Origin of the sequence: Mycobacterium sp. SMC-14, assembly GCF_046250075.1 — a bacterium.
GTDB lineage: Bacteria > Actinomycetota > Actinomycetes > Mycobacteriales > Mycobacteriaceae > Mycobacterium.
This window is the reverse complement of the sequence record NZ_CP176429.1, coordinates 1,247,183-1,303,398: the sequence shown is the minus strand read 5'-3', so window position 1 is coordinate 1,303,398 and position 56,216 is coordinate 1,247,183. Positions and strand designations below refer to the sequence as shown.

Below are 56,216 nucleotides of genomic sequence, written 5' to 3'. Positions count from 1 at the left end.
GGCCCCGGCGACCACCTGTCGCCGCATGTCGATCAGGGCGTCGGTGTCCAGCACGCCGGCCACCTGATTGATGGCCAACAGCTGGGCTTCGGTCAACTCATTGCGGCGATACAGCGGCACCACATTCTCGGCGCGCACCAACGCGGGACGCCCGTCGGTGAGCAGCACGGCGCCTTCCGGCACGTCGGGGTCGGCAGTACTGGTCCACGCGGCGATGATCTGACGGGCCTGCAACGCAGCGAACAGCGCTGCCTCGTCAGGGAATTCGCGTGGCTTCGGGAGCGTGCACCGGCCCACCGCTGTCGGCACCCGCACGCCCGCGACACCGCCGACGGTCAACCCGGCGCAATGCCGGACGAGCGCGGCCAGGCCGGTGTCGCCCCACGCGGTCGCCGTCGCCTTCGTCACGGCCAGTGTCGGTTTGTCCTCGGCGGTCATGGCGTAGTCACCGACCGCGAGGCCTTCCGGTAGCGCGCCGGCCAACGCCCAGTAGACACCCCGATCGGAGCGCGCGGCGGAATCGCGGGCGAACGTCGCCAAGAATCGGCCGGTGAATCCGGGAACGACAGTCCACTCCCCCGCATCCAGCCCGGCAACCGGGTCGGCAACGGCCTCAAGCCGCACCGCGGCACCGGTACCGCGCAGGGCGCTCGCATAAAGGTGGCCCAGTACCTGCGATTGCGGATCCGGCGACATTCCCACGCTCAACGGCGGCGGCCCCGGGTGGGCAGCACAACCGGCGATCAGCACGGCCGCCCATCCGAGCGCCAGGCGGCGCAGCTGATGTCCTCGCGGCCGGGGCACCGTGCCCTCTACGACCCGGAGTCGACGGCCGCCGCGACGGCAGCCGCTACGGCAGGCTCGACCCGGGGATCCAGCGGGCTGGGCACGATGCGGTCGGGGGCCAGCTCGTCGGCGACGACGGAGAAAATCGCCTCTGCTGCAGCCAACTTCATCGCCTCGGTGATGCGGCGCGCACCGGCGTCGAGCGCACCGCGGAACACCCCGGGGAAGGCCAGCACGTTGTTGATCTGGTTGGGGAAATCGCTGCGGCCGGTTGCCACCACCGCCGCGTACTTGGCCGCCAGGTCAGGGTGGATCTCGGGGTCGGGGTTGGACAGCGCGAACACCACCCCACCCGGAGCCATCGTCGCGATCAGCTCCTCCGGCACCACCCCGCCGGACGCGCCCAGGAAGACGTCGGCGCCGGCCAGCGCCTCGGCCAGGCCGCCGGTCAGGCCACGAGGATTGGTCCGCTGTGCCAGTTCGAGCTTGACGTCGTTCATGCCGGAGCGCTCCGGATGCAGCACGCCCTGCGAATCCAGCACGATCATCTCCGAGATGCCCCGCGAGAGCAGGATGTTCGCGCAGGCCACGCCCGCGGCACCGGCACCGGAGACCACCACCCGCAGCGACGCGATGTCGCGGTCGAGCACCTTGGCCGCGCCCAGCAGGGCCGCCAGGGCCACGATCGCGGTGCCGTGCTGGTCGTCATGCATCACCGGGCAGTCCAGCGCCTCGATCACGCGCCGCTCGATCTCGAAGCAGCGCGGCGCCGAGATGTCCTCCAGATTGACCGCCCCGAACGACGGGCGCAGCCGCACCAGCGTTTCGACGATCTCGTCCGGATCCTTGGTGTCCAACACGATCGGAATGGAGTCCAGGCCGGCGAACGTCTTGAACAACGCGGCCTTGCCCTCCATCACCGGCAGCGACGCCGTCGGCCCGAGGTCACCGAGCCCGAGCACCGACGTGCCGTCGCTGACCACGGCCACCAGCCGGTGCGCCCAGGTGTAGCGGGCCGCCAGCGTGTGGTCCGCGGCAATGGCGCGACTGACCTGCGCCACACCCGGGGTGTAGGCGATCGACAACGCGCGCTGGCTGTCCAACGGGGTTTTGAGGTCGACGGAGATCTTCCCGCCCGTGTGGGCTTCGAAGATCTCTTCGTCTCCGATGACGATCGGCGAGCTGTTGGCCATGTTCGCAAGGTTCTCGGGCATCGATAGGCCAGGGTACTGCGCTGGCTTTACATTCTTTCGATCGGCTGGGGGCAGCCAAGGCATCCCACGTGCGCAGCGACGCGCTTTCGCTGATGATTTGCCGGCATCACATCGGCGTCTCCAGCCAGATTGCCACCGTATTCCGCTTGGCGCCGAGCCGAAACAACGCTGGTGCTCGGCGATCTTCCTGCGGCACAGCAATGGGCCGATGACGGCGTCTCCGCAGCGACGCGTTGGTACCGGATCATGAGACCGAATACCGCATGGGCGCCTCGCGTTTGCTCGAGGCGAACCGGAGCGGGCCGAGCGCGACCCCTACGAAGCGATCGCGTTCGATTCCTCCTGGGCTCGCTCACCCCGACGTCGCCCGATCAGTCAGCGAAGGACCGCCGAACACGGACATTGCCGCTCGGCTCTTCGTTTCACCGCGCACCGTGCAGACGCAGCTGCCCCACGTCCACACCAAGTTGGGGCTGACCTCCCGCGTACAGCTTGCGCAGGAGGTCGCCCGCCGGGCCTAAGGCCTTAGATCAGGCCCAGCCCGGTGACAGCCTCGCGCTCCTCGGCCAGCTCGGCGGTCGAGGCGTCGATCCGGCCGCGGGAGAAGTCGTCGATCTCCAGGCCCTGCACGATGCTCCAGTCACCGTTCTTGGTGGTGACCGGGAACGACGAGATCAGCCCCTCCGGCACACCGTAGGAGCCGTCGGAGACCACGGCCATCGACACCCAGTCGTTGTCGGGAGTGCCGAGCAACCAGCTCCGCGCCGCGTCGACAGTGGCCGACGCGGCGGAGGCGGCCGACGAGGCGCCACGGGCGTCGATGATCGCCGCGCCACGCTTGGCGACGGTGGGGATGAAGTCGTTCTCGATCCAGGCCTGGTCGTTCACGACCTCGGCGGCGTTACGCCCACCGACCTCGGCGTGGAACACGTCCGGGTACTGGCTCGCGGAGTGGTTGCCCCAGATCGTCATCTTGGTGATGTCGGTGACCTTGGCGCCGGTCTTGGCGGCCAGCTGCGAGATCGCCCGGTTGTGGTCCAGGCGGGTCAGCGCGGAGAAACGCTCGTTGGGGATGTCGGGGGCGTTGGTCATCGCGATCAGCGCGTTGGTGTTGGCCGGGTTGCCGGTCACACCCACCCGGATGTCGGAAGCCGCGACCGCGTTGAGGGCCTTGCCCTGCGCGGTGAAGATCGCGCCGTTGGCCTCGAGCAGGTCGCTGCGCTCCATGCCCGGACCGCGCGGGCGGGCGCCGACCAGCAGTGCCAAGTTGACGCCGTCGAAGATCTTGTTCGCGTCCGAGCCGATCTGCACACCCGACAGCAGCGGGAAGGCACAGTCGTCGAGCTCCATGACGACACCCTCGAGCGCCTTGAGGGCGGGCTCGATCTCCAGCAGGCGCAGTTCGATCGGCTGGTCGGGGCCCAGCAACGAGCCGCTGGCCAGGCGGAACAACAGGCTGTAGCCGATCTGGCCGGCGGCGCCGGTGACGGCCACCTTGAGTGGGGTTTTGCTCACGTCAAGTGCTCCTCGAACGAGTTCGACTGGTCTGGGTTTGGTCCGGCTCGAAACTAGCGCACCGGCGTCGTCATCGAAACTCGGGGACCTCCGGCCCTGCATCGCGCTCACGGTGCACGTCGGCTCCGGACGCGTAGCATTTGACCGGCACCTGCGCCGGAGGGAGATCGGCCATGACTGCGTTGCAAGACCCGACACCCCGAGTGCTGGTCGACTGCGGTGTCTATGCGGACGGCGAGCGGATTCCCGGCGAATTCACCCCCGCCGGCGCACGGGCCAAGGTGCGCGAGATCGAGGCGGGTGGCCGAGAGGCGTTCGTCTGGGTCGGATTGCACGAGCCGGGCGAGGCGCAGATGCAGGGCGTGGCCACCACCTTCCAACTGCACCCGCTGTCCGTCGAAGACGCTGTTCAGGCACATCAGCGGCCCAAGCTGGAACGCTACGACGACACCCTGTTCTTGGCACTCAAGACCGTCAACTACGTGCCGCACGAGTCGGCGGTGCTGCCGCGCGAGATCGTCGAAACGGGCGAGATCATGATCTTCGTCGGCAAGAACTTCGTGGTCACCGTCCGACACGGTGAGCACAGCGGCTTGTCCAACGTCCGCAAACGGATGGACACCGATCCCGAGCAGATGCGACTGGGGCCGTTCGCGGTGATGCATGCCATCGCCGACTATGTGGTGGACCGCTACGTCGAGGTGACCAACCTCATGGAAAGCGACATCGACGTCATCGAGGAGGCGGCGTTCGCACCGGGCGCCCGCACCGACGTCGAACCGATCTACCAGATCAAGCGCGAGGTCGTCGAGCTACGGCGTGCGGTCGCACCCCTGTCCGTGCCCTTTGAGCGGATGCAGACCGACTACCGGGATCTGATCTCCAAAGAGGTGCGGCGCTATCTGCGCGACGTCGCCGACCACCAGACCCGTGCCGCTGAGCAGATCGCCGGGTACGACGAATTGCTCAGCTCGCTGGTGCAGGCCGCCCTGGCACGCGTGGGCATGCAGCAGAACACCGACATGCGCAAGATGTCGGCGTGGGCGGGCATCATCGCCGTCCCGACCATGATCGCCGGAATCTATGGCATGAACTTCGATCGCATGCCGGTGCTGCACTGGGCGTTCGGCTACCCGATGGTGGTGGCCGGCATGGGCGTGATCTCCGCGATGCTCTACCGCGCGTTCCGCCGCAACGGCTGGCTGTAAGCGCCAGCCTCCCGCGCGAGCGTGCAGAGTTGCACACCCCCACCTGGGGAAATGGCGGACAAGTCTGCACGCTCGCGGGAAAATCAGCGGGGCTGGGAAGCGGGGCGAGCCGGGTCGAAGACGTCCACACCGTCGGAGCGCCAGGCCTCCCGCATCGCCTCGGCGCCCTTGAGCCGCACCCATGCGGCCTCGGTCGCGGTGATCGGGATGGCCGACAAAAACCGCACCGGCTCTCGCGGCGGGGCCAACGTCAACTCGGCGATGTCACTGTCGCCCAGCAGCACCGCGGTGAACGGCACCGGACCTGAAGGCCCGGTCCACAGCGGCCCCCCGAGGTCGATCAGTGCATCGGGCACCAGCACCACCCCTTCGACCACCGGCGCGGCCGCTACCGCGGCGAGGCTGCGGGCCAGACCGGTGTCAGACCCCGAGGAACGCAGGCTCACGACGATTTCGGCCCGGGGACCGTGCACCGGGTCGGCCAGGAGCTGGCCGGGATCACCCATCGGGTGACGCGAGCAGCCCGCCGAGACGTAATGCACCATCCGGTCGGGTCCGGGCCCGAACCGCAACACCTCGATGGGCTCGACACCCAGAAACGTCACCCGCGCCGCGTCGGGCTCGGCGACGTCCGCGAAGTGCCGCCGGACATGCTCACGCACCCGGTCCAGGTCGTCGCTCATCACGCGCCCGGCGGCACGGTCAGGTTCACCCCGGTCGTGGCGTCGAACACGACCACGTTGTCGGGCTGCAGGGCCAGCTCGATCGGCTGCCCGCCGGCCGCCTTCGACGCCGCGGGAACCCTGGCCACCAGATCGTTTTCGGCTGGCGCGTCGCCGGATACGTTGGGGGTGAAGTACAGGTACTTGTCGGCTCCCAGCGATTCGACGAGATCGACGCGGGCCGCGAAACTCACCGCGGTGCCGCGCCCGGCGTCGTCGAGCAGCGCGGCATCGCCCAGATGCTCCGGACGCACCCCGATGACCACCTCACCGCCGGCAGGTGCGGGATGCTTGCCGATCGCCTCGCGCGTCGCCGCGTCAAGCGGTACCTCGCCGATCGGCAGCCGCGCGCCGGCCGCGGTCAGCGTGCCCGGGAAAAAGTTCATCGCCGGGGAGCCGACGAATCCGGCGACGAACAGATTGGCGGGGTGCTCGTAGAGCTCGTCGGGCGTGCCGATCTGCTGGGCGATCCCACGGTGCATCACCACCACCCGGTCGCCGAGCGTCATCGCCTCGGTCTGGTCATGGGTGACGTAGACGGTGGTGGTGCCTAGTCTGCGCTGCAGCCGGGCGATCTCACTGCGCATCTGCACCCGCAGCTTGGCGTCGAGGTTCGACAGCGGCTCGTCCATCAGAAACGCCTTGGGGTGCCGCACGATCGCCCGCCCCATCGCGACCCGTTGACGCTGGCCACCGGAGAGCTGCGACGGCTTGCGGTCCAACAGAGCGGTCAGGTCGAGAATCTTGGCGACCTCCGCCACCTTTTCGGCGATCTGCGGCTTTTTCATCTTGGCCAGGGTCAACGGGAACGCGATGTTCTGCCGCACCGACATGTGGGGGTAGAGCGCGTAGGACTGGAACACCATCGCGATGTCGCGGTCCTTGGGTGCACGTTCGTTGACGCGCTGGCCCCCGATGCGCAACTCCCCCGACGAGATCTCCTCCAGACCGGCGATCATGTTCAGCGTGGTGGATTTTCCGCAGCCGGAGGGCCCCACCAGAATGATGAACTCCCCGTCGGCGATGCTCAGCGACAGATCCTTCACCGCCACCGCGCCATCGGGGTAGCTCTTGCTGATGTGGAGGAGTTCGATCTCTGCCATCGGCTTATCCCTTCACCGCGCCGGAGGTCAGTCCCGCCACGATCCGTCGTTGGAAGATTAGAACAAAGACGATGATCGGCACCGTGATCACCATTGCACCCGCCGCGATCGATCCGGTCGGCTCCTCGAATTGCGAACTGCCGGTGAAGTTGGCGATCGCGACCGGCGCGGTGACCGAGGCCTTGGTGGCCGTCAGCGACAACGCCAACAGCAGGTCGTTCCACGCGAAGATGAACACCAGAATCGCGGCGGTGACGATGCCCGGCGCCGCCAGCGGCGCAATCACCTTGCGGAACGCCTGACCGGGACTGGCACCGTCCATCTTGGCGGCCTTCTCCAGGTCCCACGGAATCTCGGAGAAGAACGCCGAGAGGGTGTAGATCGCCAGCGGCAGCGCGAAGGTGATGTAGGGAATGATCAAACCCAACCAGGTGTCGAACAGCCCGGTGGCCCGCTCGATGTTGAAAATCGGTGTCACCAGAGATATCTGGGGGAACATCGCGATCAGCAGGGCCGCCCCGACCAGCAGCCGCTTCCCGGGGAAGTCCAGGCGCGCCACCGCATAGGCGGCCATTGCGCCGATCACCACCGCGATCACCGTGGTGATCAGGCCGATGCCCACCGAGTTGATCAGCGCCGAGCCGAAGACATCACCGGCGAAGATGCCGCGATAGTTGTCCAGGGTCACCGACGAAGGAATCAACTTGCCGTCCTTGACCGTTGACGTCGGTTTGAGCGACAACGAGAAGATCCACAGCACCGGGACCAGTGCGTAGAGCACCACTACCAGGTCGATGATCAGCCACGCGGTGCGGCGGCGAAGCTCGGTCATTTCTGGCTCGACCCCGGCGCCGCGGCGCCGAACACCTTGACGAACACCCACGCGATCAGCGCCACACAGATGAAGATCAACACCGAGATCGCCGACCCTAAGCCCACGTTGAATCCCTTGAACAGGTTGTCGTAGCCCAGGATCGACACCGAGCCGGTGCTGTTGGAGCCATTGGTGAGCACGTAGATGTTGTCAAAGATCCGAAACGCGTCCAGCGTGCGAAACAGCAACGCCACCAGGATCGCCGGTTTCATGATCGGCAGAATGACGGTGATCAGCCGCCGCCAGGCGCCGGCACCGTCCATCTGGGCCGCCTTGAGCAGTTCCTCGGGCACCAGCGCCAGCCCGGCCAATAGCAGCAGCGCCATGAACGGCGTCGTCTTCCACACCTCGGCCAGCACCACGATCCCCAACGACGGCAACTGGTGGGTCAGCGGCGCACTCCCGGTCGGCAGCAGATTGGCCAGGTAACCGGTCCCCGGAGTCCAGGCGTAATACCAGCTGTAGGCGGCCGCCACCGTGACGATGCCGTAGGGCACCAGCACCGCCGTGCGCACCATGCCCTTGGCGAACAAGCTGCGGTGCATCACCAGTGCCAGCGCCAGACCGAAGACGAATTCGAAGGCCACCGAGACCACTGTGATACCCAGCGTCACCGCGAACGCGGTCCACCAGTAGGAGTCGGTCAGGGTGGTCTGATAGTTGGCCAGGCCGACGAAGGCAGTGTCGCCGGGAGTGGCCAGGTTGTAGCGCAACAGGCTCAGCCAGATCGCGTAACCGATCGGGTAGGCCGTCACGGCCAGCATCAGGACCACGGCCGGCGCGACGAGCGCCACCGCGAGCCGGCGCTGTGAACGGACATCATCGGCGCGGGTCACGGGATGAGTCCCTTACCGTCGATGGCCTTGCGCACCTGCACGGTGAGCTCATCGGCGGTGCGCTCCGGGTCGATGGCGCTGATCGGCGCCAGCGTCGCCGATATCCGGGTAGACACCGCCTGATAGACCGGTGTCACCGGGCGCACCGCGGCGTCGGTGAGTTGCTGACGGATCACGTTGTGCTGCGGGTATTTCTGTTGGAACTGCGGGTCGGCGTACACCGAGGCGCGCACCGCGGGCAGCCCCCCTTCGATCGCGACATACTTCTGGTTCGCCGCGTTTCGCAGGCAGCGCACCGCCTCGAACGCCTCGGCACGATGCCGGGTGGTCCTGGCCACCGCCAGGTTCAGCCCCCCGAGGGTCACCCTGGCCGGATGTCCAGGCAACACCGCCGGATACGGCGCATACCCGAGCACGTTGCGGCTGGCCTGGTAGGCGACGCGGTACTGCTCGTCGCTGGGCGCGAAAGCACCGATGCCATCGATACTGCCGGCCAGGTCCGAACGCCCTTGCAGCGGAAGGAACCCCACCCCGCCCTTGACCGCGTTCTCCAGCATGGACGGCAGCACAAACGGCCAATTGACCTCCAGCGCCGCCTTGCCCTGCTCGAACGCGAGTCGGGCGGTGCCCTCATCGGTCTGAGTGATCGACGGGTCGGCGCCCGGAGCGGTCGCCACCGCCTTCATGACCTGCAGCGCCGCGACGGTGGCGGCCCGGTGCTCAGCGGTGTCGGTCAGGGTGACGGTCTTGCCGTCGTCGCCCAGGACCCGTCCCCCGGCGCTTTCCAGCAGGGTGTTGAACCAGACCACCAAACCCTCGTATTGCTTGGCCTGCACCGCGATCCAGCTGGGCTGGCCCGCGGCGTGCAAACGGGACGCCTCGGCGACCATGCCCTCCCAGGTGGACGGCGCCGATTTCATCAGATCCGGCCGGTACCAAAGCAATTGGGTGTTGGTTACCAGCGGTGCGGCGTAGAGCCGATCGTGCCAGCGGGCGGTCGCGAGCGGGCCCGGCAGCGTGTCGTCGGCGGCGTCGGCCTCGGCCTTGCCGGCCGGGTCCTGCGCCAGTGGCACCGCCCAGCCGGCCTCGGCGAACTCCGCTGTCCACACCACGTCCAGGCCCATCACGTCCAAGGTGCGGTCATTGCCGGTCAGCCGACGCGCCAGTTGCAGGCGCTGATCGTCCGCGGCGCGCGGCAGGCTGAACTGCTGCACCCGGTACCGGCCGCCGGCCTGTTCGGTGCAACGCGCCGCGATCACCCGGAACGTCGCGGTGTCGTTGGCCGGGGTGTAGACGCTGATCACCGGAATACCGGCGGCCGACCCGGACGAACCGCAGGCCGATCCGGCCGACGCAACGGTCAGTGCGGTCAGCGCAGCCGCGCCCAGCCGCCGTACGCGACCGCGCCGACTCGCCACGCCACCCGCCTCCCGTTGCCGTTTCGTGCCACGACGGTAAGGCCGCCCGAGGGCGCTACGCAACAACGCGCAGTCAGAGCGTCAGCTTCGCCAACAGATCCCGGCCCTGCTCGGCACTCTGCGGGTCGCATAGCACGTCGTAACGACCCGCAACCAGCTGCATGGTCGAGCTGAAATCCCTTGTACCGCGGGCCATCGCGTACGGGACCGATGAGGTGATCAAACCGAAGAACACCCCGGCGATCAGGCCGGTCACCAGCGCCTGGGTCGGATTTTCACTGAAGATGCCCAGCACCAAGCCGATGAACAGGCCCAGCCAGGCACCGGTCAGCACGCCGCCGCCGAGCACTTTGGGCCAGGTGAGCCGGCCGGTGACCCGCTCGACCTGCATCAGGTCGACGCCGACGATCGTCACCTGGTGCACCGGGAACTGTTGGTCGGACAGGTAGTCCACCGCGCGCTGGGCCTCGGCGTAGGTGGGGTACGCCCCGATCGGCCAGCCTTTCGGCGGGGTCGGCAGCCGGCCCACATCACGGCGTCCCGGCGCACCTGCCGCACCGAGAGGATCGGGAGTCTGTCCGGGCTGAAAGGGGCTGGTCATGGGATTTCTCTCTCCTCGCTCCGGGAAGCGGCTGTCGGACGACAAGCCGGCCGCGGTGCATCGGCTAGGTTGAACAGCATGACAGCTCCCGGCGGGGATTCTGGCGAGAATCCGCGAGGCAATGCCGACCAGCCCTGGGCCGACCCGGGTGCACCCGGGCCCGACCAGGGCGGCTGGCCCTACCCGTCGGGGTACGAGGGCTACCCACCGGCACCCGGCTATCCGCCGCCCGGCTTCCCCCCGCCGCCTCCGGCTGGTTATCCGCCGCCCCCACCGCCCGGCAACTACCTGCCGCCCGGGGGTTATCTGCCGCCCACACCTGCTGCCCCGGGCGAATACCCGGGGCTCGGCGCCCCGCCCGGATACCCGCCGCCGGGCTACGGCAATCCCCCGGGTTACCCCCCGTCGGGATACGGCGCGCCTTATCCGGGCAGCTACTTCAATCCGGGCCAGGCGCAGAAGACGAACGTCCTGGCGGTCAGCTCGCTGATCGTGTCGCTGCTCGGCCTGGTGTTCTGGCCGTTGGGGGTGGCCGGTGTCATCCTCGGGGGCGTGGCATTGAGCCAGATCAAGTCGACCGGTGAGGCCGGTCACGGCATGGCAGTGGCCGGAACCGCGATAGGCGGTGTCGCCGTGACGCTCTCGTTCATCCTCGCGATGATCGCCCTGAACTAGGCTTGGATACCGAGCCGAGGCTCGTAGACCGCCGCGGGGGCTAGGACAGTTGCCCGCCTTGCAGCGACAACGCCCGGTACCTCCACCAAACCATCACGACGTGTCGCTCAAAGGCGGGCACCGGTCGCCATGAGTCCCGTCCGGTGCCGCCGCGCTTGCGATCCCCGCTAGGCCGATGGCGGCGTGAACGGCGGTGCCTCACGGCGCATTCCGGCCGCCCGGCCCTTGCCCGCCACCACCAACGCCATCTTGCGGCTGGCCTCGTCGAGCATCTCGTCACCGAGCATCACCGCGCCGCGAGCACCGCCGGCGTGCGAGGTGTGCCACGCGTAGGCCTCCAGGATCAGCTCGGCGTGGTCGTACTCGGACTGACGCGGGCTGAAGATCTCGTTGCCCGCCGCGATCTGGTCGGGGTGCAGCACCCATTTGCCGTCGTAACCGAGTGCGGCCGAACGGCCGGCCACCCGCCGGAAGGCCTCGACGTCGCGCACTTTCAGATACGGCCCGTCGACGGCGGCGACCCCGTGGGCGCGCGCCGCCACCAGGATCGTCATCAAAACGTGGTGGTAGGCGTCGCCCTCGGTGTATCCCTCGGGTTGCTCGCCGACCTCCAGGGTGCGGGTGTTGAGGCTGGCCATCAGGTCGGCCGGTCCGAGCACCAAGGCCTGCACCCGCGGCGCTGCGGCGATCGCGTTGATATTCATCAAGCCGCGGGCGTCCTCGATCTGGGCGTCGACACCGATCTGCCCGACCGGCAGCCCGTGGATGGTCTCCAGCTGGGTGAGCAGCAGATCGAGGGCCTGGACATGCGAGGCGTCCGACACCTTCGGCAGCACGATCACGTCGAGTCGGCTGCCAGCGGCACCAACTGCCGAGACCACCTCGATCAGGTCGGCATGCGTCCACGGGGTGGTCCAGTCGTTGACCCGCACCCCGAGCAGCGGCGCCGTCCAGTCCGGCGCGGTCAACGCTTGGGCGACCAGGGTCCGGGCCTGCTCTTTTGCCGCTGGAGCGACGGCGTCCTCCAAATCGAGGAAGACCTCATCTGCGGATAGACCCTTGGCCTTGTCGATCATCTTCTGGCTGCTGCCAGGTACCGAGAGGCAAGTACGGCGGGGGCGATACACGTTGGTCACCTAAATACTCCTACCCTTTCAACCATGGCGTCGAGCAACAGGGTTTACGCAGCGCGGCTTGCGCGGATGCTGGTGCTAGGCCCGTTCGGCGAATCCGTCGGCCGGGTCCGCGATGTGGTGGTCAGCCTCAGCATCGTGCGCCAGCAGCCGCGTGTCCTGGGACTGGTAGTCGAACTGCCCACCCGCAGACGCATCTTCGTGCCGATTCTGCGGGTCGCGTCGATCGAACCCAACGCGGTCACCCTCAACACCGGAACGGTGTCACTGCGCAAGTTCAACCAGCGGCCCGGTGAGGCGCTGGTGCTCGGCCAGGTCCTGGACACCAAGGTCCGGGTCACCGACCCGGAGCTGCCGGAACTGGCCGGCGTCGATGTGGCGATCACCGACTTGGCCATCGAACAGAGCCGCACCCGCGACTGGCTGGTGACACGGATCGCGGTGCGGCACTCGCGGCGGTTGGGCCGGCGCGCCTCCGTACACATCGTGGACTGGCACAACGTGCAGGGCCTGACCCCGTCGGCACTGGCGATGCCCGGGCAGGGCGTGGCGCAGCTGCTGCAGCAGTTCGAGGGCTGGCGGCCGATCGAGGTCGCCGACGCCATCCGCGAGCTGCCGCCCAAGCGGCGCTACGAGGTGATCCACGCGCTGGACAACGCACGGCTGGCCGACATCCTGCAGGAGCTGCCCGAGGAACGTCAGGCCGTCGTGCTGGGCCAACTGGGCACCGATCGGGCCGCCGACGTGCTGGAAGAGATGGACCCCGATGACGCCGCGGACCTGCTGGGCGTGATGAACCCGACCGAAGCCGAAGCCCTGCTGGCGCGGATGGACCCCGACGACTCCGATCCGGTGCGCCGACTGCTGGAGCACTCCCCCGACACCGCGGGCGGGTTGATGACCACCAACCCAGTGGTGCTGACCGCCGACACCTCGGTCGCCGAGGCACTGGCGCGGGTGCGCGACCCCGACCTCACCCCGGCACTGTCGTCGCTGGTTTTCGTGACCCGAGCCCCCACCGCCACCCCGACCGGCCGCTACCTGGGCTGCGTCGCGCTGCAACGGCTGCTGCGGGTACCACCGGCCGAACTCATCGGCGGGTTCGTCGACTCCGACCTGCCGGCGCTGAACCCGGAGGTGTCGTTGGCGGAGCTGACCCGCTACTTCGCCGCCTACAACCTGGTCTGCGGGCCGGTGCTCGACGAGCAGAATCACCTGCTGGGCGCGGTGACGGTGGACGACGTGCTGGACCACCTGCTGCCGGATGATTGGCGCGAAACACCCGAACCGGACCTGGGGCCCAAACTCGCCGGGAGGCCGTCGTGACCGACCGCTCCACATCACAGCGGCTCTCCACGCCCCGCACCTCGCGGCTGCCCAGCCTGCGAGTGGATCCCGACACCATGGGCCGGCTGACCGAGTCGGTGGCACGGTTCTTCGGCACCGGGCGCTATCTGGCGATCCAGACCGTGCTGGTGGTGGGATGGATCCTGCTCAATGTCTACGCGGTCAGCCTGAGGTGGGACCCCTACCCGTTCATCCTGCTCAACCTGGCCTTTTCCACCCAGGCCGCCTACGCCGCGCCGCTGATCCTGCTGGCCCAGAATCAGCAGCAGAACCGCGACCGGGTCAGCCTGGACGAGGACCGCCGCCGTGCCGCGCAGACCAAAGCCGACACGGAGTATCTGGCCCGGGAACTGGCGTCCCTGCGGCTGGCCGTCGGTGAGGTCGCCACTCGCGACTACCTGCATCACGAACTCGAGCGGGTCCGCGAACTGCTGGAGACCCTGCGTCCAGAGCCCGACCCCGCCGCCCCGGAGTCCGCACAGCGGCCGTCCTGACCGGTGACGCGGACCAGATAACGGTCATCAGCAGGACCGTCGTTGGGTATGGTGACCTAGTTCACGAAGCCCGAGCGGTTTCTCCACAGCGGAATTAGGGACGGTCGAGTGCCAACTGGGGGCGGCGCAGCGGAACGCGTGTCCCGCGCTGCCCGAGTGCGGCGGGCGGCCCGTTCGGCCCTGCGACCCGCCTTCGGCCTGGCGTTCATCACCCCGCTGGTGTTTGCCGGCGCCGTGGGCGCCACGCCCCGCTCGCCGTCGACCTCGCTGCCGCTGCGCAACGCCGCGATCACCCCGCTGGCGGCTTCGGTGCACACGTCCGGCCGCTCATCGGGCCCCTCCGTCGTCGCGGTACCCCGCTCGCAGCCGAATCTGCACGTGGCCGCGGGTGCCCCGTCGGCGCCGCCGGCCGCCGTCGTCTATGCGCCGGGCACCTTGGGGATCCCCAAGACGGCGCTGGCGGCCTACCAGAACGCCGAGCAGCAGATGGCGGTCGCAGCGCCCGAATGTGGGATCAGCTGGAACCTGCTCGCCGGGATCGGACGCATCGAGTCCGGGCACGCCAACGGCGGGGCCACCGACGCCCGCGGCAACGTCCTGCAGCCGATCTACGGCCCGGCGCTGGACGGCACACTGCCCGGAAACGAAGTCATCGTGGCCAGCAGTGCCCCCGGCCGGGTGGTCTACGCCCGCGCCCTGGGCCCGATGCAGTTCCTGCCCGGAACCTGGTCGCGGTATGCCGCGGACGGCGACGGCGACGGCCGAGCGGACCCGCAGAACGTCTACGACGCGACGCTGGCGGCGGCGCGGTATCTGTGCAGCGGCGGGATGAACCTGCGCGAACAGTCGCACGTCCTGACCGCGATCCTGCGCTACAACAACTCGATGGCCTACGCGGAGAACGTGATGGGCTGGGCGGCGGCCTATGCCACCGGGGTTGCTCCCGTCGACCTTCCGCCGATTGTCGGCCCGGCACCGCCGATCGCGGACCTGCACCTCGAGCACCTGGAACACCCGGAAGGGCTCGGGCCGGAATCACTGAGCATGCACGGGATGTCTCAGGCCAATCATCCCGCCGAATCGTCGCTGATCGACCTGGGCCAGCCGAGCTTGGAGACCCAGCTGGCGAATCTGCCCTGGCTGCCGCCGTGGTTGACTTCGCCCGAGCAGCAGCAACAACAGCAGCTGCCGCGCCCCTCGGCGGCCTGCCGAATGATCTGCCTGGAGCCCCAAGCCGTGCCGGGCCCGACGGCACCGCCCAACGGCGTCCCCCCGGCCCCCTTCGGTTCCCCCGAGGCACCACAGGCCCCGCCTGCGCCGATGCCGCCCTACGCGGTAGCACCAGCGCCGCCAGGGTCCCCGGACGTGCCGGCCGTCCCACCGCCGCCCGCGGCTTCCGCCGGGGCGCCGCAGGACGGGCCGCAGGCCGTCCCGCCGGCTTGATCGATCTCACAGGCAGAGGCCCTGCCGTACTGCCTTAGACTCGATTCCGATGTCCGAGAATCAGGATGACACCGCAGCCCTGCACGACGCGATCTATTCAGCGTTGGGCAACGTGCTGGACCCCGATATTCGGCGTCCGATCACCGATCTGGGCATGGTCAAAAGCATCGAGATCGCGGACGACCGCAGCGTGCACGTCACGATTTACCTGACGATCGCCGGCTGTCCGATGAAAGCCGAGATCACCAACAATGTGACCGCGGCGATCAACGACGTGCCCGGCACCGGACCCGTCAAGGTCAGCCTGGACGTGTTCAGCGACGAGCAGCGCGCCGAGCTTCGCAAACAGCTGCGCGGCGACGCCAAGGAGCCGGTCATCCCGTTCGCCCAGCCGGGCTCGCTGACCAAGGTCTATGCGATCGCCTCAGGCAAGGGCGGGGTCGGCAAATCCAGTGTCACGGTCAACCTCGCGGTCGCGCTGGCCGAACGCGGTATGTCCGTTGGGGTGCTCGACGCCGACATCTACGGCCACTCGGTGCCGCGGATGATGGGTGTCACCGCCCTGCCCACCCAGGTCGACTCGATGATCATGCCGCCGATCGGATACGGCGTGAAGGTGATCTCGATCGCGATGTTCACCCAGGGCAACACGCCGGTGGTGTGGCGTGGTCCGATGCTGCACCGGGCTTTGCAGCAGTTCCTCGCCGACGTCTACTGGGGCGACCTGGACGTGCTGTTGCTGGATCTGCCGCCGGGCACCGGCGACATCGCGATCTCGGTGGCCCAGCTGGTTCCCTCGGCCGAGATCCTGGTGGTGACCACCCCGCAGCAGGCGGCCGCGGAGGTGGCCGAGCGCGCCGGGGCGATCGCCCTGCAGACCCGCCAGCAGGTCGTCGGAGTGGTGGAGAACATGGCCGGGCTGGCCATGCCCGACGGGTCCACCATGCACCTGTTCGGCGAGGGCGGCGGCGAGCGGGTTGCCGAGCGGCTGACCCGGGCGATGGGCCGTGATGTGCCGCTGCTCGGCCAGGTGCCGATCGACAGCGAGATGGTGACCGGCGGCGACTCCGGATCCCCGGTGGTGCTCTCGCCGGACTCGGCGGCGGGCAAGGAACTGCGCAAGATCGCCGATCAGCTGGCCACCCGCCGACGCGGACTGGTCGGGATGTCGCTGGGGTTGGACACCGGCGCCCGGCGCTGAGCCTGATGGCAGCTGGAACGCGGCCGCAGGCTTCCTAGGTTGCGTCGGTGTCGAAGGGCGCCGGTCCACCCGGCTCGGACACCACGGCCGGCACCGGCGGCATCGGGCGGGGCTCTGCGGCCAGCGACCCGACCGCGGTGAACACTGAATCGTCCCCATCCAGCAGATGCCGGGTCAGCGCGGCGCGCGGTGTCATACCGCGCAACTTCTGCAATTCGCTCAGCGGCGCCCGCAGGTCCTCGAACTCCGGACCGATCTCGTCGCGCAGCTGGTCGGTGGCGTTGGTGACGTAGTCACGGGCCTGGCGCAGCGCACCGGCGGTCCACCGGATGGCTCCGGGTAACCGCTCCGGGCCCAGGATCACCAGCCCGAGCACCACCAGGACCAGCATCTCGCCCCAGCCGACATTCGCGAACATCGAACCGAACTTCTAACCGTCGGCGGAGGGGGTCACCGTCAGCGTCACATGCCGCCCGTCACGGACCACCTCGACGGGCGCTTCCTTGCCGATGGTCAGATTGCGGACCGCCACGACGAATTCGTTGGCGTCGGCGACGCTGCGGTCACCGATCTTGACCACCACGTCGTTCTCGAGCATGCCGCCCTTCTCTGCGGGGCTGCCCACCTTGACGTTGGCGATCTGCGCACCCGAGGCGATGGCGTTGCTGACCGAGCGGGCGCTGACCCCCAGCGTGGGGTGCACGATCTTGCCGTCCTTGATCAGCGCCTCGGCCACGGTCTTCATCTCGTTGACCGGAATCGCGAATCCCAGCCCGCTGGCGCTGTCGGACAACGACTTTCCGGCGGTGTTGATCCCGACCAGCTGCGCATCCATGTCGATCAGCGCACCACCGGAGTTGCCGTGGTTGATCGAGGCATCGGTCTGCACCGCGTCGATGACGGTGTCGGTGTCGGAGTCGTCACCGGAGAGCGGCACCGGCCGGTGTACGGCGCTGATGATGCCGTGGGTCACGGTGCTGCGCAGACCCAGCGGCGCGCCCGCCGCGATGACCTCATCACCGACCCGGATCTTGTCTGAGTCACCGAGACGGGCCACCGACAGGTTGTCCACGTTGTCGACCTTGAGCACGGCCAGGTCGGTCTTCGGGTCACGCCCGACCAGGTTGGCCAGCACCTCTTTGCCGTCGTTGAACACCACCGTGGTCTTGAACTTGCTGGGGTTGTTGGCGGCTTCGGAGATAACGTGGTTGTTGGTGACGATGTAGCCCTTGCCGTCGATGACAACACCCGAGCCCTGCATGCCCTGGTCGTCGCTGACCGACTCGATGGTCACCACCGAATTGGCGATGGCCTCGGCGACCTTGGCGAACCGGCCAGCCGGCTCCTCGGCGTTGCCCTTGGTCGACAACGTCACCTTCGACGTCGTGAACGCCTCGACCACCTGCGCGGTGGTACGCCCGACCCAGCCGCCAACCATGCCGATCGCCAGCGCGATCGCGGCCAGCGTGGCCAGCGCGCGGTAGGAGATCCGGTCGCCGAACAGCACGTCGCGCACACCCAGGCGGCCACCCAATTCGCCGGCCGCCCGCGGCTTGGCCGGGACGACGGCCGGTGCACCGAGGGCGGCACCGGCGGCGGGGTCACGCCACGGGTCGCCGGTGTCTTCCAGCCCCTCCGGTTTGCCGTTGCGGCCCAGCGCGCCGGCATCGGCAGGATGACGCTGCAACGAGGGACCGGTGCCGTAGGGCCGGCTGAAGGCCTCCTTGAGCACCGGGTCCGGCGGCAGATCGCGCGGGGTGAACTCACCCTGCTCACGGTACTTCTTGGGCCGTACATCGGCGGGCGTGAACGAACCGGGCACGCCGTCGGGCCGACCGAAGGCCTTTTGGGACGCGTTGTCCACCGGGGGCCGGTAGACAGGGCGCGGAGCCAAGCGGTTACCGCCGGCGTTCTCGTTGTTGGAGCTCACCTATTCCTCTTCCGGGTCCAGCCCTGGGTCGCTTCCGGGCTCCGCGAGCACAGCATCACCGGGCGCTAACGCCGCTGGAGATCCACCTTACCGACGTTTACGACGTTCTTGAGGTTTGCCGTCGTCGAACCGGGCGGGCATCGGCCTGGTCGGCTCGTCGGGCGAACAATCGGCCGGGGACTCGGGGATCTGGGCCAACAGGCCGAGCAGCGCCGAGGGGATCCGGATCGGATGCGAATCGCGTAGGGCCGAGCGTGCCCGGCCCTGGTATTCCACTTCGGCCGCGCAATCGGGACACAGCGACAGGTGGTGGGCCGCGCGCAGGTGGGCGTTCATCCGCAGCTCACCGTCGACGTAAGCGGTGATCGCCTCGCTGCAGAGGTGTTCGGTGGACCCGAACTGCCGCGGGGCACCGACCGGCGCATCACTCTGCGAGGCGAACTGAGCGGGCAGCCAGGAGAACGCGCGACGGAAGACACCTCCGCGGTCCGTCACACCGGACTCCTCTCCTATCGCATACCCACATCAGCACTCAATCGGGCGGAATAAAGGCCCAATAAGAATGTAGCGCGATACCGCTCGCGGACGTGGAAACCGAGGGCCGAGCCGAGCTCAGCCTGCCGCGACACCGCCGAAGGCCGAACCGTCACGCTGGCCGGCCCGGGCGGCGAGATAGTCGCGCAGAGCCTGACGGCCCCGGTGAATGCGGCTGCGCACGGTGCCCAGCTTCACGCCGAGGGTCGCCCCGACCTCCTCGTAGGACAGACCTTCGATGTCGCACAGGACGACCGCGGCCCGGAACTCCGGCGCCAACGAGTCCAGCGCCGCCTGCAGGTCGGGATCCAGCCGCGCATCGTGGTAGATCTGCTCGGGGTCGGGCTCGTCGGCGGGCACCCGGTCGTAGTCCTCCGGCAGCGCCTCCATACGGACGCGGCCCCGCTTGCGCACCATGTCCAAGAACAGGTTGGTGGTGATGCGGTGCAGCCAGCCCTCGAAGGTTCCGGGCTGGTAGTTGTGCACCGAACGGAACACCCGGATGAAGGTCTCCTGGGTGAGATCCTCTGCGTCGTGCTGGTTTCCGGATAGCCGGTATGCCAGCCGGTAGACCCGGTCGGCGTGCTGGCGCACCAATTCGTCCCAGGACGGCATCGCCGCAACGTCTCCGGTGGCGTCGAACACCGCGGTGCCCTGCGCCTCCTCAGACGGTTCGACCCAGTCGGTGTCGGAGTACCGGTCCGAGTGGGTGGTCGGGTGCGACATGGCGACCGGGGGCAGCAATGTGGTTATGGCGACGTCCTCCAGCTCGAGGCCGCCGTCAGGCGACGGCAGCGCACTATCGCGGTCAACGCGCAACGGGCCCCTCGTATTCCGAGCGTCTCGAGGCCGGTTCATACCTCGTTCCATGCCGATACCGTTGCCTATCGCTGTATGTCCGCTCTGTGCTGTCACTGAACGCGGACTGTGAACCTGTGTTCGAATCGCCCGCGCAGTGCGGTTATACGTCCAGGTAACAGTTCGGACACGGGCCGTGCCCCGGGCGTGTCGGGCGGGCGCGCCGGTTCGCGGCCCCCAAGCGCCTTGTCCTACGCTGCGGACATGGCCAGCACTGACGACACTCCCGGGGAGCCGCCGCGCAGTCGAGCCGATGCCCTGTTGACGCACGCCGAGGACTCCATGACCGAGGACGCGGTGCTGGCGGCGGCCCGCGACCGGGCCGGCGAGATCGGCGTCGGCTCGATCAGTGCCGCGGTCGGCGCATTGTTGAGCCTGCTGACCAAGCTCAGCGGCGGTAAGGCGGTGGTCGAGGTGGGCACCGGGGCCGGCGTCAGTGGGCTCTGGCTGCTGTCGGGCATGGGCGAAGACGGTGTGCTGACCACGATCGACATCGAGCCGGAGCACCAGCGCACGGCCAAGCAGGCATTCGGTGACGCCGGCATCGGGCCCGGCCGAACCCGGTTCATCAGCGGTCGCGCCCAAGAGGTCCTGACCCGTCTCGCCGATGCGTCCTACGACCTGGTGTTCGTGGACGCCGACCCGATCGACCAGCCCGGCTACGTACTGGAGGCCGTGCGGTTGCTGCGGCCCGGCGGCGTAGTCGTGGTGCACCGGGCGGCGTTGGGCGGCCGGGCTGGAGACCCGGCGGCCAACGACGCCGAAGTGCTGGCGGTACGCGAAGCAGCCCGGTTGATCGCCGTGGACGAGCGGCTGACCCCGGCGCTGATTCCGCTGGGCGACGGGCTGCTGGCCGCCGTCCGCGACTGACCAAGACGCCTTACCCCCACTCGCCCCCTAAGACGCGAGCGTGCGTGTTTGTACGCGACACGCCGCGTTGAGGCGTACAAACACGCACGCTCGCGCGGGGTGCAAATGCTTGACACTGCGCTGAACGCGTGTTTAGCGTATTGAACATGCGTTCAGCGGACCTGACGGCGGCGGCGAAAATCCGCGATGCGGCCATCGACCAGTTCGGGCGGCACGGCTTCGCCGTGAGCGTCCGGGCCATCGCCGAGGCCGCCGGAGTCAGCGCTGCCCTGGTCATCCATCACTTCGGCTCCAAAGAAGGGTTGCGTAGGGCCTGCGACGAGTTCGTCGCCGAAGAGATCCGCAGCGGCAAATCCGAGGCGATGCGCTCGGCCGACCCCGGAACCTGGTTCGCCGCGATGGCCGAGATCGAGTCCTACGCGTCGATGATGGCCTACCTGGTCCGCAGCATGCAGTCCGGCGGCGAACTGGCAGACACGTTGTGGCGCAGGATGATCGACAACGCCGAGGGCTACCTCGACGAGGGCGTCCGCGCCGGCACCCTCAAACCCAGCCGCGACCCGAAAGCCCGAGCCCGCTTCCTGGCCATGAACAACGGTGGCGGATTCCTGCTGTATCTGCAGATGCACGAGAACCCGACCGATCTGCGGGCCGTGCTACGTGATTACGCCCGCGACATGGTCCTACCCGCACTCGAGTTGTACACCGAGGGCCTGATGACCGACCGAACCATGTACGACGCTTTCCTGGCAACCGAACAAGGGGGAACCGATGCGACCTGACAACCATTGGCCGGCAATCGAAATCCGGGGACTGGAGAAGAACTTCGGCCAGGTCAAGGCGCTCGACGGACTGGATCTGACCGTCTACGGCGGTGAGGTGCACGGCTTTCTCGGCCCCAACGGCGCCGGGAAATCCACCACGATCCGCGTCCTGCTGGGCCTGGTGAAGGCCGACAGCGGAACCGTCCGGCTGCTCGGCGGTGATCCCTGGACCGACGCGGTCGAGCTACACCGCGAGATCGCCTACGTGCCGGGCGATGTCACCTTGTGGCCGACACTGACCGGCGGCGAGATCATCGACCTGTTGGCGCGGATGCGCGGCGGTATCGACGAGCGCCGCCGCGACGAGTTGATCGAACGCTTCGACCTGGACCCGAGCAAAAAGGCCCGCACCTATTCCAAGGGCAACCGCCAGAAGGTCTCGCTGATCTCCGCCTTCTCCTCACACGCCCGCCTGCTCGTACTCGACGAGCCCAGCAGCGGACTGGACCCTTTGATGGAGAACGTATTCCAGCAGTGCGTCGCCGAGGCGAGCCATCGCGGCGCCACTGTCCTGCTGTCCAGCCACATCCTGGCCGAGACCGAGACGCTGTGCCAGCGGGTGACGATCATCCGGGCCGGGCGCGTCGTCGAAAGTGGCTCGCTGGAATCCCTGCGACACCTGCGCCGCACCTCGATTCAGGCCGACCTGATGCGCGATCCCGGTGATCTGACTCGCATTCCGGGCGTCGCGGACGTGCGCTACTCCGGCACCGTGCTGCACGCCCAGGTCGACAGCGCCAGCCTCGCAGAGCTCGTCGCGGTGCTCGGCGCGGCCGGCGTGCGCAGCCTCACCAGCCGGCCGCCGACGCTCGAAGAGCTGTTCTTGCGTCACTACGACACGGTCCGGGCATGACCACCGCGGGCACCGTCGTCGCGCAGCCTGCGTCCCCGCAATACCGCCGGGTCTCGAATCTTGTTGGCACACTGGGGTTGCTGCGCCTGTGCCTGCGCCGCGACCGCATCGTGCTGCCACTGTGGGTGCTGCTGTTGTCGCTGCCGCTGGCCAGCGTCTACATCGCGAGCATCCAGGCCATCTATCCCACCGCCGCCGACCGCGCCGGCCTGGCCGCGACCATCATGGCCAGCCCGGCGCAACGCGCGATGTACGGCCAGGTCTACAACGACTCCCTGGGCGCGGTGGGTATCTGGAAGGCCGGGATATTCCACCTGCTCATCGCGGTGGCGGTGATCCTGACCGTCATCCGCCACACCCGCGCCGATGAGGAGACCGGCCGCACCGAGTTGATCGACTCGACCGCGGTGGGCCGCTACGCCGGGCTGACCGCCGCGTTGCTGTTGGCCGCGGGGGCGTCGGTGGCCACCGGGGTGATCGGGACGGTTGGGCTGCTGACCACCGACGTGCCGGCAGCCGGATCGTGTGCGTTCGGGGCCGCGCTGGCCTGTTCCGGGCTGGTGTTCACCGCCGTGGCCGCGGTCGCCGCCCAGCTGTCGCCCGGAGCCCGGTTCGCCCGCGGCGCCGCGTTCGGTGTGCTGGCCGGCGCCTTCACGCTGCGCGCCGTGGGCGATGCGGGATCAGGCGGGCTGTCGTGGCTGTCGCCGCTGGGCTGGTCGCTGCAGATCCGGCCGTACGCCGGTGACCGCTGGTGGGTGTTGCTGCTGCACCTGACGACGACCGCGGCACTCGTCTGGCTGGCGTATCAACTCGCGGCCCGTCGTGATGTCGGCGCCGGGCTGCTGGCCGACCGCCCCGGCCCGCGGCGGGCAGCGCCGACCCTGGGCGGTGCGTTCGGACTGGTGTGGCGGCTCGACCGCGGGGCCCTGCTGCTGTGGACGACGGGCCTACTGCTCTACGGATTGCTGGTCGGCAGCGTGGTGCACGGCATCGGCGACGAGGTGGGCAGCGACCGTGCCCGCGACATCGTCATCCGGCTCGGCGGAACCGCGGCACTGGAGCACGCATTCGTCGCGGTGGCCTTCAGCATGCTGGGCATGGTGGCCGCCGCTTTCGCGGTGTCGCTGGCGCTGCGGCTGCACCAGGAGGAAAGCGCCACGCGCGGCGAGACACTGCTTGCCGGAGCGCTGTCGCGAGACCGTTGGTTGGCCAGTCATCTGGTCGCCGCACTGGCCGGGTCGACGTTTGCGATGCTGGCCGCCGGGCTGGTGGCCGGAATCGTCTACGGAACCGCCGCCGGCGACATCGGCGGGCAGTTGCCAGCGGTGGTGGGCAGCGCGGCGGTGCAGCTGCCGGCGACCTGGCTCCCCGCGGCCGTGGCGGTGGCCCTGTTCGGGCTCGTCCCGCGAGTGGCGCCCGCGGCGTGGGCGGTGCTGACCGGCTTCGTCGCGGTGTATCTGCTCGGCTCCATCTCCGGCCTGCCGCAGTGGGTCATCGACTTCGAACCCTTCGGCCACATCCCGCTGGTCGGAAACGGCACGTTCAGTGTTGTGCCGCTGATCGTGCTGTTGGCGATCGACACCGCACTGATCGCGCTGGGCGCCTGGGCATTCCGCCGCAGAGATCTCACGACGTAAGGAGGCAGGCATGAAAACCATGGGCAAGGGATTGCTTTCAGCAACCTTGGGTCTGATCGCCTTCGGACTGTTGCTGTTCGTGCCCGCCGGAACGCTGCACTACTGGCAGGCCTGGGTGTTCCTCGCGGTTTTCGCCCTGTCCACCTGGATTCCCAGCCTGTATCTGATCCGCACCAATCCGGCCGCCCTGGAGCGCCGGATGCGCTTCGGCCCGGCCGCCGAGACGCGGACCCTGCAGCGAGTCGTCATCGCTGTCATCTTCGTCTGCTTCCCGGCCATGTTCGTCGTCAGCGTGATCGATCACCGGCTGGGGTGGTCGGCGGTGCCTACGCCGGTCTGTCTGTTGGGTGATGCCCTGGTGGCGATCGGGCTGGTAGTCGCCATGGTGGTGGTCATCCAGAACGGTTATGCGGCCGCCAACGTCACGGTCGAGGCGGACCAGACGCTGATCTCGACGGGCCTGTACGGGGTGGTCCGGCATCCGATGTACACCGGCAACGTGCTGTTGATGGTCGGCGTCCCGCTCGCGCTCGGCTCCTACTGGGGGTTGGTCTTCCTGGTGCCCGGGCTGATCGTGCTGGTGGTGCGCATCCTCGACGAGGAGCAGCTGCTGACCCACGAGCTCAGCGGATATCGCGAGTACACCACGCGGGTGCGTTACCGCCTGCTGCCCTACGTGTGGTGACAACGGAAGGAGACGCCGATGAATGTCAAGGCAATCGGTCAAGGCGTGGGCTACGGGCTGATCGCAGCGGTCGTCTACGGTCTGCTCTTGTTCTGGCCGGCAGGCACTTTCGACTACTGGCAGGCCTGGGTGTTCCTGGCCGTCTACGCCGTCATCAGCATCGCGTGCTGCATCTACTGGGGTCTCACCAATCCAGCGGTGTTGCAGCGGCGGCTGCGTGGCGGACCTAAGGCCGAAACCCGGCTGGCGCAGAAGCTGGCCAGCACGGCCCTGATCGCAGCGTTCGGCTCGGTGTTCGTGATCAGCGCACTGGATCACCGGTTCGGCTGGTCGGCGCCGCCGACAGCCGTGTCGGCGCTGGGCCAGGTCGTGGTGGTGCTCGGGCTGTGCCTGGGCATCCTGGCCGTCGTGCAGAACGGCTACGCCGCAGCCAACATCACCGTCGAGGACAACCAGCCGGTGATTGCGACCGGCATGTACGGCCTGGTCCGGCACCCGATGTACTTCTCCCTGCTGGTCACCATGGTCGGTCTCGCGTTGGCGCTCGGCTCGTACTGGGGACTGGCCGGCACGCTGATCAGCCTGCCCATCCTGGTGGTGCGGATCCTCGATGAGGAGCAGTTGCTGACCCAGGAACTCAGTGGGTATCGCGAATACACCCGGCAGGTCCGTTACCGTTTGCTGCCCTACCTCTGGTGAGCGGCCCGGCGGGATACCGCCGTGGACCCCCGTGGCTTACAGTTCCCTAAGTAGAAACTGTTAATTCCTACTTGGGGAGATAGCCAGAGCCATGCGTGCACTCAAGCGGGGCAGCACCCGCAGCCTCGCCACCTCCCCCACCCGGATGGCCGCTGCCGCAGCAGGCGCCCTGGTCGTCGGCCTCACCCCGATGCTGGCCGCCGCCCCCGCGCAGGCGGATTGGGACTGGCTGCTCGACGCCGCGGCACCGGTGGAGGTCGCCGGCAGTGCGGCAGGCGGGCTCGACCTGGGCAGCCTGATGGCGCTGGTGCAGTCCTTCACCGACCAACTCGATCCGGCCACCGACAAGCTGTTCTCCGACGTCATCGACGCGGTCCTGGCCTGGCCGGGCCCGAGCCAATCCCTGGACACCGCCGAGTTGGTGAACCAGTACATCTACGCACCCCTGCACGCCGGATTGCAGCAGTGGATCTCCAGCCCGTTCGGCGAGCTGAGCCTCGGCCTGATCAACGCACCGTTCGACACACTGTTCGGTCGCGATCTGATCGGCGACGGCATCGACGGGTTCGACGGCGTCAACACCAGCCTGTTCGGTCAGTGGGGCTGGTTCGGCAACGCCGGTGACGGCGGGTTCCTGTTCGGCGACGGCGGAGCCGGCATCGCGGGTATCGACGGCGTCGGCGGTGCCGGCGGCGACGCGGGCTTCTTCGGCAACGGCGGCGCCGGCGGCCTGGGCGGCGTCGGCTCCGCCGGCGGCGACGGCGGGGCCGGCGGCTGGTTCATGGGTCTGGGCGGTACCGGCGGCGCCGGCGGGGCGGGCGCGGGCGGCGGCACCGGGGGCGTGGGACTCGGCATGCTGCTCGGCACCGGAGGTACCGGCGGCGCCGGGGGCACCGGTGTTGCAGGAGACATCGGCGGTGACGGCGGAGTGGGCGGCGCCGGGGCCTGGTGGCTGGGCCGTGGCGGTGACGGCGGTGTCGGCGGTGCGGGCGGCGACGACGAGAACGGCGGCGCCGGGGGCGACGGCGGCGCGGGCGGGCTGGTGTTCGGCCGCGGCGGCGACGGTGGCCTCGGCGGTGAGGGCGGCGCGGGTGGCCTGGGCGGTGCCGGCGGCTTCCTGGGCGCCGCGGGCATCAGCGCGGCGCCGTACGTCGCCAACACCCAGTGGGTGACCTACGACGGCGGAACCAGCCTGCGCGTCTATCCGACCGAGACCGGCCGAACCGAGGCCGGCGAGCCCGGCACCCTGCGCCAGGGCGAGCAGGCCTGGGCGGAGGTCCTCAAGCGCAACCCGGAGGCCAACAACGCCGGGATGCGGGCACAGTTCCTGTGCCACTGGCAGTTCGCCGAGTTCATCCAACCCGGCAAGACCAGTTGGAACCTCGAGCCGTGGCGCCCGGACGTGAGCTCGCTGAATCTGCTCGCCAACGGCTGCAACCCCGGTGGTGCCGAAGAGCCGTTCTAGGCCGTAACTTCCTGCCCCAGCGTCAAGCTGGCTTCACGCTGGGGCGCTGAGCGTGAAGCTGGCTTCACGCTCGGCGAGAAGACGGCGCCGACCCGCTAGATCCAGACGCCCTTGCCGACGGCGACCACGCCGCCGGCGCTGATGGAGAACCGTTCCCGGTCCTTCTCCAGGTCGACACCGATCATCTCGCCGGGACCGACCACGACGTTCTTGTCGAGGATCGCGTGCCGCACCACCGCGCCGCGCCCCACCCGGGCCCCGGGCATGATCACGCTGTCCTCCACGATCGCGCCGTCGTCGATCACCACATTCGACGACAGCACCGAGTTACGCACCGAGCCCGCCGAGATGACGCTGCCGGCACCCACCACCGACTCCTGCGCCGAGCCCCCGTTGACGAACTTCGCCGGCGCCAGGTTCTCGGTCGCGCCGTGAATCGGCCAGCGGTTGTTGTACAGGTTGAACACCGGGTGCGCCGACACCAAGTCCATGTGCGCGTCGTAGAACGCGTCCAGGGTTCCGACGTCACGCCAGTAGCCGCGGTCGCGCTCGGTGGCGCCGGGCACCTCGTTGTCGGAGAAGTCGTAGACCGCGGCCATGCCGTCGCCCACCAGGCGCGGCATGATGTCACCGCCCATGTCGTGGTCGGAGTGATCATCGTCGGCATCGGCGCGGATCGCATCGATCAGCACCTTGGTGGTGAAGACGTAGTTGCCCATCGACACATACGTGCTGAGCGGATCATCGGGCGTGCCAGGCGGGTTCGCCGGCTTCTCCAGGAAGCCGCGGATCCGGCCGGACTCGTCGGCGTCGATGCAACCGAACGAGGATGCTTCCGCGCGCGGCACCCGAACCCCCGCGACCGTGGCCCCGGCGCCGCTGGCGATGTGGAAGCGCACCATCTGTTCGGGGTCCATCCGGTACACGTGGTCGGCGCCGAAGACCACGATGTAGTCCGGGTCTTCGTCGAAGATCAGGTTCAGCGACTGATAGATGGCGTCGGCGGACCCGGTGTACCAGCGCGGGCCGAGGCGCTGCTGCGCCGGCACCGGGGTGATGTACTCCCCCGCCAGGCCGCTCAACCGCCAGTTCTGCGAGATGTGCCGGTCCAGCGAATGCGACTTGTACTGCGTCAGAACGCAGATCCGCAGGTAGCGTGCATTGACCAGATTCGACAGCACGAAGTCGATCAACCGGTAGGCACCCCCGAAAGGGACCGCCGGCTTGGCCCGGTCCGCGGTCAGCGGGTGCAGCCGCTTGCCCTCCCCACCGGCCAGGACGATGCCCAGCACATGCGGCGCTTCCCTCATGGCCACAAACCTATCGGCCGCTTCGAAGCCCTGCCAGGTTGACCGCACGATTGACGACGGTTCTTTACAAAAGCCCGCCTACAAATCGTCGGTCGATCCGCTGTGCGGCCGGCGATCTGCGACCGCTACCGTGCCGGTTATGCGGGTGGCGATGCTGACTCGGGAATACCCTCCGGAGATCTACGGCGGCGCGGGTGTCCATGTCACCAACCTGGTCGAGGCGCTGCGGCGGTTATGCCACGTCGACGTGCACTGCATGGGCGCACCCCGCCCGGGCGCGCACGCGCATCAGCCCGATCCGGCGCTGCGGGACGCCAATCCGGCGCTCGGCACGCTCTCGGCCGACCTGACGATGGTCGACGCCGTCAGCACAGCCGATGTCGCGCACTCCCACACCTGGTACACCGCCTTAGCCGGCCGGCTGGCGGCGCTGCTGTACGACATCCCGCATGTGCTGACCGCGCATTCGCTGGAGCCGCTGCGCCCCTGGAAGGCCGAACAGCTGGGCGGGGGCTACCGGGTGTCGTCCTGGGCCGAGAAGGAGGCGACGATCGCCGCCGACGCGATCATCGCGGTCAGCTCGGCCATGCGCGACGACCTGCTGCGGGTCTACCCGGACCTGCGCCCGGACCGCGTGCACGTGATCTACAGCGGCATCGACACCGACGTCTGGCGTCCGCAGCCGACCGGACCGGACTCGATGCCCGCCGAACTCGGTGTCGACCCGGACCGGCCGATGGTGGCCTTCGTCGGGCGGATCACCCGGCAGAAGGGGGTGGCCCATCTGGTGGCCGCCGCCCACCGGCTCCACCCGGAGGCGCAATTGGTGTTGTGTGCGGGCGCTCCGGACACACCGGAGATCGCCGATGAGGTCAGTGCCGCCGTCGCCGATCTGGCGGCCACCCGCGGCGGGGTGTTCTGGATCCAAGAAACCCTGCCCGCCCGGCAGATCCGCGAATTACTGTCGGCGGCAACGGTTTTTGTATGCCCGTCGGTCTACGAGCCGTTGGGCATCGTCAATCTGGAGGCGATGGCCTGTGGCACCGCGGTGGTCGCCTCAGACGTCGGGGGCATCCCGGAGGTAGTCACCGACGGTGAGACCGGCACCCTGGTCCACTACGACGCCGCCGATCCGGACGGCTATCACGCCGGACTCGCCGAAGCGGTCAACGCCTTGATCGCCGACCCAGCCCGTGCGCAACGCTACGGCGACGCCGGCAGGCGTCGCTGCGAGGAGGTGTTCTCCTGGGCGCGGGTGGCCGAGCAGACCTTGGCGGTCTACCGGCAGGCGGGCCGCTAGCCCCTAGCCGCCGGTGACGGCTTTGAGTTCGTCGCCGAGCGCGGCGGCCTCATCGGGAGTCAGTTCGACGACCAGTCGTCCACCGCCCTCAAGCGGTACGCGCATTACGATGCCTCGCCCCTCTTTGGTCGCTTCCAACGGACCGTCGCCGGTCCGGGGCTTCATCGCCGCCATCGAGTGCTCCCTCCAGGTACCAGCCCGCAGGCCGTGCCCATGATCTGCGCCGGGTGTGCACGGCAGTCGCAGCGTCCGGCTTCGAACTGCAAATTCACTCCGCCATTCTCCCCTATCGGCGACGGCGCGTGCACAAGACCCGATTCCGTAGTGCATTTTAAAGGATCTAGGCGGTTACCGGCGGCACCCAACATGCCTGGACGTGGTCGTCCACCATGCCCGTGGCCTGCATCAACGCGTACGCGGTGGTGGGCCCGACGAATCGGAACCCGCGACGCTTCAATTCGCGCGCCATCGCCGTCGATTCCGGAGTGACGGCTGGAATTGCCGAGAGGTCTGCCGGACGCGGACGCGGCGGCGGGGCGAATGACCACAACAGGTCCGCCAAATCGGTGGCACCGAGGTCAATAGTTGCCCGGGCGTTGGCGATCGTGGCTTCGATCTTGGCTCGGTTGCGCACGATGCCGGCGTCGTTCATCAGCCGCGCCACGTCGGCGTCGGTGAAACGCGCGACGGTTTCGACGTCGAAATCGGCGAACGCCCGCCGGAAGTTCTCCCGCTTGCGCAGGATCACCAGCCACGACAGTCCGCTCTGGAAGGCTTCCAGGCTGATCCGCTCGAACAGTGCTGCCGGGTCCCGCACCGGACGGCCCCACTCCTGGTCGTGGTAGTCGCGGTAGAGCACCGAGGCGCTGTCGACCCAGCCGCACCGGATCTGGCCGTCGTCGGGCGCGCTGCTCACCGGGACTCCGGCGCGGACGCGGCGGCGGCATGCGCCGCGGCGAGCTGGCCGCGAAGCTGGTCAAGCTCGGCACCGAGGCGCTCCAGCACCCAGTCGACCTCACCGGTGTTGTAGCCGCGCAGCACCTGCGAGAACTTGACCGCGTCGACATCGGCACCGGTGACGCCGGAGGCGGGCAGCATGGTCGCCGTCGTGGCCCGGGGCAGCGGCGGCAGCCGCTCACCCCGGCCGAACAGCGTGCTGGCCACCCCGAACAGCAGCAACGCGGTGAGCACAAGGACAACGAGGTACAGCAACACCAGTGTCACGGCATCGATAGTGCCTCATTGCACCGACACGAGGGGCAGGCCGACCCGATCAGCGCTGACGCAGAGTGTTCATCGGCGGCCGGTCGACCAGCGACAACGGCGTGGTGCGCGGCAGATAGTCCATTCCGTCCGGGCCGTCGGCGACGAACTGGGTGAGGCCAACCCCGGAATCCGGGACGCCGCACCGCGACAGCAACGTGGCGACGACTTGGCGGCTCATCACGGCCAACTCCGACAGCGGGCGATTGCGGTGGGCGCGCACGCCCAGGTTGACCTGGGCGATCGCCTCGAGCCCCAACCGGTCGTAGGTGTCGATCAACAGCCCGATCTCCACCCCGTAGCCGGGCGCGAACGGAACCGACGCCAACAGCTCACGACTGCCCGCGTACTCACCGCCCAACGGCTGGATCACCGCACCCAGATCGGGGCGCAGCGCGGTCAACAGCGGTCGGGCCACCAGCTCGGTGACCCGGCCCCCGCCGGTGGGTTCCTCGGTGCCGTTGACCTTCAGCGGCCGCCGGTAGAAACCTTTGACGAGGTGGACGCCGTCTCCGGTGAGCAGGGGCCCGACCAGGTTGGGCACGAACATCGGATCGGGCTCGATGAGGTCGGAGTCGATGAACACCACGATGTCGCCGCTGGTGGCCGCCAGTGACCGCCACAGGGCTTCGCCCTTACCGGGCTGCGTTGCGACCTCTGGGACGGCCTGTTCGCGGCTGACAACGCGGGCGCCGGCAGCGATGGACCGGATCTCGGTGTCGTCGGTGGAGCCGGAGTCCAGCACGATCAGCTCGTCGACCAGGTTGTCGACCAGCGGCGTGATGCTGTCGATAACCGACTCGATGGTCGCCTGTTCGTTCAAGGCGGGCAGCACCACCGAGACGCTGCGACCGGTCTTGGCCTTGGCCGCCAGCAGCTCGGCCACCGTCCACTGCGGCCGGGTCCAGGTGCGCCCGGACAGCCGGGTGTCGCCCGGCGCCGAGACCAGCTCAGTCATCTACGCCTCTCCCCAGCATCGCTTCGCGCTGCATCGTCGCCGGCGGTGTCATGCGAGTCCCCTTACTGTGCGGGTCGGGGCCCGCACGCCCTGGATCGATGCCACCATCTCCAGTACGCGCCGGGTCGGCCCGACCTCATGAACCCGAAACATCCGGGCTCCGGCGGCCGCCGCCAGCGCGGTGGCCGCCAATGTTCCATCCAGTCGTTCGGTGAGGCCCACTCCAAGAGTCTCCCCGATGAAGTCTTTGTTGGAGAGCGCCATCAGCACCGGCCATCCGGTACCGACCAGGTCCTCCGTGTGTCGCAACAACGCTAGCCCGTGGAAGGTGTTCTTGCCGAAATCATGGGTGGGATCGATCAGCACCCGATCCCGGCCCACCCCGGCCGCCACTGCCCGCTCGGCGGCCGCGGTGACCTCGCTGATCACCGCTTTCACCACTCCGTCGACGCTGGTGCCGTAGCTCACCCGGAATGGGCGGGTGCGCGGTTTCGCCCCTCCGGTGTGCGAGCACACCAGCCCCGCCCCGAACTCGGCGGCCACGGCCGGCAGCTCCGGGTCGATCCCGGCCCAGGTGTCGTTGATCAGGTCGGCGCCGGCCGCGCAGGCGCGTTTGGCCACCTCGGCACGCCAGGTGTCCACGCTGATCAGCTGGTCGGGATAGGCGCTGCGCAGCCATTCGATGAACGGCACCACCCGTGCGGTCTCGGTGTCGGCGTCCACGGTCTCCCCCGGCCCCGCCTTGACTCCGCCGACGTCGATGACATCGGCGCCGTCGGCCACTGCGCGGTGCACGGCGGACTTGGCCGCCTCGTCGGTGAACGTGGCGCCCGCGTCATAGAACGAGTCCGGGGTGCGGTTGACGATCGCCATGATCAGCGCTCGATCAGCCGCCACCGGACGGCCGCAGAAAAGGGACTGCACCGTTCTATGGTGCCTGGTGGCCTACGGGCGCCAGGACACTACCGTGCTCACATGGTGGATTTTGCTCTTCGCTCGTGCGGAGTGCGCGGGCACGCGACGTTCGCTCCCGACGAGCCGGAACTGCGGAGTCGACTGCGGGCCGAGACGCCCGTGGGCGAGGCATGGCGGTGCCTGCGCTGCGAAACATTCGTGGTGGGGGCTCCCCGCGGCAGCGGCCCAGCCGACACAGCGCCGGAGATTCCCCGTGGTCCGATGCTGCGCGACCGGATCTTGATGCGAGCACTCGCGGTCGAGCGCGCGGTTCGCTGCATGATTTTCCTGTTGGTGGCGGCTGGAGTGTTCAAAGTCAGCGGATCACGCGAACGCCTGCAGGACGCCTTCGAACGGGACTTGCCGTTGCTCCAGCCCCTGGCAGATCAGATCGGTTGGGATCCGGACAACTCGAAGCTGATTCGGCACATCGCCCAGGCGTTCGCCCTGTCGTCGTCGACCCTGCTGTGGATCGCCGCGGCGCTGGCCGCCTATGCGGCGATCGAGCTTGTCGAGGCGGTCGGGCTGTGGCTGATGAGGCGGTGGGGCGAATACTTCGCGGTGGTCGCGACCAGTGTTTTTCTTCCTCTGGAAATCTACGAGCTCTCGGAGAAGATCACGGTGCTTCGGGTCGGCGCACTGCTGATCAATGTCGCCGCGGTCCTCTGGCTGCTCTGGAGCAAACGGCTGTTCGGGTGCAACGGCGGCGCCCGTGCCTACCGCGAAGCACACGAGACCGCGAGCCTACTCAGCGTCGAACGGGCAAGCCTGGGCGAAACCGAAACCGGCGCCGCGCCGTAGCGCGGGCCAGGTGGGAAACCGCCCGCGACGTCAGCCCTGTGGACGCTTGCCCGCGGCTACTTCGGTCGGATAGTCGGCGTAGTAGGGCACGTAGCCCTCGCCCCGGCCGGCCAGCACGTACAGCGGGTCCTCGATGACGGCGCCCCCGCCGCCATAGCCCTGCTCACGCAGCTCCACCTTGCGACTCTTGAACGTGGTGGTGTGGGCCATCGACGCCACCACCCGCACGAACAGCGGCACCGCATAGGAGGGCAGCTGGTCATTGACCACGGCGGCCAGCCCGGGCCCGTCGAACGTCGCGCCGTCACGCAGTTTGACCGCGGCCATCCCGGCACGGCCGCCGGTACCGGGCACCTCGACCCCGTAGACGGCGCACTCCTCGACCGACTCGTCGGCGCCCAGCGCGGCCTCGACCTGCGTCGTAGCCACGTTCTCGCCCTTCCACCGGAAGGTGTCCCCGAGTCGATCGACGAAGGCGGCGTGACCCATGCCCTGTGGGCGCATCAGGTCACCGGTGTTGAACCAGCAGTCGCCGTCTTTGAAGGCGTTGCGCACCAGCTTCTTCTCGTTGGCCTCCGGGTCGGTGTAACCGTCGAACGGGGAGAACCGGTTCACCGGGCTCAGCAACAGCCCGGGCTGGCCGGCAGGCACCCGCTGCACCCAGCCGTCGTCGCCGCGCAGCGGCAGGCCGGTGTCGGGGTCGTACTGCACATAGGCCAGCGGCAGCGGGTAGACGCCGGTACTGCGCGGCACGTTGAACACGTTGAGGAAGGCGCTGTTGCTCTCGCTGGCGGCGTAGAACTCGCAGACCCGCTTGATCCCGAACCGCTGGGTGAACTCGTCCCAGATCTCCGGCCGCAGCCCGTTGCCGGCGATCACCCGCACCTTGTGCGCACGATCGGTTGCCTTGGCGGGCTGGTTGAGCAGGTACCGGCAGAGCTCGCCGATGTAGACGAATGCCGTGGCGTCCGCGGCGATCACCTCGTCCCAGAACCGCGACGCCGAGAACGAGCGGCCCAGGGCCAGCGTGGCACCGGCGTTGAGCACCGACGACACCGCGACCGTCAGCGCATTGTTGTGATAGAGCGGCAGGCAGCAGTACAGCGTGTCGCTGCCGCGCAGCCGCAGCCCGACGCCCCCGAAGGTCGCCAGCGCGCGCAGCCACCGGTAGTGCGTCATCACGCTGGCTTTGGGGTAGCCGGTGGTGCCGGAGGTGAAGATGTAGAACGCGGTGTCCTTGGCCAGGACCGCGTTGACCGAGGCGGGGTTGCCGGCCGGTGCGGTGGCGGCCAGTCGACGGAACTCCTCGATGGTCACCGGCACGTCGGTGCAACCGCATTCCTTGACGGCATCGACCAGGTCGGACTCCGCGACCAGCAGGGTGGCGTTCAGCACGCCCAGGCTGTGGGCCAGCACGTCGCCACGCTGGTGGTAGTTGAGCATGCCGGCGACCCCACCGCATTTGGCGACGGCCAGCATCATCAACACCGCGTCCGGGGAGTTGCGCAGCATGATCCCGACGACATCGCCGTGGCCGACGCCGCGCGCGGCCAGCACGGCGGCGTAGCGGTTGACGGTCTCGTTGGCTTCGCGGTAGGTCAGTTGCTGCTCGCCGAACCGGATGAAGACCCGGTCACCGACTTGGGCCGCACGGTCCTGGAAGACCTTGCCGATCGAGGCCTTGGAGGTGGGGCGGGCCCGCAGCCCGGTCCACAGCCCGCGCAGGATGGTCGGCGCGTCGGCCAACAGCCGTGGCGTGCGGGCCAGAATGTCGACCAGTCCCACCTGGGTGACGGTGCCGGAGTCGTGGTCGGACACGTTATCGCCTCATTTCGCCGAAAATCGAGAGCTTAACCGGTACCGGCGGTACCGGGTGAACAGGCGTCCAGTGCCGCCTCCATCTCGCCGAACACCAGCAGGCGGTCCATCGCACGGCGGGACACGAACCCGGTGTCGATCAGCCCCGACAGCCACGTCCACAGACCCTCGTAGTGGCCGTCGGGATCCAGCAGCACCACCTCTTTGTCGTGCATGCCCAGATACCCGGCGGTCCATGTCTCGAACAGCTCTTCGAGCGTGCCGATACCGCCGGGCAGGGTCAGGAACGCGTCGGCGCGGTCATCCATCACCTGCTTTCGCTCGCGCATGGTGTCGGTGACGATCAGCTCGTCGGCGTCGACATCGGCCACCTCGCGGTGCAGCAGCGCTTTGGGGATCACCCCGACGGTGTGCCCGCCGCGCTCGCGGGCGGCCACGGCGAGCGCACCCATCGCCGAGACGTTGCCGCCTCCCCACACCAACGTCCAACCCCGCTCGGCGATCGCCGCACCGACCTTGGCGGCCAGCGCCAACAGTGCCGGATCGGTGGGACCCGACGCGCAGTAGACACAGACCGCCCATTCGCTGCACCGCACACCGAAAGGCTATCGGGCCGTTGGCTCAGACCGTAAACTCTCGGCGATGCCGATCCGGTGGAACGTCCCCGAGCATTCGGCGGCGTTGCATCAGCTCACCGCAGCGCTCGCCCCCGACGGGCCCCGGGCCGGCGCGGTGGTGCTCGGTCCCGACGGGTGCGGCAAGTCCACCCTGGCCCGGTTGGCCGCTGAAGACCACGCCGACCGCCACCCCGGAACCCGAGTGTGCTGGGTGATCGGCACCCCCGCCGAGCGCGACGTGCCGTTCGGCGCCTTCAGCCATCTGATCGCGGTGGCCGACATCGGCAAGCCCGCCGCGCTGCTGCGGGCGGCGCGCGCATCGCTGGTCGATGCGGCGGGCGATCTGCTGCTGGTGGTCGACGACGCCCATCTCCTCGACATCTTGTCGGCAACGCTGGTCTACCAGTTGGCGCTGACCGGGACGGCCAGAGTGATCGTCACCGGCCGCGCCGACTGCTCCCCCGCACCCCCGCCGCCGATCACCGCGCTGTGGGGCGACGATCTGCTGACCCGCGTCGACGTCACGGCCTCCGACGAAGCGGGTGAGGCCGATCGGGACGTGGACGCCTTCGTGGCGGGCTTGCCGGCCGACGCGCGTTCGACGCTGGACTACCTGGCCGTCTTCGAACCACTGGCGCTGGTCGACCTGATCGACCTGACCAGTGCCGACGCGGTCCGCCACGCCGAGGAGCTGGGCGCGGTCGAGACCCGCGCTCGGGGCGGCCGCGAACCGGACCCCGTCGTCTACACCGCTCACCCGCTGTTCGCCGAGCGGGCTCGCGGCGCGCTGGGGGTGGCCGGTGCCCGCGCCCGGCGCACCGAGGTGGTCCGGGTGCTGGCGGCCCGGCCGTGCGCGCACGTCGGCGAGCAGTTGCGGCTGGCGGCATTGGCGGCCGACAGCGACGCCCCGCAGCCCGCCGCCGACGTGGTGGACGCGGCCCAGCAGGCGCTGCGGCTGGGCGATCTGCAGCTGGGTGAACGGCTGGCCCGCAACGCCCTGGATCGGGCGGACGAATTGCCGGCCCGGCTGGCGCTGGCGCACGCACTGGGGTGGCAGGGCCGCGGGCGTGACGCCGACGCGGTGCTGGGCGCGGTCGATCCGGCCGGGCTCAGTGAGCCGGAGTTGATGGCCTGGGCACTGCCGCGTGCCGCCAATCAGTTCTTCATGCTCGGCGAGCCCGAACGCGCCGCCGCTTTCCTGGCCGCCACGCGTGGCCGGGTTCAGGGCCTCGCGCCGCGCATCACCCTGGACGCACTCGGCGCCACCTTCGCGATGAATGCCGGCAACATCGGCCGAGCCGTGCAGGCCGCTACCGCGGTCCTGGCGGACCCGGCCGCCGACGACATGGCGGTGGCCTGGGCGGGCAGCGCCGCGGCGCTGTGCGCGGCGCGGGCCGGCCGCTTCGACGACGTCGCTCCCCTGGCACGCCGTGCGCTGGACGCCGAACATCCCGGGGTGCTGCGGTTCACCGTCGGGCTCGCCGAGATCACCGCACTGTTGATGGCCGACCGACTCGCGCAGGCACGCGAGTTGGCCTGGCAGTTCACCGATTTCGCCGAGCTGTCCCAGCCCGGCCGGGCGATCGGCGAGGTGCTGGTGGCCAAGGTGCTGATCGCCGCCGAAGAGTTCGACGCCGCAACCAAGCTGTTGGCACCGGCGGCGGCCACCCTGGAGCGCACCGGCTACTCGTGGGGCCCGCTGTCGCTGACGCTGCTGGCCACCGCGCTGGCCCGCCAGTCCGACATCGCCGGCGCGGCAAAGGCGTTGAGCCGGGCCGAATCCCGGCACGGCACCAAATCGGCGCTGTTCGCTCCAGAGTTGGGAGTGGCGCGGGCCTGGCAGCGGGCCGGCATGCGCGATCAGCACGGCGCGATCGCCGCTGCCCGGGATGCCGCCCGGATGGCCGAGCGCACCGGGCAGTCGGCGGTGGCGCTGCAGGCCTGGTACGTGGCCGCCCAGCTGGGCGATGCCCGGGCCGTCGATCCGTTGGGCCGGCTGTGCGCGGAGGTCGACTGCGCGTTCGGCCGGAGCGCGCTGGACCGGGTTAAGGGCTGAGGTAGCCGCGCAGCAGCGCGGCCACCGTGCTGATCTGCTCGACCGGCACCCGCTCGTCGACGGTGTGAGCGAGGTTGGGATCGCCCGGCCCGTAGTTGACCGCGGGGATGCCACGGGCGGCGAACCGCGACACGTCGGTCCAGCCGTACTTGGCCCGCACCTGGCCACCGGCGGCGGCCACCAGCGCTGCCGCGGCGGGCGCGGTCAGCCCCGGCAGGGCGCCGGCGGCGGAGTCGGTCTGCTCGATCACGACGTGCAGGCCGTCGAACACCTCCTGCACGTGGATCAGCGCCTCGTGGGGCGTGCGGTCCGGGGCGAAGCGGAAGTTCACGGTCACGCTCGCGGCATCGGGGATGACGTTGCCGGCCACCCCGCCGTCGATGCGCACCGCGGACAGTCCCTCGCGGTAGACACAGCCGTCGATGTCGACACTGCGCGGCTGGTACGCGGCCAGTCGATTCAGTACCGCCCCCAGCTTGTGGATGGCGTTGTCGCCCAACCAGGAGCGCGCCGAATGCGCCCGGGTGCCCGCCGCGCTGATCACCACCCGCAGCGTGCCCTGACAGCCGGCCTCGATGTAACCGCCGGTGGGCTCGCCGAGGATGGCGACGTCGGCCGTCAGCCAGTCCGGCAGGTTGCGTTCGATGCGGCCCAGCCCGTTGGCGGCCGCCTCGATCTCCTCGCAGTCGTAGAACACGCAGGTCAGATCGTGAACGGGTTCGACGACGGTGGCAGCCAGGTGCAGGAAGACGGCGACACCGGATTTCATGTCGACGGTGCCGCAACCGTGCAGCACGTCACCCTCGTCACCGGTAGTAGTGCGCCGGCTGGGCAGATTGCCGGCCACCGGCACGGTGTCCAGGTGCCCGGCCAAAAGCACCCGGGTCGGGCGCCCCAGTTGGGTGCGGGCCAGCACCGCATCGCCGTCACGAATGATCTCGAAACCGGAGGTCTGGGCTCGCAGGGCGGCTTCGACCTGGTCGGCGATCTGCGCTTCGTGCCGCGACTCGCTGGGGATGTCCACCAGGGCCGCGGTCAGGGTAATGGGGTCGGAGCGCAGGTCCAGCACGGCCTCAGCCTAACGGTCGGTGCTGATTCGACGGTCCAGCTTCACCTCTCCGTCGTCGAGCCTCGCTAACCGCCGGGGTAGCCTGACCAGCGTGACTGGAGCTTCGGGCGTCGGGATAGCGACGCTGGCCGCAGACGGATCCGTGCTCGACACCTGGTTTCCCGCACCGGAGTTGGGCGGCTCGGACCAGCCCGGAACCAATCGCCTTGGCGGGGACGAGGTGCCCGCCGATCTGGCTGGGCTGCTCGGGCATGACGAGGACCGCGGCACCGAGACGGTCGCGGTGCGCACCGTGATCGGGTCGCTGGGCGACACCGCGGTCGACGCCTACGACGCCTACCTGCGCCTGCACCTGCTCTCGCACCGGCTGGTGGTGCCGCACGGACTCAACGCCGGCGGACTGTTCGGCGTGCTGACCAACGTGGTGTGGACCAACTACGGGCCGTGCGCCGTCGAGGGCTTCGAATCGACCCGCGCCCGGTTGCGCCGGCGCGGCACGGTCACGGTCTACGGCGTGGACAAGTTCCCCCGCATGGTCGACTACGTGCTGCCGTCCGGCGTGCGCATCGCCGACGCGGACCGGGTGCGCCTCGGTGCCCACCTCGCGTCCGGGACCACGGTGATGCACGAAGGATTCGTCAACTTCAACGCGGGCACGCTGGGCGCCTCGATGGTCGAAGGCCGCATCTCGGCGGGCGTGGTGGTCGGCGACGGCTCCGACGTCGGCGGCGGCGCTTCGATCATGGGCACGCTGTCCGGCGGTGGGACCCAGGTGATTTCGATCGGCAAGCGCTGCCTGCTGGGGGCGAATGCCGGATTGGGCATCCCGCTGGGCGATGACTGCGTGGTCGAGGCCGGGCTGTACGTCACCGCCGGAACCAAGGTCACCCTGCCCGATGGCAGCACGGCCAAGGCCCGCGATCTGGCCGGCGGCAACAACCTGCTGTTCCGCCGCAATTCACAAACGGGCGCGGTCGAGGTGGTGGCCCGTGACGGTCAGGGCATCGCCCTCAACGAGGACCTGCACGCCAACTAAACCAGCACCTCCTCCGGCTCCCGCTGGATGGGCTGCGGCCAGGGCTGCGGAACCGGGCGTGGACGCACGATCTGCGGCCACCAGAACCAGCGCCCGAGCAGGGTGGCGATCGACGGTGTCATCAGGGACCGCACGATCAGGGTGTCGAAGAGCAGGCCCAGCCCGATGGTCGTGCCGACCTGGCCGATCACGATCAAGGCGCTGACCGCCATGGAGGCCATGGTGAAGGCGAACACCAGACCCGCGGCCGTGACCACGGCACCGGTGCCGACCATGGCGCGGATGAGCCCGGTGTGCAGACCCGCGTGGATCTCCTCCTTGATGCGCGAGACCAGCAGCAGGTTGTAATCCGCGCCGACGGCGAGCAGCACGATGACCGACATCGGCAGCACCATCCAGTGCAGCGGGATGCCCACCAGGTGTTGCCAGATCAGCACTGACAGGCCGAACGCCGAGCCGAGACTGAGCACCACCGTGCCGACGATCACCGTTGCGGCCACCACGGCGCGGGTGAGCACCATCATGATGATGAAGATCAGGATCAGTGCGGCCGTCGCGACGATCAGCAGGTCGTAGTTGGCGCCCTGCTGCATGTCGTAGAACATCGCCGCGCTGCCGCCGAGGTAGATCTTGGCCCCCTCGAACGGTGTCCCCTTGATCGCATCGGCCGCCGCGACCTTGAGCGACTCGATGCGCGAGATTCCCTCGGGTGTCAGCGGATCACCCTGGTGAATGATGGTGAACCGCACCGCATGACCGTCCGGCGACATGAACAGCTTGATGCCGCGCTTGAAGTCGGCGGTGTCGAAGGCCTCCGGCGGTAGGTAGAACGAATCGTCGTTCTTGGCGGTGTCGAACGCCTCGCCCATGGCCGTGGAGTTCTCCTGCATCGCCATGTTCTGGTCCTGCTGGGCCTTCTGCACCTGGTACTGGTTGAGCAACGTCTGCTTCTGATTCTTCATGGATTGGATCTGCGCCGGCATCACCGCGACCATCCGAGGCATCAGCTCGGCCATGCGTTGCATGTCGGGCACGATCTCATCGAAGTCGGCGGACATGGTGTCGACACCGTCGAGGGCATCGAAGATCGACCGCAACGACCAGCAGATCGGGATGTCGAAGCAGTGCGGCTCCCAGTAGAAGTAGTTGCGGAACACCCGGAAGAAATCGTCGAAATCGGCCATGTGGTTGCGCATTTCGCCGATGTCGACCGCCGTGTTGGACATCTTGTCGGCCATCCGCTGCGACACTTCGGCCAGATCCTGCTGGATGCTCATCATCTCGGTCATCGAGTCGATGCTGGCCTGCAGATCATCGGCCTGCTTGAGCAGGTTCTCCAGGTTGGTCTGCATGTAGTCGTTGTTCATCAGCTGGGCTGTGCCGCTCTGGCCGACGGTGTACGGGATCGTGGAATGTTTGATCGGGTCCCCGTCGGGGCGGGTGATGGTCTGCACCTGGGCGATCCCGTGAACGTTCTTGAGGGCTTTGGCGATCTTGTCGATCACCAGGAAGTCCGCCGGGTTACGCAGGTCCCGATCGGTTTCGATCATCATCAGGTCCGGGTTCATCTTCGCCTGAGAAAAGTGCCGGAACGCCGCCGAATAGCCCACGTTCGCCGCGACATCGTCGGGCAGGTAGATGCGGTCGTTGTAGCTCGTGTGGTACCCGGGCAGCGTGAGCAGGCCGATCAGCGCCGCCGCGACGGCGGCCACCAGTATCGCTCCGGGCCAGCGGACGGTGGCAGTACCGACCCGGTGCCACCCGGTCGACCGGGTGACGCGCTTGGGCTCGAGAATCTTGCCGAAGCGACTGCACACCGAGATGACGGCGGGCCCCAGGGTCAAGGCCGCGGCGACCACGATCACCATGCCGATCGACAGCGGGAAACCCATCGTCTGGAAGTACGGCAGCCGAGTGAAGTGCAGGCAGAACGTGGCCCCGGCAATGGTCAGCCCCGAGGCCAACACCACGTGCGCGGTCCCGTGGAACATGCTGTAGTAAGCGGTTTCTCGGTCCTCGCCGGCTTTGCGCGCCTCCTGATATCGACCGATCAGGAAGATCGCATAATCGGTGGAGGCGGCGATGGCCAACGTCACCAGCATGTTGGTAGCGAAGGTCGTCAGGCCGAACAGGTTGTGGAATCCCAGGAATGCCACCAGCCCTCGGGCGGCCGACAGTTCGAAGACGACCATCAGCAGCACGATCAGCGTGGTGATGATGGATCGGTAGACGCCCAACAACATCACCGTGATGACGGCGAACGTGAGCATCTCGATGGTTTCCATGCTCTTGTCGCCGACGTGGTTCTGGTCGGAACTTGTTGCCGCCGGCCCCGTCACGTAGGCCTTTACGCCGGCGGGGGCGGGCCCTTCGGACGCGATGTGGCGCACCGCGTCCACCGACTCGTTGGCCAGCGTCTCGCCCTGGTCGCCGGCGATGTAGACCTGAACGTAGGCGGCCTTGCCGTCGGCGCTCTGGGCGCCCTTGGCCGTCAGCGTGTCGCCCCAGAAGTCTTGGACGTGCTGCACGTGGGCGGTGTCGGCGCGCAGATCGCGCACCATCTGGTCATAGAACTCGTGTGCTTGGGCGCCCAGCGGCTCTTCGCCTTCGAGCACGATCATCACCGAGCTGGAAGTGTCGTACTCTTCGAACACCTTTCCGACGCGCTTGGTGGCGATCATCGACGGTGCGTCGTTGGGACTCATCGACACCGCACGCATCTTGCCGACTTCCTCGAGCTGCGGCACGACGATGTTCAGCACGGCAACGAAAGCGATCCAGGCCAAGATGATCGGCACCGCGAACTTGCGGATGAATCGGGGTAGTCCCGGGCGCGCGGCGTGACGTGCTGCCGGAATGGGTTCGGTCGGCGCTCCGGCCGTCGACGCGCTCATGCGGCCTTCACAAAGCAGAAGGTTTCGGCATTCACTCCGGTAGCCGTCCTTTCCTGTTTGACCTCGTCGTCGACGGTCACCCGGCAGCTGATGCTGTCGCCGTCGCCCTGGGCCAGGATGTTGGGCATCACCGAGGGCAAGGTGGTCTGCAGGGTCAGAGTCCACGGCAATGCCACATCGGTGACGCGCTGCGGCTTGCCTTCGAGGTCCATGTAGTTGATGACGGCTGTGGTGCCCGAACCGAAGATCTCGTATTTCACGAACTTCGGGTTGAAGTCCTCGGCGTTGTCCGAGGACAAGTCGGTCACCACAACCGGATGCGCACCGAACACGGTCCGCAGCTGGGCGACGGTGACAGCTCCTGCCGCGACTGCCGTCACGATCAAAGCGGGTAGCCAAACCCGGCTGATCAGCCTTTTCATCGTCTGCCTTCCCCGACATTGACCAGGCCGGCCGCCGTCTCCACTCCAGCTAGCTAAGCTAATTAAGTAAGTGGATTAAGTCAATCCGGTTTAATGTTGTGCCCATTACACTTGGCAGGTGAACGTGAGTGAGACGACGGACCGCCCGTTGCGCAAGGACGCCGAGCGCAACAGGAAGCGCATCCTGGAAGCAGCTCGTGACCTGTTCGCGGGCAAGGGGCTGGAGCCCAACCTCAACGACGTCGCGCACCATGCGGGCGTGGGAGTGGGCACCGTCTACCGAAGGTTCGCCAGCAAGGAGGAGCTGCTCGAGGCGATCTTCGTAGACGGCCTGAACCAGCTGGCGGACTTGGCGGAATCAGCTCTGCAACAACCAGATCCCTGGCAGGGGTTCGTGTGGTACGTCGAGCAGATGTGTGAGATCACCGCGACCGACCGAGGATTGCGGGAGATCGCCTTCAGCAAGTCCTACGGCGGCGATCGCGTGACGGCGGCGCAGGAGCGACTCATTCCCGTTCAGAAGCGGCTCGTGGAGCGAGCGCGCAGCGACGGTCGCCTGCGCCCCGAACTGTCCGACACCGACATGCCGATCTTCGGGCTGCTGGCCGGCACGGTGAGCGAGTTCGCCGGCCATGTCGACGCGGAGCTGTGGCGCCGTTATGTGGCCATCCTTATCGACGGTATGCGCTGCCGGAGTGATCAATTACCCCTGCCGGTGTCCGCGCTCGATGACGACGGAGTCGAGTGCGCGATGCGAAGCTGGGAACCGGCCGGCCCCTGCGGCGACCGCCTCCGCGGATGAGCTGAGCGCTACAGCATCGCCCTGCTGATCTTGTCGCTGTCTTTCCCGATCGTCTTGCAGTAGGCGCTGACCGCGACCTGCGTTCCCGACAGCTCCAGATTCGACGGCTCGCCACCCTTCTTGTCCTTGAGCATCTTGGAGATCTCGGAGCGCTGCTTCTCGTCGGTGTGGCCGTTGAACTCTCCGCACGTGGTGTCGCCGCCCTTATTGATGACCTTCTCCACCTCCGAGCACCCACCGAGCAGGACCGTCGTGCAGGCGAGGACGGTAACAGCGGCGAGACTGAATCGGTTCCTTGGCTTCACACGGCCACCCTTCTGGTATCGATTCGCGCAAAGCGGAGCCTACGTCAGCAACGCCTTCTTGAGTACCTTTCCCATCGCATTGCGCGGCAGGGCATCCACGATCCGTACCTCACGTGGCCGCTTGTGAGCCGAAAGCTGTTGCCCAACATAATCGATCAATTCACGGGGCTGCGCAGAACTGTCGGGCGAAGCAACGACGAACGCGACGATCCGCTGCCCCAGGTCTTCGTCGGGCAATCCGACGACGGCCACTTCGGCAACCGCGGGATGGCCCAGCAACGCCGTCTCAATCTCACCGGCCCCAACCCGGAAGCCACCGGACTTGATCAGATCCACCGATTCACGGCCGACGATCCGATGCATGCCATCGCCGTCGATCACCGCCACATCCCCGGTGCGGTACCACCCATCGGCGTCGAACGCCTCGGCGGTCGCGTCGGGCCGGTTGAGGTATCCGTTGAAAAGCGTTGGTCCGCGCACCGCGAGCCGCCCGATCGTCGCGCCGTCGTGCGGCACCGGGCCGCCGTCATCAGCGACAAGCTTGGTCTGTACCCCGTGCAACGGCAGACCCACCCATCCCGGGCGGCGCTCACCGTCGACGCGGGTGCTCACCGTGATCAGCGATTCGGTGCTGCCGTACCGCTCGATCGGGGCGTGACCGGTCTGCGCGACGAGTGCGTCGAAGACCGGGACGGGCAGCGCCGCACTGCCCGAGACCAACAACCGCGCCGGCCGCAACGCTCCGGCGGCGCCCGCGTCGGCCACCACCCGCGACCACACGGTGGGCACCCCGAAATACAGCGTGCCGCCCGCGGCTGCGTACGCCTCTGGCGTCGGCTTGCCGGTGTGTACGAAGCGGTTGCCCACCCGCAGCGAGCCCAACAGACCCAGCACCAAACCGTGCACGTGGTACATCGGCAGGCCGTGCACCAGCACGTCATCGGGGCTCCACTGCCAGGCCTGGGCCAGCGCGTCGAGGTCGGCGGCCAGTGCCCGCCGGCTCAGCTGTACGCCTTTGGGCGGGCCGGTGGTGCCGGAGGTGTAGATGATCAACGCGGTGTCGTCTTCTTCGCCCACTTCGGGGACCTGGTGCGACGATCCGGCGCGCGCCGGGAAGTGCGGCAGGCCGGCGAGGTCGTCGGGTCGCTCCCCCAGCCAGGCCCCCGCACCCGAGTCGCGCAGTATGTGCTGGCGTTCGGCGACGCCCACGTCAGCCGGGACCGGCACCACCGGTACCCCGGCGAGCAGACAACCGGTGACCGCCAGCACGGTCTGCGCCGTTGGGGTGGCCAACACCGCGACCGTCGGCACACCGGCAAGATCTTCGTGCACTGCCGCCGAAGCGGCACTCAGCTCGGCACGGCTCAGCAGGGTGTTGTCGATACGCACCGCATCGGCGATGTCCGAGGCGTTCGAGCCGTCGGCAGCCAGCGAGGTCAGCAGCATCTGGGGGACGTTACCCGGTACACAGGGTGGGCCCGGCCGACCGACCGGGCAACGGCCGACCGCCACAAGTGGTATCAACGAATTACTTCCCTTAAATTTGTGGGCAACTCCTCAAGGAGAGGCACTCCCATGCACGACCAGTCCGGCCAGCGGCACGGGACCGCTCGCAGTCAGCGGTTGCCGCGCAACCAGCAACGGGAACGAGTGCTGCGGTTGGTGGGCGCTGCCAGTGGCGCCGTCGACGCCGCCGAGCTCGCCGAGCGGATGAACCTGCACGTCACCACGGTGCGGTTCCATCTCGATGCCTTGTGTGAGGACGGGGCTGTCGCCCGGACCCGGATCAAACGCGACGGCGTCGGGCGGCCCCGCACCGGCTATGTGGCAGTCCGGGACCGGCTGGACTACCGCAGCCTGGCCGAGATATTGGCGATGGAGCTCGGTGAGACCGCCGCCGAGCGCCAGGAACGTGCCGAACGAGCGGGCCAACGCTGGGCCGATCGGATCGTGGCCTCCGACGATTCCGCCGAGGATGCCGTCACGCCGAACGGATCGGCCCCCGACGCCGGCATCGACGAGTGCGCCGACCGGATCGCGGGGATCTTCGCGCGGATGGGGTTCGGCGCGGAACTCACCGTGGCCGAAGACGGCGATGGCAACCGACGCACGATCCTGCTGCACGCGTGTCCGGTTCGCGACTTGGCGCGGGCGCACCCGGAGGTCAGCTGCGCCATGCACCGGGGCCTGCTGCGCGGGCTGCTCAACGCCGAGAACGCGCCCGGCGGCAGCGCGGAGTTGGAACCGTTCGTCGAACCGGAGATGTGCATCGCCAGGGTGATCGGCCGCTAACCCGGCCGGCTCAACACCGGTTCGTCAGTCGGTGGCGTCGGCGAATTCGCAGAACGCCGTGTAGGCACGGGCCCCGTAGATGGTGGCCGGACCGCCGTGCATGAGAATGCTGACGCCGATGGCCTCGGCGGCCTCCTGCTTGGTGGCCCCGGCGCGTGCCGCCGCCCGCGCGTGTGAGGCGATGCATCCATCGCAGCCCTGCACCACCCCGATCGCCATCGCCATCAGCTCTTTGACTTTGCGCTCCAAGGCGCCGGATTCGAACGTGGCCTTGCTCATTTCGCCGAACGCTTGGTAGACGCCCGGAATCTGCTGCCGAAGGTCACGGTGCTGCGGATTCAGCTCGTTGAGGACTTCCTGGTAGTGGCTCATACCCCCCAGGGTATCAGGTTCACGGCGCCGCCATGTGCGGGTAGCCGTGCTCGGTGGGCGGCAGGAAGGTCTCCTTGATCGTTCGCGCCGATGTCCAGCGCAGCAGGTTCAGCGGCGAACCCGCCTTGTCGTTGGTTCCCGAGTTGCGCGACCCGCCAAACGGCTGCTGCCCCACCACCGCACCGGTCGGTTTGTCGTTGACGTAGAAGTTCCCGGCAGCAAACCGCAGCCGCTGCAGCGCGTTACGCACCGCGTGCCGATCCTCGGCGATGACCGCCCCGGTCAGCGCGTAGCGCGATCCGGTGTCGATGAGGTCGAGAATCTGCTCGTAATGCTCGTCGGGGTAGACGTGCACCGACAGCAGTGGGCCGAAGTATTCCGTGCTGAACATCTCGTCGGCCGGATCGTCGGCGAGCAGCACCGTGGGCCGCACAAAGTAACCCACGCTGTCGTCGTAGTCACCGCCGACCGCAACCTCGACACCAGCGGCGGCCTTGGCGCGCTCGATGGCGCGCACGTTCTTGGCGAACGCCCGCCCGTCGATGAGCGCGCCACCGAAATTCGTCAGGTCGGTGACGTCGCCGTAGCGCAGCTCTGCCGTGGCGGCCAGCAGGTCGTCGCCGAATCGCCGCCACAGCGAGCGGGGAATGTACGCCCGCGAGGCGGCCGAGCACTTCTGACCTTGGTAGTCGAAGGCACCGCGAATCAGCGCCGTACGCAGTACCTCCGGCCGCGCCGAGGCGTGCGCCACCACGAAATCCTTTCCGCCGGTCTCCCCCACCAGTCGTGGATAGTTGCCGTACCGGTCGATGTTGGCACCCACCTGACGCCACAGCGCGCGGAATGTCTCCGTCGAGCCGGTGAAGTGAATTCCGGCCAGCCGCGAATCCGCCAGCGCCACCTCGGAAACCGCGTACCCGTCACCGGTGAGCAGGTTGATCACCCCCGGCGGCAGCCCGGCCTCTTCCAGCAGCTGCATGGTCAGGAACGCGGCAAGGCTCTGGGTGACGGATGGCTTCCAGATCACCGTGTTGCCCATCAGCGCCGGGGCGGTGGGCAGGTTGCCAGCGATCGAGGAGAAGTTGAACGGGGTGATGGCGTAGACGAACCCGTCCAGCGGCCGGTAATCGGTGCGGTTCCACACTCCCGGGCTGCTGATGGGTTGCTGCGTCAGGATCTGACGGGCGAACGCGACGTTGAACCGCCAGAAGTCGATGAGTTCGCACGGTGCGTCGATCTCGGCCTGATAGACGGTCTTGGACTGAACCGAGCATGCCCGCGGCGGCGATGGTCTCCCGCCACGGGCCGGCCAGCAGGTCGGCGGCTCGCAGGAAGATGGCCGCGCGCTCATCGAACGGGGTTGCCGCCCAGTCGTTCTTGGCCGCGGCGGCGTGCCGGTGCGGCGCGACGATGTCGATGCGCTCGCCGGCGGCTTCGACCGCGGCGGTGGCGTCGGCGTGGGTGGTCGCCCATCCGATGCCGGCCGGCGATGACGTGCGGCAGGTCGCGTGGTTGGTCGGCGAGCACAGCCAGTACGGCGCGCAGCCGGGTGCGCTCCGCCGAGTCCGGGGCGTAGTCATGGACCGGCTCGTTGACCGGAACCGGCACTTCGGTGATGGCGTCCATAACCCAGGATGCGCCCAGATGCGCTGCCGCGCTCGGTCACCCGGCGGCGTAGGCCACGGCGATCTCGGCGGCCAGCCGCGCATTGGCCAGCACCAGGGCGACGTTGGCGGACACCGATGCGCCGCGGGTCTCGCGGTGGAAGTAGTCGAGCAAGAACGGGGTGACGTCCTTGCCGTGTACGTCCGCGGCTCCGGCGGCGGCCAGCCCGTCGGCCAGCACCCGGTCATGCAGCTCACGGTCCAGCTCGGCATCGGCGGGGATCGGGTTGGCCAGCACCAAACCGTAGCCGTCGGTGCCCAGCCGGTCGCGGGCCCGCAGCACCGCGGCAGCCTGTCTCGGCGTCTGCACCCACCAGTCGAGCGGGTAGCCGGAGTCGGCGAGGTAGAACGCCGGGAAGCGGTCGGTGCGGTAGCCGATCACCCCGACCGACAGCGTCTCCAACCGCTCCAGCGTGGCGCCGATGTCCAGAATCGACTTCACGCCCGAACACACCACCAGCACGGGGGTGCGCGACAGCGTGGTCAGGTCCGCGGACTCGTCGTAGCTGTCCCGCGCGCCGCGATGCACACCGCCCAACCCGCCGGTGGCGAACACCGTGATACCGGCCGCCGCCGCCAGGTGCGCGGTCGAGGCAACCGTGGTCGCACCGTCGCCGCCCACCGCGGCCAGCATCGCGATCTCCCGGACACTGACTTTGATCGCCGTCCCACCGGTGGCGATACGGTGCAGCGCGTCATCGTCGAGACCGATGTGCGGCTGGCCGTCGAGGATGGCGATGGTGGCCGGTACCGCGCCCGCCGAGCGCACGGCGTGCTCGATGGCGCGGGCGATGCGCAGATTGTCCGGACGAGGCAGACCGTGGCTGATGATCGTGCTCTCCAGCGCCACCACGGCCCGGCCGGCGGTCAACGCATCGGCGACCTCGGGATGGATGCGCATCCGCTCAGCCTATGGCGCGCGGCGAACAGCGCGCATCGATCGGTGTCGGGGCACGCTGGTAGCGTCCGCGACTGTTCCACCGGGAGTGCGGGAGTGGAGGTGCCGTGGTCGACCAGCGACGCAGGTGGCCGGCGTGTTTTGCCGCGCTCACCGCGGCCCTGCTGAGCGTTGTACCGGCCGCAGCCGACCCGGTTCCGGTGGGTGCCGCCGACGGTCCGGCCGCGTTGGCCATGCTCGAGGCGCTGCCGATCAAGGGCCGCGCCCCCAAGACCGGCTACTCGCGCGCACTGTTCGGCGAGGCCTGGACCGATGACGTGACGGTGCCCGGCGGGCACAACGGCTGCGACACCCGCAATGACATCCTGCGCCGCGACCTGGTGGACATCGCAATCAAGCCGGGCACCACCGATTGCGTGGTGGCATCCGGTGTCTTGAACGATCCCTACACCGATGTCGCCATCGCCTTCCAGCGCGGACGGGGTACTTCTCAGGCGGTGCAGATCGATCATGTCGTCGCGTTGTCGGATGCCTGGCAGAAGGGCGCCCAGCAGTGGGATGAGCTCACCCGCCGCAACTTCGCCAACGACCCGCTGAACCTGCAGGCCACCAGCGGGCCGATCAACGAGCAGAAGGGCGACGGCGACGCGGCCACCTGGCTCCCGCCCAACAAGTCCTACCGCTGCGCCTACGTCTCGCGGATCGTCTCGGTGAAGTCGGGCTACGGCCTGTGGGTGACCCAGGCGGAGCACGACGCCATCGAGCGGATTCTCACCGGCGAATGCGATACGCCCGGCGGCTAACCCAGCCGGGTGGCCGCTGCGGCAATCCGCTCGTCGGTGGCGGTGAGCGCCACCCGCACGTGGTGCGCACCGGCCGGTCCGTAGAACTCGCCGGGCGCCACCAGGATGCCGCGCCGGGCCAGCCATTCGACGGTGTTCTGGCACGCCTCGCCGCGGGTGGCCCACAAGTAGAGCCCGCCCTGGGACAACTCGATGGTGAACCCGGCCGCCTGCATCGCGGGCAGCAGCGTTGCGCGGCGACGGGCATAGCGCTCACGCTGCTGCTGCTCGTGGGCGTCGTCGTCAAGGGCGGCGACCATGGCCGCCTGGATCGGGGTGGGCACCATCATCCCGGCGTGTTTGCGTACCGCGAGCAGTTCTGCCACCACCGCCGCGTCCCCGGCGACGAAACCGGCCCGATACCCGGCCAGCGAGGACGTTTTCGACAGCGAATGCACCGCCAGTAGGCCGCGGTGGTCGCCGTCGCAGACCGCCGGGTGCAGCACTGAGCGGGGCTCGGCGTCCCAGCCCAGGCCCAGATAGCACTCGTCGGAGACCAGCAGCACGTCGTGCTCGCGGGCCCAGCCCACGACGGCGCGCAGCTGGTCGGCGGTCGCGATCGCCCCGGTCGGGTTGCTCGGCGAATTCAGGTACACCAGGGCCGGCGGCGGGCCATCGAGAAGCTGCGGAGCATCGCTGCGCGCCCATGGAGCCCCGGCCAGCCGGGCGCCCACCTCGTAGGTCGGATAGGCCAGTTCCGGGACCACGACCACGTCCTGGTCGCCCAGGCCGAGCAGGCTCGGCAGCCAGGCGATGAGTTCCTTGGTGCCGATGACAGGCAGAATCGCCGACTCCGCCAGGGCGGTGATCCCATAGCGCCGTTCCAGCGCGGCGACCGCCGAGGCGCGCAGCGCCGCAGTGCCGGCGGTGGTGGGGTAACCCGGCGCGGACGAGGCCGCGGCCAGTGCCTCGCGGATCACCGGGGCGACCGGGTCGACCGGGGTGCCGACGGACAGGTCCACGATGCCGTCGGGGTGCGCCTTGGCCAGCGCCGTCACCTCGGCCAGGGTGTCCCACGGAAATGTCGGCAGTGCGGCCGATCTGCCGCCGCGCACGGGACTCACGGGGCTGCGGCGACGCAGGGCGGATTCATCGGTCCTGATAGTAGAGGCCGCTACCGCGCCGCGACCACCACGGCCCACTCAGCTATAGCGGCGACCCCCAGCACCCGGCTCCGCCGCGCTATGCACTCAGTTGCTGTGCAACTAGTTGCATAGGTTGCGTGCGGCTGCCTATGCTTCCCCGCGTGGCACTTCCCCACGCGATCCTGGTGTCGCTGAGCGAGCAGTCGGGTTCGGGCTATGAGCTCGCGCACCGCTTCGACCGCTCGATCGGCTATTTCTGGAGCGCCACTCACCAGCAGATCTACCGGACGCTGCGCACCATGGAGGCCGACGGCTGGGTGCAGGCCACCGAGGTGGCCCAGCAGGGCCGCCCGGACAAGAAGGTCTACACCGTCGCCGAGGCCGGCCGCGCGGAGCTGGCCCGCTGGATAGCGGCCCCGCTGGCCGGGCGCGGAAGCTCGGTGGTGGACAACCGGCTGCGCGAACTGGCCGTCAAGATCCGCGGCGCCGGCCACAGCGACCGTGCCACGGTGCGCGAGCAGGCGCTTGCCCTGCGCGCCGAACGCGGCGAGCGCTTGGACGTCTACCGCGCATTGGAGAAGAAGCAATTCCCGGATCCGCGCTCGCTGACCGGCGCCGCGCTCCATCAGTACCTGGTGTTGCGCGGCGGTATTCGCGCGGAGGAAAGCGCGATCGACTGGCTCGACGAAGTCGAACAGGCACTGAGGTGAAGGGGGCCCTGTGACCACAGAATCCACCAATCCGTACCCGATCTTGATGTCCCCGCTGGACCTGGGTTTCACGACCCTGCCCAACCGGGTGGTGATGGGTTCCATGCACACCGGTCTGGAAGACCGCGCCGGCGACACCGCCAAGCTGGCCGAGTACTTCGCGGCGCGTGCCCGTGGCGGCGTCGGGCTGATCATCACCGGTGGCTACGCCCCGAACCGGTCGGGCTGGCTGCTGCCGTTCGCCTCGGCCATGACCACCCGCGCCGACGCGCGACGGCATCGGCGCATCACCGATGCCGTGCACGATGCCGGCGGCAAGATCGCGCTGCAGCTACTGCACGCCGGACGCTATGCCTACCATCCGTTTTCGGTCAGCGCGTCGAGCATCAAGGCACCGATCAATCCCTTCCGGCCACGGGCGTTGTCCACGCGCGGGGTCGAGTCGACGATCGCCGACTTCGCCCGAGCCGCCGAACTGGCCCGCGAGGCCGGCTACGACGGCGTGGAGATCATGGGCAGCGAGGGCTACCTGCTCAACCAGTTCCTAGCACCGCGCACCAACCGGCGCACCGACCGCTACGGCGGCACGGCCGCCAACCGGCGCCGCTTCCCGGTGCAGATCGTCGCTCGCACCCGCGCGGCGGTCGGCGACGACTTCATCATCTGCTATCGGATGTCGATGGCCGACTACGTCGATGATGGGCAGAGCTGGGAGGAGATCCTCGCGCTGGCAACCGAAGTCGAGGCGGCCGGCGCCACCATGATCAACTCCGGCTTCGGCTGGCACGAAGCGCGGGTGCCGACCATCGTGACCTCGGTCCCGGGCAACGCGTTCGTCGACATCAGCAGCGCGGTCGCCGACCACCTCACGATCCCGGTGGTGGCGTCCAACCGGATCAACATGCCGCAGGCCGCCGAACAGGCCCTCGCCGAGACGTCGGTGCGCCTGATCTCGATGGCCCGCCCGATGCTGGCCGATCCGGACTGGATGCGCAAGGCCGCCGACGGCCGGGCCGAGGAGATCAATACCTGCATCGCCTGCAATCAGGCCTGCCTGGATCACGCCTTCGTGCACAAGAAGGTCTCCTGCCTGGTCAACCCGCGGGCCGGTCACGAGACCACGCTGGTGCTGGGCCCGACGCGGCAGCGCCGGCGCATCGCGGTGGTGGGCGCCGGGCCCGCCGGGTTGTCCGCGGCGGTGTCGGCCGCCGAACGCGGCCACGACGTGACGCTGTTCGAGGCGAACGAGTTCATCGGGGGCCAATTCGACTTGGCCAAGAGGATTCCCGGCAAAGAGGAGTTCGCCGCGACGATCCGCTACTTCACCACCATGCTGGACAAGTACGCCGTAACGGTGCGTCTGGGCAGCCGCGCCCACGTCGACGAGTTGACCGGCTTCGACGAGGTGGTGCTGGCCACCGGGGTCACACCGCGGATCCCGCGGATCCCGGGCATCGAGCATCCGATGGTGATGTCGTATGCCGAGGCGATCGCGGGCCGCCCGGTGGGCTCCTCGGTGGCGGTGGTGGGTGCCGGCGGGATCGGGTTCGACGTCAGCGAGTTCCTGGTCCTGGATTCACCCGACTCCTCACCGACGCTGCACCTCAAAGAGTGGAAGGCCGAGTGGGGCGCCGCCGATCCCTGGGAGGCCAGGGGCGCGCTGATTCCGCCGGACCCGGCGCCGCCGGCCCGCCAGGTCTATCTGTTGGCCCGCACCGAAGGTGCCCAAGGCCGCAAGTTGGGCAAGACCAGCGGCTGGGTACACCGGGCATCCTTGAAAGCCAAGAATGTCCAGCAGCTCTCCGGGGTGAACTACGACCGTATCGACGACGACGGGCTGCACATCAGCTACGGCCCCAGCAAGTCGCGCCCGCAGTTGTTGGCCGTGGACAACGTGGTGATCTGCGCCGGCCAGGAGTCGGTGCGCGACCTCGAGGACGGATTGCGCACCCGCGGGGTGACACCGCACATCATCGGCGGGGCCGCACTGGCGTCCGAGCTCGATGCCAAGCGGGCCATCAAGCAGGGCACCGAGCTGGCCGCCCGGCTCTAAGGCGATTTCGGCGCGATAATGCCCGCTCAGCGGGAGAAAACGCGCCGAAATCGCAGGAAGTTCAGGCCGGCAGCGGCGCGTAGTCGGTGGAGCGCTGGCGGGCCGGGCGGCCGATGCCCTCGGCGATCGACGTCAGCTCCGCGATCGTCTTGGCCGATCCGTGCTCCGAGCCGGCCATCCGCGAGATGGTCTCCTCCATCAGGGTGCCGCCCAGGTCGTTGGCTCCGCCGTTGAGCATCACCTGGGTGCGCTCCACCCCCAACTTGACCCAGCTGGTCTGGATGTTGGGGATGCGGCCGTGCAGCATGATGCGCGCCAATGCGTGCACGGCACGGTTGTCGCGGTGGCTCGGGCCGGGCCGCGCGCCGCCGGCCAGGTACAGCGGTGAGCTCTGATGCACGAACGGCAACGGCACGAACTCGGTGAAACCACCGGTGCGGTCCTGGATGTCGCGCAGCACCCGCATGTGCCCAATCCAGTGTCGCGGGGAATCGATGTGGCCGTACATCATGGTCGAGCTGGACCGCAGTCCCACCTCGTGCGCGGTGCTGACCACCTCAACCCACATCGAGGTCGGCAACTTGCCTTTGGTGAGCACCCAACGGATCTCGTCGTCGAGGATTTCGGCGGCGGTGCCCGGGATGCTGCCCAGGCCGGCCTCGCGCAGGCTGATCAGCCACTCGCGAATGCTCAAGCCGCTCTTGGACACCCCGTTGGTGATCTCCATCGGCGAGAACGCGTGCACGTGCATCGACGGCACCCGCGCCTTGACCGCGCGGACCAGATCGGCGTAACCGGTGACCGGCAGCTCCGGATCGATCCCGCCCTGCATACAGACCTCGGTGGCGCCCGCCAGGTGCGCCTCGTAGGCGCGTTCGCCGACCTCGGCATTCGACAGCGAAAAGGCGTCCGCGTCCCCCTTGCGCTGCGCGAACGCACAGAACCGGCAACCGACGTAGCAGATGTTGGTGAAGTTGATGTTGCGGTTGACCACGTAGGTCACGTCGTCGCCGACGACGTCGCGGCGCAGCGAGTCGGCCAGTGCGGCAACAGCATCCATCGCGGGGCCGTCAGCGGTGGCCAGCGCCAGGTACTCGGCGTCGGTGCAGCCGGCTGGGTCGCGTTCGGCGGAACGCAGCGCCGCCAGCACATCGGTGTCCACACGTTCCGGCGCACGGGCGGCCAGGTCGTGGATCTGTTCGCGAATCGACTCCCAGTCTCCGAAGGCGCTGCCCAGGTCGCTGCGCGTCTCGGTGGCCCGACCGTCGACGTCGATCGCGGTGTGCAGGTCCACCCGGCCGGCGGACTGCACCTCGTCGGGCTCCTGCCATGCCAGCCCGACCGGATTGACGTCGCGGGCCCAGCCGGTGTCCGGGTCGGCCAGCGCCGCGACGTGCGGGCGCACCCGCGGGTCGATCCACGCCGCACCGGCGAGCACGTAGTCCGGCTGGGCGGTAAGCCGCTGCACCAGGTCGTAGCCGGCCTGCTCGGTGATCGCGGCCAGGTCGTCCAGTGCCGGCCAGGGCCGCTCCGGGTTGACATGGTCGGGCGTCAGCGGCGACACCCCGCCCCAGTCGTCGACCCCGGCACCGACCAGCGCCAGGCATTCCTGCGCCGACACCAGGTTGGGCGGTGCCTGCACCCGCATCTTGGGGCCCAGCACCAGCCGGGTCGCCGCTACCGTGGCCAGGAAATCCTCGAAACCCGTGTCCGGCACCGCCGCCATCGCGGTGTGCTCCTTGGCCCGGAAATTCTGCACGATGACTTCTT

Annotated in this window: 52 protein-coding genes and 3 pseudogenes (2 of these 55 running past the window's edge); 23 read left to right on the top strand and 32 right to left on the bottom strand. The window is 68.6% G+C overall.

The features are described 5' to 3' along the window. Window positions 1-804, bottom strand: the 5' portion of a protein-coding gene (locus ACKY0W_RS06315; protein WP_409436848.1) for a glycine betaine ABC transporter substrate-binding protein. 54 nt of this gene lie to the left of the window's left edge; only the first 804 of its 858 coding nucleotides appear in the window; it begins with the start codon at window positions 802-804; its stop codon lies off the left edge, out of view. A gap of 8 nt (window positions 805-812) precedes the next feature. After that, on the bottom strand, window positions 813-2,000 hold the full coding sequence (locus ACKY0W_RS06310; RefSeq protein ID WP_409436847.1) for an NADP-dependent malic enzyme: 1,188 nt from the start codon (window positions 1,998-2,000) through the stop codon (window positions 813-815). A gap of 350 nt (window positions 2,001-2,350) precedes the next feature. Here ACKY0W_RS06310 and ACKY0W_RS06305 point away from each other — a divergent pair. Then, window positions 2,351-2,521 (top strand): annotated as a pseudogene (locus tag ACKY0W_RS06305) (helix-turn-helix domain-containing protein); the annotation flags it as partial. A 4-nt stretch (window positions 2,522-2,525) separates the two neighbouring features. On the opposite strand, the gene ACKY0W_RS06300 reads toward ACKY0W_RS06305, so the two are convergent. Continuing rightward, window positions 2,526-3,515 (bottom strand): malate dehydrogenase, encoded by a 990-nt coding sequence (locus ACKY0W_RS06300; RefSeq protein WP_409436846.1) that lies wholly within the window; start codon window positions 3,513-3,515, stop codon window positions 2,526-2,528. Window positions 3,516-3,688: 173 nt separating this feature from the next. Between ACKY0W_RS06300 and corA the strand changes: the two genes are divergently transcribed. Beyond that, complete coding sequence (gene corA, locus ACKY0W_RS06295) at window positions 3,689-4,723, top strand: magnesium/cobalt transporter CorA (protein ID WP_409436845.1); 1,035 nt, start codon at window positions 3,689-3,691, stop codon at window positions 4,721-4,723. Window positions 4,724-4,806: 83 nt separating this feature from the next. On the opposite strand, the gene ACKY0W_RS06290 is transcribed toward corA, so the two are convergent. From ACKY0W_RS06290 to ACKY0W_RS06265, 6 genes are all read right to left on the bottom strand, one after another. Beyond that, window positions 4,807-5,406: a suppressor of fused domain protein gene (locus ACKY0W_RS06290; protein ID WP_409436844.1), complete on the bottom strand. Its 600-nt coding sequence runs from the start codon at window positions 5,404-5,406 to the stop codon at window positions 4,807-4,809. Continuing rightward, window positions 5,406-6,548 carry an ABC transporter ATP-binding protein gene (locus tag ACKY0W_RS06285; protein ID WP_409436843.1) on the bottom strand — a complete coding sequence of 381 codons (1,143 nt, stop codon included), beginning with the start codon at window positions 6,546-6,548 and terminating at the stop codon, window positions 5,406-5,408. Before ACKY0W_RS06285 ends, ACKY0W_RS06290 begins: the two co-directional genes overlap by 1 nt. Window positions 6,549-6,552: 4 nt before the next feature. Continuing rightward, a complete protein-coding gene (locus ACKY0W_RS06280; RefSeq protein ID WP_409436842.1) occupies window positions 6,553-7,380 on the bottom strand; it encodes a carbohydrate ABC transporter permease in 828 nt (275 codons plus the stop codon). Next, window positions 7,377-8,258 (bottom strand): carbohydrate ABC transporter permease, encoded by an 882-nt coding sequence (locus ACKY0W_RS06275; RefSeq protein ID WP_409436841.1) that lies wholly within the window; start codon window positions 8,256-8,258, stop codon window positions 7,377-7,379. The genes ACKY0W_RS06280 and ACKY0W_RS06275 overlap by 4 nt, the downstream gene beginning before the upstream one ends. Further along, window positions 8,255-9,676, bottom strand: coding sequence for an extracellular solute-binding protein (locus tag ACKY0W_RS06270; RefSeq protein WP_409436840.1), 1,422 nt, complete (start codon window positions 9,674-9,676; stop codon window positions 8,255-8,257). The genes ACKY0W_RS06275 and ACKY0W_RS06270 overlap by 4 nt, the downstream gene beginning before the upstream one ends. Before the next feature lie 73 nt (window positions 9,677-9,749). Continuing rightward, complete coding sequence (locus tag ACKY0W_RS06265; RefSeq protein WP_409436839.1) at window positions 9,750-10,277, bottom strand: general stress protein; 528 nt, start codon at window positions 10,275-10,277, stop codon at window positions 9,750-9,752. Window positions 10,278-10,355: 78 nt separating this feature from the next. Here ACKY0W_RS06265 and ACKY0W_RS06260 point away from each other — a divergent pair, with 78 nt between their 5' ends. Beyond that, window positions 10,356-10,952 (top strand): DUF4190 domain-containing protein, encoded by a 597-nt coding sequence (locus ACKY0W_RS06260; protein WP_409436838.1) that lies wholly within the window; start codon window positions 10,356-10,358, stop codon window positions 10,950-10,952. A 167-nt stretch (window positions 10,953-11,119) separates the two neighbouring features. On the opposite strand, the gene ACKY0W_RS06255 is transcribed toward ACKY0W_RS06260, so the two are convergent. Next, window positions 11,120-12,088 (bottom strand): HpcH/HpaI aldolase/citrate lyase family protein, encoded by a 969-nt coding sequence (locus ACKY0W_RS06255; protein WP_409436837.1) that lies wholly within the window; start codon window positions 12,086-12,088, stop codon window positions 11,120-11,122. A gap of 24 nt (window positions 12,089-12,112) precedes the next feature. Here ACKY0W_RS06255 and ACKY0W_RS06250 point away from each other — a divergent pair, with 24 nt between their 5' ends. The 4 genes from ACKY0W_RS06250 (at window position 12,113) to ACKY0W_RS06235 (ending at window position 16,570) form a co-directional block, all read left to right on the top strand. Then, the gene (locus ACKY0W_RS06250) at window positions 12,113-13,411 is read left to right on the top strand and encodes a magnesium transporter MgtE N-terminal domain-containing protein (RefSeq protein WP_409436836.1); all 1,299 of its coding nucleotides are present in this window, start codon (window positions 12,113-12,115) and stop codon (window positions 13,409-13,411) included. Further along, a complete protein-coding gene (locus ACKY0W_RS06245; protein ID WP_409436835.1) occupies window positions 13,408-13,926 on the top strand; it encodes a DUF1003 domain-containing protein in 519 nt (172 codons plus the stop codon). The genes ACKY0W_RS06250 and ACKY0W_RS06245 overlap by 4 nt, the downstream gene beginning before the upstream one ends. 108 nt (window positions 13,927-14,034) lie before the next feature. Continuing rightward, complete coding sequence (locus ACKY0W_RS06240) at window positions 14,035-15,369, top strand: lytic transglycosylase domain-containing protein (protein WP_409436834.1); 1,335 nt, start codon at window positions 14,035-14,037, stop codon at window positions 15,367-15,369. Between the two features lie 49 nt (window positions 15,370-15,418). Beyond that, window positions 15,419-16,570: an Mrp/NBP35 family ATP-binding protein gene (locus ACKY0W_RS06235; RefSeq protein ID WP_409436833.1), complete on the top strand. Its 1,152-nt coding sequence runs from the start codon at window positions 15,419-15,421 to the stop codon at window positions 16,568-16,570. A gap of 34 nt (window positions 16,571-16,604) precedes the next feature. Here the strand turns inward: ACKY0W_RS06235 and tatB are convergent, their stop codons facing one another. The 4 genes from tatB to sigE form a co-directional block, all read right to left on the bottom strand. Next, window positions 16,605-16,988: a Sec-independent protein translocase protein TatB gene (gene tatB / locus ACKY0W_RS06230; protein ID WP_406758826.1), complete on the bottom strand. Its 384-nt coding sequence runs from the start codon at window positions 16,986-16,988 to the stop codon at window positions 16,605-16,607. A gap of 12 nt (window positions 16,989-17,000) precedes the next feature. Then, window positions 17,001-18,500, bottom strand: a complete 1,500-nt coding sequence (locus ACKY0W_RS06225; RefSeq protein WP_409436832.1) for a S1C family serine protease — start codon at window positions 18,498-18,500, stop codon at window positions 17,001-17,003. An 87-nt stretch (window positions 18,501-18,587) separates the two neighbouring features. Beyond that, entirely contained in the window at window positions 18,588-18,995 is a 408-nt protein-coding gene (gene rseA, locus ACKY0W_RS06220) for an anti-sigma E factor RseA (protein ID WP_409436831.1), read from the bottom strand. A gap of 117 nt (window positions 18,996-19,112) precedes the next feature. After that, window positions 19,113-19,904: an RNA polymerase sigma factor SigE gene (gene sigE / locus ACKY0W_RS06215; protein WP_409436830.1), complete on the bottom strand. Its 792-nt coding sequence runs from the start codon at window positions 19,902-19,904 to the stop codon at window positions 19,113-19,115. 192 nt (window positions 19,905-20,096) lie between these two features. Between sigE and ACKY0W_RS06210 the strand changes: the two genes are divergently transcribed. The 7 genes from ACKY0W_RS06210 to ACKY0W_RS06180 all read left to right on the top strand — a co-directional run bounded on the left by ACKY0W_RS06210 (window position 20,097) and on the right by ACKY0W_RS06180 (window position 26,925). Next, window positions 20,097-20,762 carry an O-methyltransferase gene (locus ACKY0W_RS06210; protein WP_409436829.1) on the top strand — a complete coding sequence of 222 codons (666 nt, stop codon included), beginning with the start codon at window positions 20,097-20,099 and terminating at the stop codon, window positions 20,760-20,762. 146 nt (window positions 20,763-20,908) lie between these two features. Further along, window positions 20,909-21,544 carry a TetR family transcriptional regulator gene (locus ACKY0W_RS06205; RefSeq protein ID WP_409436828.1) on the top strand — a complete coding sequence of 212 codons (636 nt, stop codon included), beginning with the start codon at window positions 20,909-20,911 and terminating at the stop codon, window positions 21,542-21,544. Beyond that, a complete protein-coding gene (locus ACKY0W_RS06200) occupies window positions 21,534-22,439 on the top strand; it encodes an ATP-binding cassette domain-containing protein (protein WP_409436827.1) in 906 nt (301 codons plus the stop codon). The genes ACKY0W_RS06205 and ACKY0W_RS06200 overlap by 11 nt, the downstream gene beginning before the upstream one ends. Next, window positions 22,436-24,076 carry an ABC transporter permease gene (locus tag ACKY0W_RS06195; protein ID WP_409436826.1) on the top strand — a complete coding sequence of 547 codons (1,641 nt, stop codon included), beginning with the start codon at window positions 22,436-22,438 and terminating at the stop codon, window positions 24,074-24,076. The genes ACKY0W_RS06200 and ACKY0W_RS06195 overlap by 4 nt, the downstream gene beginning before the upstream one ends. Window positions 24,077-24,086: 10 nt before the next feature. Further along, complete coding sequence (locus ACKY0W_RS06190; RefSeq protein WP_409436825.1) at window positions 24,087-24,761, top strand: methyltransferase family protein; 675 nt, start codon at window positions 24,087-24,089, stop codon at window positions 24,759-24,761. An 18-nt stretch (window positions 24,762-24,779) separates the two neighbouring features. Further along, window positions 24,780-25,460 (top strand): methyltransferase family protein, encoded by a 681-nt coding sequence (locus tag ACKY0W_RS06185; RefSeq protein ID WP_409436824.1) that lies wholly within the window; start codon window positions 24,780-24,782, stop codon window positions 25,458-25,460. Between the two features lie 91 nt (window positions 25,461-25,551). Beyond that, window positions 25,552-26,925 (top strand): DUF2599 domain-containing protein, encoded by a 1,374-nt coding sequence (locus ACKY0W_RS06180; protein WP_409436823.1) that lies wholly within the window; start codon window positions 25,552-25,554, stop codon window positions 26,923-26,925. Window positions 26,926-27,020: 95 nt separating this feature from the next. Here ACKY0W_RS06180 and glgC read toward each other — a convergent pair whose 3' ends face one another. Then, window positions 27,021-28,235 (bottom strand): glucose-1-phosphate adenylyltransferase, encoded by a 1,215-nt coding sequence (gene glgC / locus ACKY0W_RS06175; RefSeq protein WP_406758815.1) that lies wholly within the window; start codon window positions 28,233-28,235, stop codon window positions 27,021-27,023. Between the two features lie 139 nt (window positions 28,236-28,374). On the opposite strand from glgC, the gene glgA reads away from it, so the two are divergent. After that, the gene (gene glgA, locus ACKY0W_RS06170) at window positions 28,375-29,535 is read left to right on the top strand and encodes a glycogen synthase (protein ID WP_409436822.1); all 1,161 of its coding nucleotides are present in this window, start codon (window positions 28,375-28,377) and stop codon (window positions 29,533-29,535) included. Window positions 29,536-29,538: 3 nt separating this feature from the next. On the opposite strand, the gene ACKY0W_RS06165 is transcribed toward glgA, so the two are convergent. The 5 genes from ACKY0W_RS06165 to folP form a co-directional block, all read right to left on the bottom strand. Next, complete coding sequence (locus ACKY0W_RS06165; protein WP_308486042.1) at window positions 29,539-29,709, bottom strand: DUF3117 domain-containing protein; 171 nt, start codon at window positions 29,707-29,709, stop codon at window positions 29,539-29,541. Window positions 29,710-29,875: 166 nt separating this feature from the next. Next, complete coding sequence (locus tag ACKY0W_RS06160) at window positions 29,876-30,451, bottom strand: DNA-3-methyladenine glycosylase I (RefSeq protein WP_409436821.1); 576 nt, start codon at window positions 30,449-30,451, stop codon at window positions 29,876-29,878. After that, window positions 30,448-30,759, bottom strand: coding sequence for a DivIVA domain-containing protein (locus tag ACKY0W_RS06155; RefSeq protein WP_409436820.1), 312 nt, complete (start codon window positions 30,757-30,759; stop codon window positions 30,448-30,450). Before ACKY0W_RS06155 ends, ACKY0W_RS06160 begins: the two co-directional genes overlap by 4 nt. A gap of 49 nt (window positions 30,760-30,808) precedes the next feature. Next, window positions 30,809-31,756: a glucosyl-3-phosphoglycerate synthase gene (locus tag ACKY0W_RS06150; RefSeq protein WP_409436819.1), complete on the bottom strand. Its 948-nt coding sequence runs from the start codon at window positions 31,754-31,756 to the stop codon at window positions 30,809-30,811. Window positions 31,757-31,804: 48 nt separating this feature from the next. Beyond that, entirely contained in the window at window positions 31,805-32,629 is an 825-nt protein-coding gene (gene folP, locus ACKY0W_RS06145; protein WP_406781349.1) for a dihydropteroate synthase, read from the bottom strand. A gap of 102 nt (window positions 32,630-32,731) precedes the next feature. Between folP and ACKY0W_RS06140 the strand changes: the two genes are divergently transcribed. Next, window positions 32,732-33,511, top strand: coding sequence for a DUF2127 domain-containing protein (locus ACKY0W_RS06140; RefSeq protein ID WP_409436818.1), 780 nt, complete (start codon window positions 32,732-32,734; stop codon window positions 33,509-33,511). 30 nt (window positions 33,512-33,541) lie between these two features. Here the strand turns inward: ACKY0W_RS06140 and fadD6 are convergent, their stop codons facing one another. Together fadD6 and ACKY0W_RS06130 are read right to left on the bottom strand one after the other, a co-directional pair. Continuing rightward, entirely contained in the window at window positions 33,542-35,329 is a 1,788-nt protein-coding gene (fadD6, locus tag ACKY0W_RS06135; RefSeq protein ID WP_409436817.1) for a long-chain-acyl-CoA synthetase FadD6, read from the bottom strand. A 32-nt stretch (window positions 35,330-35,361) separates the two neighbouring features. Beyond that, complete coding sequence (locus ACKY0W_RS06130; RefSeq protein ID WP_409436816.1) at window positions 35,362-35,925, bottom strand: TIGR00730 family Rossman fold protein; 564 nt, start codon at window positions 35,923-35,925, stop codon at window positions 35,362-35,364. A 46-nt stretch (window positions 35,926-35,971) separates the two neighbouring features. On the opposite strand from ACKY0W_RS06130, the gene ACKY0W_RS06125 reads away from it, so the two are divergent. Beyond that, on the top strand, window positions 35,972-38,002 hold the full coding sequence (locus ACKY0W_RS06125) for an AAA family ATPase (RefSeq protein WP_409436815.1): 2,031 nt from the start codon (window positions 35,972-35,974) through the stop codon (window positions 38,000-38,002). Here the strand turns inward: ACKY0W_RS06125 and dapE are convergent. Then, the gene (gene dapE, locus ACKY0W_RS06120; RefSeq protein ID WP_409436814.1) at window positions 37,992-39,071 is read right to left on the bottom strand and encodes a succinyl-diaminopimelate desuccinylase; all 1,080 of its coding nucleotides are present in this window, start codon (window positions 39,069-39,071) and stop codon (window positions 37,992-37,994) included. The genes ACKY0W_RS06125 and dapE overlap by 11 nt on opposite strands. A gap of 82 nt (window positions 39,072-39,153) precedes the next feature. Between dapE and dapD the strand changes: the two genes are divergently transcribed. Further along, on the top strand, window positions 39,154-40,107 hold the full coding sequence (dapD, locus tag ACKY0W_RS06115) for a 2,3,4,5-tetrahydropyridine-2,6-dicarboxylate N-succinyltransferase (RefSeq protein WP_409437665.1): 954 nt from the start codon (window positions 39,154-39,156) through the stop codon (window positions 40,105-40,107). Here the strand turns inward: dapD and ACKY0W_RS06110 are convergent. Together ACKY0W_RS06110 and ACKY0W_RS06105 are read right to left on the bottom strand one after the other, a co-directional pair. Continuing rightward, the gene (locus tag ACKY0W_RS06110) at window positions 40,104-43,001 is read right to left on the bottom strand and encodes an RND family transporter (protein ID WP_409436813.1); all 2,898 of its coding nucleotides are present in this window, start codon (window positions 42,999-43,001) and stop codon (window positions 40,104-40,106) included. The two genes, dapD and ACKY0W_RS06110, sit on opposite strands and share 4 nt — an antisense overlap. After that, complete coding sequence (locus tag ACKY0W_RS06105) at window positions 42,998-43,423, bottom strand: MmpS family transport accessory protein (RefSeq protein WP_409436812.1); 426 nt, start codon at window positions 43,421-43,423, stop codon at window positions 42,998-43,000. The genes ACKY0W_RS06110 and ACKY0W_RS06105 overlap by 4 nt, the downstream gene beginning before the upstream one ends. A gap of 124 nt (window positions 43,424-43,547) precedes the next feature. Here ACKY0W_RS06105 and ACKY0W_RS06100 point away from each other — a divergent pair, with 124 nt between their 5' ends. Continuing rightward, on the top strand, window positions 43,548-44,225 hold the full coding sequence (locus tag ACKY0W_RS06100) for a TetR/AcrR family transcriptional regulator (protein ID WP_409437664.1): 678 nt from the start codon (window positions 43,548-43,550) through the stop codon (window positions 44,223-44,225). Between the two features lie 8 nt (window positions 44,226-44,233). Here ACKY0W_RS06100 and ACKY0W_RS06095 read toward each other — a convergent pair whose 3' ends face one another. Together ACKY0W_RS06095 and ACKY0W_RS06090 are read right to left on the bottom strand one after the other, a co-directional pair. Then, the gene (locus tag ACKY0W_RS06095) at window positions 44,234-44,449 is read right to left on the bottom strand and encodes a hypothetical protein (RefSeq protein ID WP_409436811.1); all 216 of its coding nucleotides are present in this window, start codon (window positions 44,447-44,449) and stop codon (window positions 44,234-44,236) included. A 120-nt stretch (window positions 44,450-44,569) separates the two neighbouring features. Next, window positions 44,570-45,976, bottom strand: a complete 1,407-nt coding sequence (locus ACKY0W_RS06090) for an acyl-CoA synthetase (RefSeq protein WP_409436810.1) — start codon at window positions 45,974-45,976, stop codon at window positions 44,570-44,572. A gap of 129 nt (window positions 45,977-46,105) precedes the next feature. On the opposite strand from ACKY0W_RS06090, the gene ACKY0W_RS06085 reads away from it, so the two are divergent. Continuing rightward, entirely contained in the window at window positions 46,106-46,822 is a 717-nt protein-coding gene (locus ACKY0W_RS06085) for a helix-turn-helix transcriptional regulator (protein ID WP_409436809.1), read from the top strand. A 24-nt stretch (window positions 46,823-46,846) separates the two neighbouring features. Here ACKY0W_RS06085 and ACKY0W_RS06080 read toward each other — a convergent pair whose 3' ends face one another. From ACKY0W_RS06080 to ACKY0W_RS06070, 3 genes and pseudogenes are all read right to left on the bottom strand, one after another. Further along, window positions 46,847-47,194, bottom strand: a complete 348-nt coding sequence (locus ACKY0W_RS06080) for a carboxymuconolactone decarboxylase family protein (protein ID WP_409436808.1) — start codon at window positions 47,192-47,194, stop codon at window positions 46,847-46,849. A gap of 19 nt (window positions 47,195-47,213) precedes the next feature. Further along, a pseudogene (gene pruA, locus ACKY0W_RS06075) lies at window positions 47,214-48,820 on the bottom strand (L-glutamate gamma-semialdehyde dehydrogenase). A gap of 36 nt (window positions 48,821-48,856) precedes the next feature. Further along, window positions 48,857-49,759 carry a pseudouridine-5'-phosphate glycosidase gene (locus ACKY0W_RS06070; RefSeq protein WP_409436807.1) on the bottom strand — a complete coding sequence of 301 codons (903 nt, stop codon included), beginning with the start codon at window positions 49,757-49,759 and terminating at the stop codon, window positions 48,857-48,859. A gap of 104 nt (window positions 49,760-49,863) precedes the next feature. Between ACKY0W_RS06070 and ACKY0W_RS06065 the strand changes: the two are divergent. Further along, window positions 49,864-50,535: pseudogene (locus tag ACKY0W_RS06065) on the top strand (HNH endonuclease family protein); the annotation flags it as partial. A 20-nt stretch (window positions 50,536-50,555) separates the two neighbouring features. Here the strand turns inward: ACKY0W_RS06065 and dapC are convergent. After that, on the bottom strand, window positions 50,556-51,653 hold the full coding sequence (dapC, locus tag ACKY0W_RS06060; RefSeq protein WP_409437663.1) for a succinyldiaminopimelate transaminase: 1,098 nt from the start codon (window positions 51,651-51,653) through the stop codon (window positions 50,556-50,558). Between the two features lie 191 nt (window positions 51,654-51,844). Here dapC and ACKY0W_RS06055 point away from each other — a divergent pair, with 191 nt between their 5' ends. Both ACKY0W_RS06055 and ACKY0W_RS06050 read left to right on the top strand, forming a co-directional pair. Beyond that, window positions 51,845-52,393, top strand: coding sequence for a PadR family transcriptional regulator (locus ACKY0W_RS06055; RefSeq protein ID WP_409436806.1), 549 nt, complete (start codon window positions 51,845-51,847; stop codon window positions 52,391-52,393). Window positions 52,394-52,439: 46 nt separating this feature from the next. Next, window positions 52,440-54,446: an FAD-dependent oxidoreductase gene (locus tag ACKY0W_RS06050; RefSeq protein ID WP_409437662.1), complete on the top strand. Its 2,007-nt coding sequence runs from the start codon at window positions 52,440-52,442 to the stop codon at window positions 54,444-54,446. Between the two features lie 61 nt (window positions 54,447-54,507). Here ACKY0W_RS06050 and ACKY0W_RS06045 read toward each other — a convergent pair whose 3' ends face one another. Continuing rightward, window positions 54,508-56,216, bottom strand: the 3' portion of a protein-coding gene (locus ACKY0W_RS06045) for a bifunctional FO biosynthesis protein CofGH (RefSeq protein ID WP_409436805.1). Its footprint extends 838 nt past the window's final position; only the last 1,709 of its 2,547 coding nucleotides appear in the window; its start codon lies beyond the right edge, outside the window; it ends in the stop codon at window positions 54,508-54,510.

What these genes read in the sequence shown, in the direction of transcription:
- ACKY0W_RS06085 (WP_409436809.1), top strand. Translation starts at nt 46,106, where the DNA reads ATGCACGACCAGTCCGGCCAGCGGCACGGGACCGCTCGCAGTCAGCGG.
- folP (WP_406781349.1), bottom strand. Translation starts at nt 32,629, where the DNA reads ATGGCGATCGTCAACCGCACCCCGGACTCGTTCTATGACGCGGGCGCC.
- ACKY0W_RS06110 (WP_409436813.1), bottom strand. Translation starts at nt 43,001, where the DNA reads ATGAGCGCGTCGACGGCCGGAGCGCCGACCGAACCCATTCCGGCAGCA.
- ACKY0W_RS06185 (WP_409436824.1), top strand. Translation starts at nt 24,780, where the DNA reads ATGAATGTCAAGGCAATCGGTCAAGGCGTGGGCTACGGGCTGATCGCA.
- ACKY0W_RS06125 (WP_409436815.1), top strand. Translation starts at nt 35,972, where the DNA reads ATGCCGATCCGGTGGAACGTCCCCGAGCATTCGGCGGCGTTGCATCAG.
- ACKY0W_RS06190 (WP_409436825.1), top strand. Translation starts at nt 24,087, where the DNA reads ATGAAAACCATGGGCAAGGGATTGCTTTCAGCAACCTTGGGTCTGATC.
- ACKY0W_RS06265 (WP_409436839.1), bottom strand. Translation starts at nt 10,277, where the DNA reads ATGACCAGCCCCTTTCAGCCCGGACAGACTCCCGATCCTCTCGGTGCG.
- ACKY0W_RS06200 (WP_409436827.1), top strand. Translation starts at nt 21,534, where the DNA reads ATGCGACCTGACAACCATTGGCCGGCAATCGAAATCCGGGGACTGGAG.
- ACKY0W_RS06150 (WP_409436819.1), bottom strand. Translation starts at nt 31,756, where the DNA reads ATGACTGAGCTGGTCTCGGCGCCGGGCGACACCCGGCTGTCCGGGCGC.
- ACKY0W_RS06205 (WP_409436828.1), top strand. Translation starts at nt 20,909, where the DNA reads ATGCGTTCAGCGGACCTGACGGCGGCGGCGAAAATCCGCGATGCGGCC.
- glgC (WP_406758815.1), bottom strand. Translation starts at nt 28,235, where the DNA reads ATGAGGGAAGCGCCGCATGTGCTGGGCATCGTCCTGGCCGGTGGGGAG.
- glgA (WP_409436822.1), top strand. Translation starts at nt 28,375, where the DNA reads ATGCGGGTGGCGATGCTGACTCGGGAATACCCTCCGGAGATCTACGGC.
- ACKY0W_RS06090 (WP_409436810.1), bottom strand. Translation starts at nt 45,976, where the DNA reads ATGCTGCTGACCTCGCTGGCTGCCGACGGCTCGAACGCCTCGGACATC.
- ACKY0W_RS06210 (WP_409436829.1), top strand. Translation starts at nt 20,097, where the DNA reads ATGGCCAGCACTGACGACACTCCCGGGGAGCCGCCGCGCAGTCGAGCC.
- ACKY0W_RS06165 (WP_308486042.1), bottom strand. Translation starts at nt 29,709, where the DNA reads ATGGCGGCGATGAAGCCCCGGACCGGCGACGGTCCGTTGGAAGCGACC.
- ACKY0W_RS06080 (WP_409436808.1), bottom strand. Translation starts at nt 47,194, where the DNA reads ATGAGCCACTACCAGGAAGTCCTCAACGAGCTGAATCCGCAGCACCGT.
- tatB (WP_406758826.1), bottom strand. Translation starts at nt 16,988, where the DNA reads ATGTTCGCGAATGTCGGCTGGGGCGAGATGCTGGTCCTGGTGGTGCTC.
- ACKY0W_RS06140 (WP_409436818.1), top strand. Translation starts at nt 32,732, where the DNA reads ATGGTGGATTTTGCTCTTCGCTCGTGCGGAGTGCGCGGGCACGCGACG.
- ACKY0W_RS06280 (WP_409436842.1), bottom strand. Translation starts at nt 7,380, where the DNA reads ATGACCGAGCTTCGCCGCCGCACCGCGTGGCTGATCATCGACCTGGTA.
- ACKY0W_RS06310 (WP_409436847.1), bottom strand. Translation starts at nt 2,000, where the DNA reads ATGCCCGAGAACCTTGCGAACATGGCCAACAGCTCGCCGATCGTCATC.
- ACKY0W_RS06285 (WP_409436843.1), bottom strand. Translation starts at nt 6,548, where the DNA reads ATGGCAGAGATCGAACTCCTCCACATCAGCAAGAGCTACCCCGATGGC.
- ACKY0W_RS06250 (WP_409436836.1), top strand. Translation starts at nt 12,113, where the DNA reads ATGGCGTCGAGCAACAGGGTTTACGCAGCGCGGCTTGCGCGGATGCTG.
- ACKY0W_RS06195 (WP_409436826.1), top strand. Translation starts at nt 22,436, where the DNA reads ATGACCACCGCGGGCACCGTCGTCGCGCAGCCTGCGTCCCCGCAATAC.
- ACKY0W_RS06180 (WP_409436823.1), top strand. Translation starts at nt 25,552, where the DNA reads ATGCGTGCACTCAAGCGGGGCAGCACCCGCAGCCTCGCCACCTCCCCC.
- sigE (WP_409436830.1), bottom strand. Translation starts at nt 19,904, where the DNA reads ATGGAACGAGGTATGAACCGGCCTCGAGACGCTCGGAATACGAGGGGC.
- ACKY0W_RS06235 (WP_409436833.1), top strand. Translation starts at nt 15,419, where the DNA reads ATGTCCGAGAATCAGGATGACACCGCAGCCCTGCACGACGCGATCTAT.
- corA (WP_409436845.1), top strand. Translation starts at nt 3,689, where the DNA reads ATGACTGCGTTGCAAGACCCGACACCCCGAGTGCTGGTCGACTGCGGT.
- ACKY0W_RS06070 (WP_409436807.1), bottom strand. Translation starts at nt 49,759, where the DNA reads ATGCGCATCCATCCCGAGGTCGCCGATGCGTTGACCGCCGGCCGGGCC.
- ACKY0W_RS06105 (WP_409436812.1), bottom strand. Translation starts at nt 43,423, where the DNA reads ATGAAAAGGCTGATCAGCCGGGTTTGGCTACCCGCTTTGATCGTGACG.
- ACKY0W_RS06050 (WP_409437662.1), top strand. Translation starts at nt 52,440, where the DNA reads ATGTCCCCGCTGGACCTGGGTTTCACGACCCTGCCCAACCGGGTGGTG.
- ACKY0W_RS06260 (WP_409436838.1), top strand. Translation starts at nt 10,356, where the DNA reads ATGACAGCTCCCGGCGGGGATTCTGGCGAGAATCCGCGAGGCAATGCC.
- ACKY0W_RS06290 (WP_409436844.1), bottom strand. Translation starts at nt 5,406, where the DNA reads ATGAGCGACGACCTGGACCGGGTGCGTGAGCATGTCCGGCGGCACTTC.